Here is a 56456-nt window from a genome sequence, read left to right on the forward strand (position 1 = left end):
CGCTTCACTTCATTTGCCGTGATCAGCTTATGGCGGGACTTCCACCCGCAGGAATGCGCCCATGCTGGGCGCACACGTAAAAAAAGCCGGACGGCTGTCCGGCTTCTTCGGAGGCGGCGCGACGGCCGCCGTCAGAGCGGCACGTCGATCGTGCCGCCGCCGGCGGAGATCGCGTTCGCGCCCGGCGCGGCCGAGATCGGCGGCAGGTTCGCGCTCGTCAGCGCGGGCGCGGCGCCCGGCGTGCCGCCGCGCGGCACCGTGCGGATCACCTGCGACGGCGGCAGCGGCGCGCCGTTCTTCAGGTGCTTCCACATCAGGTTCAGCGCCTGCACGTTGTAGTAGTGAACCGGCACGAAGCGCGTGTCGAAGCCCGGAACCGACAGGAATGCGTCGAAGTGCTGGCCGTTCGTCACTTCGTAGAACACCAGCTGGCTGCGCCCGGCTTCGCTGATGCCGTTCTGCGCGACGTACGCGCGCGACGCGTGGTTCACGGGAACGAGCGCGTCGCTGCGGCCCTGCACGATGATCGCCGGCTTGCCGTGCAGGTTCGCGTTCACGCGCACCGCGTCGACGTTCGCGGGCATGCCGAGCATCCCGTTCGTCCACAGCTGGCGCAGGCACAGCGCGCCCGCGAAGCTCGCGTCGGGCGTCGCGAGCCGGTGGTCGACGCCCGCGCCGTTGTTGAACACGAGATTGATGCCGGCCGTCGGCGGTACGCCGTTGCCGGCGCCGAACACGGCCGGCATCGGCGACGCGGCGGGCGCCGCGACCGCGCCGGTCGCCGGGTTCGTCGTCGCGAAGCTGAAGTTGCACAGGTTGTCGGTCACGCGCGAGCGCGTGTACGCGTTCGCATAGGTGACCGCGATCGCGGGAATCGCCTGCGAATCCCACATCGACGCCTGCAGCAGGTCGGAATCGGCCAGATAGCCGGCCGCATGGAGCTGCGCGAGCGCGTCGGCCGCCTGGCTCTGCGTGTCGGCGCCCGCCACCAGCCCGGCCGCGGCGAGCGTCGCGCAGCGCTGCGCGCGGATCGACTGCGTGGTCGCGGCCGGCAGCGCGCTCAGGTACGGCGCGCCGGCCAGCGACGCCGATGCGGCCGCGCACGGTTCCAGCAGGTTCGCGAGCGTCGCGTAATCGGCCAGCGGCCGGCCGAACGACGGCACCGGCTGGCCGCCCGCGCGAACGACCGCATTCGGCGCCATCCGCACGTTGATCTGCGGCTCGCCGACCACGACCGCGCTAATCCAGCCGCGGTCGTCCTGCTCGGCCGCCGCGAGCGAGGCGCCGCCGCCGTTGCTGACCGACGCGGCGATCGTCGTGATGTCGCCCGCGCGATAGCGCACGCCGTGACGCGCGCCGTCGATCAGCGGTCCGAACTGCTCGTTGAGCGCCCAGTACGCGAACTCGACCGACTGCAGCGTCACGCGCCCCCAGTCCTGCTCGGGATTCTGCTGCGAATGCGCGTGCTTGAACGCATAGCGGTTCGGGAAGCGGCTGTTGAACGCGGCGAGATCGCCGCTCGTCACGTTCGCGGTGAACAGGCTCGCGGTGCCGGCCAGCACCGCGTTGGCGAGCGTGCCGTCGATCAGCGTGACGGTGTCGGAACCGAGCTCGTGCGCGCCGTTGCCGCCGCCCTTGTCGTTGTAGGCCACCGCGCAGCCGCGCTTGAGCGCCCACTCGCCGGCCGCGGAAATCGCGCCGTACACGCCGCGCGAGCCGGACGACGTCGCGGTGACGATGCACGGCCGCGCGGGATCGAAGCTCGCGGGCACCTGCACGAGCAGCGTCACGTTCTTCGCGCCGCTGCCGTCGTCGGCATACGCGAGATATTCGGTGCCGGGGATCTTGCCTTCGCCGAGCGTATCGTTGCCGTCGAGGTCGACGTTCGGCCCCCAGAAGCGGCCGTAGCCGCCGTTCGCGCTCATGTCGACGAGCGCGCGGTAGTTCGACCAGATGGCAAGGCGACGCAATTCGGCGCTCGTCGGCCGCGACGGGTTCGCGAAGCCGGGCGCACTCGCCGCGGCGAGGCCCGTCTTGCCGAGGCCGGCCGTCAGCAGGTCGTCGCTCGCGCCGTCGTAGGCCGTCGTGCGCACGCTGCCGGACACGAAGCCGGGCAACCGGTTGCGCTCGGCCGACTCGTCGCCGTTGCAGGCGCCGAGCATCGCGACCGCGGCCAGCGCCGCCCCACACACCACCCGCCTGCCCCACCCGAGCTTCGTCATCGCCGCCCCCTCGATATCGTTATCGGTCCGCCGCCGCGCCGCGCACGGCGTTCGGTTTCTGAAGCGCAAACGGGCCCCGGCATGCCGGGGCCCGCCTGGAAACGGGCGCACGCGGCGCTCGCGCGCCGCCGCCCGGCATTACTGCTGCTGAACCGTCAGCTTGTTCGTGACCGACGTCACGCCCTTCACGCTCTTGGCTGCCGCTTCCGCCTTGTCGATCTGTGCCTGGTCGGGCACCGTGCCCTCCAGCGAGATCGCGCCGCCCTTCGAACGCACGACGAGGTTCGCCACGTCGATGCCGCCTGCCTTCGTAATGGCCTTGCGCACCGCGTAGCCGAGCTTGCGGTTCGCCTTCTTCGCGGTTTTCGCGGCGGCCTTCGGCGCGCTCGCCGCGGCCGACGGCGCTTCCGTTGCCGCTGCGTCGCTCGACTGCGCATACACGCTGCCCGACAGACAGGCCGCCACGGCGGCGACACCCAACGCTCTCAACACGATCGACTTCATGCTATCTCCTTATCACTCCGGAACGGCCGTGCACAGTACGGCCGGATACCCCCAAAAACAGCCGGCCCGCGCGCGAACGGGCGGGACAGCCGGTGTTTTCCACGGCGATACGAGAGAGGCGTCACGGGCCGGCGGCCGGCGCACGCGAAAGCGGGCCGGCCGGGCCGGACAGCCGCCGGCCGGACTCGCCCGGTCTCATGACGTGCCGGGTCGCGCGCGATTCGGGCGCGGCTGCGTCGCACAATGTAATCCAGCGCCCGCGGAAGCGCAAAGCTTTTGACGCGACGGCGCGCGCCGCTGTCGCCGCGCCGCCGTGCAATCCCGCCGCGACTCGCGCATGCACGGCGAAACCGGGTACCATCGCCGCGAGCATCCGTGTCGTCCGGTGACGACCTTCACCGATGCGTCACGCCAGCGTCATCCGCCGATCCCATGAAGCCAGCCCGCCCTCGCCCGCCGCGCCGTATCCTCGCCCGCTTCGTCGCCGTCTCGTGGCGCGACCTCGCGCTGTCGATCGGCCCGACCGTGCTGCTCGCCGGCGCGGCCGTCTGGCTCGCGGTCAAGCTGATCCAGCCGGCGCCGCCGTCCACGCTCGTGATTTCGTCCGGGCCGCCCGGCAGCACCTACTGGAACGCCGCCCAGAAATACAAGACGATCCTCGCGAAAAACGGCGTCACGCTCGACGTTCAATCGTCCGAAGGTTCCGCGCAGAACCTCGCGCGGCTGTCGAACCCGAACGCGCCGGTCGACGTCGGCTTCGTGCAGAGCGGCATCGGCCCGAAGGAGCGCGACGAGCATCTCGTGTCGCTCGGCAGCATCGGCTACGTGCCGCTCGCGATCATGTACCGCGGCCCGGTCGTCGGGCGCCTGTCCGACTTCAAGGGCAAGCGGCTCGCGCTCGGCGCGCAAGGCAGCGGCGCGCGCGAACTGAGCCTCGCGCTGCTGAAGATGAACGGCATCGTGCCGGGCGGCCCGACCGAGCTCCTGCCGACCGCCGGCGAGGACGCCGCGACCGCGCTGCTCGACGGCAAGATCGACGCCGCGTTCCTGTCGGGCGACTCGACGCAGATCCCGGTGATGGCGAAGCTGTTCCGCGCGCCGGGCGTGCACGTCTACTCGTTCACGCAGGCCGACGCGTATGCGCGGCGCTTTCCGTACCTGACCGCGATCACGCTGCCGATGGGCGTCTACGATCTCGGCCGCAACCTGCCGCCCGCCGACATCCACACGGTCGCGCCGACGATCGAACTCGTCGCGCGCGACTCGCTGCACCCCGCGCTGTCCGACCTGCTGATCGAGGCGGCGCGCGAAGTGCACGGCCACGCGACGATCCTGCAGCACGCAGGCGAATTCCCGTCGTCCGTCACGCGCGGCTTCCCGCTGTCCGACGATGCCGCCCGCTACTACAAGTCGGGCAAGACCTTCCTGTACCGACGGCTGCCGTTCTGGGTCGCGAGCCTCGTCGACCGGCTGCTGGTGGTGGTCGTGCCGCTGATCGTCGTGCTGATTCCCGGGTTGCGGCTCGTGCCGTCGCTGTACGGCTGGCGCGTGCGCTCGCGCATCTACCGCTGGTACGGCGCGCTGATCGCGCTCGAGCGCAGCGCGCTCGGCGAACATACGGCCGAGGAGCGCGTCAAGCTGCTCGACGAGCTCGACGACATCGAGGAAGCGGTGAACCGGATGAAGATGCCGCTCGCGTACGCGGGGCAGTTCTACGTGCTGCGCGAGCACATCGGCTTCGTGCGCGAACGGCTCACCGCGCACGACCAGGATGCGCCGGCGGCCCCGCCCGGCGCCGGCAATCCGCCGGCACGCACGGAAACCGACCCGCCGCCGGCCGGCGACGCCCCCCGGGCGACTCCCGGTTCCGCGTAAGCGAACGATCCGCGATCATTGCTGCATGCGCGCGCCGCCGCGTAACATGGAGGCCGCCGCCAGGCGCCGCACGCCCCACCTTCTGGAGAACGACATGACAACCGGCCTCGACACCGCCCAACCCGCCTGGTTCTTCGACTTCGTGTCGCCGTTCTCGTATCTGCTGCTCGAACAGCACGACAAATGGCCGGACGTGCCGTTCAACCCGGTCGCCGTCTCGCTGCCCGACCTGCAGCGCCACTGGGGCCAACGCCCGAGCGCCGACGTGCCGGCCAAACGCGTGTTCACGTACCGGCATGCGCTGTTTCGCGCGGAACAACTCGGCATCCGCTTCAAGATGCCGCCCGCGCATCCGTTCGATTCCGACAAGGTCCTGCGCCTCGCGATCGCGCTGCGCGCCGATATCGTGACGGTGCTGGAAATGTTTCGCTTCATCTGGCGCGAAGGGAACGATCCGTCGACGCCGGAAGGCTTCGCGGCGCTGTGCGAACGCGTCGGCGTCGGCCACGGCGACGAGCTGATCGAATTCGAGGAAACCGCTGCACAACTGACCCGCAACACGGCCGACGCGATCTCGCTCGGCGTGTTCGGCGTGCCCACCTTCTGGATGAACAAGCAGCTGTTCTGGGGCGAGGACGCGCTGCCGATGGTGCTGTACTGCGCGCGCACGCCGAACTGGCTCGAATCGCGCGAGGTCAAGCGGATCAGCACGCTGCCGAAGGGCCGCGCGTGATGGCCGGTATCACGCACGGCAACGCGCGGCTGCGGTAAGGTTACGCGTCACCGGAATCACCCCCCATCGATGGAAGACGACGACCGTACCGCCTCGCTCGACATCTGGCTCGTGCGCGTGTTGCGCACGCTGCTGCTCGAGCGCAGCGTCACGCAGGCCGCGCTGCGGCTGAACCAGACCCAGCCCGCGATCAGCACCGCGCTGCGCAAGCTGCGCGAGACGCTGAACGACCCGATCCTCGTGCGCGGCAAGTCCGGCATGGTGCCGACCGAATACGGCGCGTCGCTGCTCGACGCCGCATCGCGCGCGCTGCGCGAGGTCGATTTCATCGCGACGCCGCACGGCGACTTCGATCCGTCGTCCGCGCGGCGCACGTTCCGCGTCGCCGCGCCCGACTACCTGAACGATTTCTTCATGCCGACGCTGATCGAGCGCTTTCGCGACGCGGCGCCGCATGCCCATCTGGAGATCGATTCGCTGAATCCCGCGCTCGACCACGCGGGTGCGCTCGAATCGGGCGCGCTCGATCTCGTGATCGGCAACTGGCCGAAGCCCGACCCGCAGTTCGCGCGCCAGGACCTGTTCTCCGACACGATCGTATGCCTGATGCGCGACGCGCATCCGCTCGCCCGCGTGCCGCTCACGCGCGACGCGTATGCGTCGGCCGCGCACGTCGCGCCCACCCCGTACACCGGCGACAAGCGCAACGCGATCGAGATCGGCCTGGCGCGCGCACGCCTCACGCGGCGCATCGTGACGACGCTGCCGTACTTCGGGATCGTGCCGCAGGTGCTGCTGCAGTCGGACCTGATCTTCACGACGACGCGCCGCTTCGCGACGCACTATGCGCAACTGCTGCCGCTCGTCGTCGTCGCGCCGCCCGTGCCGTTCCCGCGTATCAAGAGCTACCTGCTCACGCATCCGCAGCCCGATCGGCCGACCGACATCGCGTGGCTGTGCGCGCTGATGCAGAGCGTATCCGACGAGCTGACGGTCGCCCGCACGCGCAAGCGCTGATGCGCGGCCGGCGCGCCGCGCGACCGTTCGACAGCGCGGCCGCTCAGGCCGTGCAGAAGGTTTCCTGCAGATGGGTCCAGCGCACGACGTCCGCCGCGTCGCGCGCGAACACGGCGGTCGCACGGCGCGCGGGCAACTCGCCCGCCGCCGCGTGCTGCGCTTCGAGATAGGCGATCACCGCATGCGATGCGTCGGCCGCGAGCACGCGGATCTCCGACAGCGTGATGCGCAGCCCCGGCTTCGCGCCGGCCAGCTTCGCGAACAGCGCGCGCGTGCCGTCACGGTCGACCACGCGGCCGTCGGTCAGGGTCATCGTGAAATCGGCGGCAAACGCCGCGAGCAGCGCATCGAGCGCCGCCGGCGCGGTATCGACGCCGGACAGCCAGCGCTCGATGGCGACGAGGCTCGCATCGAGCGCGTCGAGATAGACGGAGTGATCGGACATGGGTGTGCACGGTGAGGTGAAGCACGGCCCGCTGCCGCGCGTCGTCGTGCAGTGTATGCAAAAACGCGCGGCCGTGCGCCGGCCGCGCGACATCGGCGTTTTACCGCGCGCAGGACACGTCTTCGCGTGCGCGCCCGGCCACCGCCGCCTTCGCATCGGCCACCCGCATGCCCGAGCGTGCCTGCAGCAGCTCCGCGCAGACGGCCACCGCGATCGCGCCCGGCGCCTTGTCGACGATGCCGGCGACACCGATCGGACACACCATCTCGACGAGCCGCGCCGGATCGACGCCGCGCGCGGTAAGCCGGCGCTCGAACTTCACGCGCTTGGTGCGCGAGCCGATCATCCCGAAGTACGCGTAGTCGCGCCGCCGCATGATCTGCGCGGCGAGCGAGAAGTCGAGCGCGTGGTTGTGCGTCATCACGAGGAAGTACGCACCGGGCGGCGCCGCGTCGACGACGGCCTCCGGCGTGTCGGTCGGCTCCGGCTGCACGTTCGGCGGACATTCGTCCGGGAACAGCTCGTCGCGCGTGTCGACCCACTGCACGACGCACGGCAGCGCGCCGAGCAGCGTGACGAGCGCGTGGCCGACGTGCCCGGCGCCGAACAGCACGATGTGCATCGGCGCCGGCGCGCCGGTCGCGCGGTTGCGCTGGCCGGTGCCTTGCGCGAACGCCGGGGTCGACGCGGCGCGCGACGGCTGGGCCGGCCCGTTCATGCCAGCCTCCGCCGGGCCATGCCGCCGTGAGCGGGCAACGTACGAAGCGCGCGCAAAGAGCGTTTCATGTCAGCCTGCCTGGCCCGCGCGGGCCGCACGCACCGCGCCGATCGCGCGCAGGATCGACTCGCCGGTGGCCGGCGCGTCGAGCGGCGGATTCACCTGGTAATCGCCGACTGCCGCGATCGCGTCGCGCACCGCGAAGAACACCGAGAACGGCAGCAGCAGCGGCGGCTCGCCGACGGCCTTCGAGCGGTGGATGCTGTCCTCGACGTTGCGGTTCTGGAACAGCCGCACGTTGAACTCGGGCGGCGTGTCGTTCACCGTCGGGATCTTGTACGTGGACGGCGCATGCGTCATCAGCTTGCCGCCCTGGTTCCACCACAGCTCCTCGGTCGTCAGCCACCCCATCCCCTGGATGAACGCGCCTTCGACCTGGCCGATGTCGAGCGCCGGGTTCAGCGACGCGCCCACGTCGTGCAGCGCATCGACGCGCAGCGTGCGCATCTCGCCCGTCAGCGTGTCGATCACGACTTCCGACACGGCCGCGCCGTACGAGTAGTAGTAGAACGGGCGGCCCTGCAGTTTCGACTGATCCCAGTGCAGCTTCGGCGTCGCGTAGAAGCCGTCGGACCACAGCTGCACGCGCGCCAGGTAGGCCTTCGCGATCACTTCGCCGAACGGCACGCTCGCGCCGCCGATCCACACGAAGTCGTTGCCGAACTTCACGTCGGCCGCATCGACCGTGCCGTCGCCGAACTGCTTCGCCGCGAACGCCGCGAGCCGCTCGCGCAACTGGCGCGCCGCATCCTGCGCGGCCTTGCCGTTCAGGTCCGAGCCCGTCGACGCGGCGGTCGCGGACGTGTTCGCGACCTTGCTCGTATCGGTCGCCGTCACGCGGATCCGGCCGAAGCGGATGCCGAGCTCGTGCGCGACCACCTGCGCGACCTTCGTGTTGAGCCCCTGTCCCATTTCCGTGCCGCCGTGGTTCACGAGCACCGAGCCGTCGGTGTAGATGTGCACCAGCGCGCCGGCCTGGTTGAAGTGCGTGACGTTGAACGCGATGCCGAATTTCACCGGCGTGAGCGCGATGCCCTTCTTCAGCACCGGGTTGCGCGCGTTGAACGCGCGCACGCCCGCGCGCCGCGCACGGTAGTCGCTCGTCGTCTCGAGTTCGCCGAGCAGCTCGTGCAGGACGTTGTCCTCGACCGTCTGCCCGTACGGCGTCACGTTGCGTTCGGTCTTGCCGTACAGGTTCGCGTAGCGCACGTCGAGCGGATCGCGGCCGAGCGAGCGCGCGATGTCGTCGAGGATGTATTCGATCGCGAACGCGCCCTGCGGGCCGCCGAAGCCGCGGAACGCGGTGTTCGACTGCGTGTTGGTCTTGCCGCAGTAGCCGGCGATGTCGACGTCGCCAAGCCAGTACGCGTTGTCGAAGTGGCACACCGCGCGCGTCATCACCGGGCCCGACAGGTCGGCCGAGAAGCCGCAGCGCGACGTCATGTCGAGCGCGACGCCGTCGATGCGGCCGTCGTCGTCGTAGCCGACGTCGAAGCGGTAATGGAAGTCGTGCCGCTTGCCGGTGATCATCATGTCGTCGTCGCGGTCCGGACGCAGCTTCACCGGGCACAGCAGCTTCCACGCGGCAAGCGCCGCGCAGCACGCGAACAGGCCCGACTGCGATTCCTTGCCGCCGAACCCGCCGCCCATCCGGCGGCATTCGACCAGCACGTTGTGCGACGCGACGCCGAGCACGTGCGCGACGAGGTGCTGCATCTCGCTCGGGTGCTGCGTCGAGCAGTACACGTGCATCCCGTCGTCGTCCTTCGGCACCGCGTACGCGATCTGCCCTTCCAGGTAGAACTGCTCCTGCCCGCCGAGCAGCATCTCGCCCGACTCGCGGTGCGGCGCGGCGGCGAGCCGCGCGGCTGCGTCGCCGCGCGCGAGCTTCAGCGGCGGGATCACGTAGGTTTCGGCCTTGCGCGCTTCCTGCGCGGTCAGGATCGCGGGCAGCTCCTCGTAGTCGACCTGCGCGCGGCGCGCGGCGAGCCGCGCGGTTTCGTGCGACGTCGCGACGACGATGAACATCGGCTGGCCGACGAACTGCACGACGCCCTTCGCGAGCACCGGATCGTCGTGGACGATCGGCCCGCAATCGTTGACGCCCGGGATGTCGTCGGCCGTGAACACGGCGACCACGCCCGGCGTCGCGCGCACCGCGTCGAAGTTCATCGACACGATCCTCGCGTGCGGCTTCGCCGACAACCCGAGCGCCGCGTGCAGCGTGCCCGCGACGAGCGGGATGTCGTCGGTGTAGGTGGCGCGCCCGCTCACGTGCAGGTGGGCGGACTCGTGCGCGCGCGACACGTGCACTTGCGCGGCGTCGGCCTGCGGGTCGACGGTGCTGAGGAACGGTTCTGCTTGCTGGTTCATGTTCGGTGTTCTCCGTCTTCAGACGCGCGCCGCGTCGTCGGCAACTTCGGCGGCCACTTCGCGCACGTTCAGCGCCTGCGGCGGCAGCGGATCGTGCGGACGCGTCTCCAGCCAGAAGCGATACATCAGGTTCTTCGCGGTATCGAGACGATACGTGCTCGTCGCGCGCATGTCGGACAGCGGCTGGTAGTCGCGCTCGAGCGCCTGCATCGCGGCCTGCGCGGTGGCTTCGTGCCACTGTGCGCCGTCGAGCACGGCTTCCGTATGCGTGGCGCGCTTCGGCGTCGCCGCCATCCCGCCGAACGCGACGCGCGGCTCGCGGATCGTGTCGCCGTCCGCGATGAACGCGAACGCCGCGCACACGGCCGAGATGTCGGAGTCGAACCGCTTCGACAGCTTGTAGGTGCGGAACTGCAGCTTCGCGCGCGCGCCGGTGCGGGTCGGCACCTTCAGGCCGACGACGAACTCGTGCGGCGCCATGTCCTTTTGCTGATAGCCCGTGTAGAGCGCCTCGAGCGGCAGCTCGCGCACCGTGTCGCCGCCGCGCAGCACGACGCGCGCGCCGAGCGCGATCAGGCCCGGCATCGAATCGCCGATCGGCGAGCCGTTCGCGACGTTGCCGCCGATCGTGCCCGCATTGCGGATCGGCAGCGACGCGAAGCGCTTCCACATCTCGGTCAGCTCCGGGTACGTGCGGGCGAGTGCCGCATAGGCCTTCTCGACCGTCACGCCCGCGCCGATCTCGATCCAGTCGTCGCCGTCCACGACCTGCTGCAGTTCGGCGATCTGGCCGACGTAGAGCAGATCGTCGAGGCGGCGCATCTGCTTGGTGACCCACAGGCCGATGTCGGTGCTACCCGCGAGCATGCGCGCGTCGGGACGCTCGACCTTCAGCGCGGCCAGCGCGTCCAGCGTGCGCGGCGCGGCGAAGCGCGCACCGTTGGCCGCCGTGTAGTCGAACGTGTCGTCGCGCTTGAGCGATGCGAGCGTGCGGGCAAGCGCCGCCGTGTCGACCACCGCCGACGGCGCCGACGCGCCTTCGCCGGCCGCGCCTTCGCCGGCCGCATCGAACATCCGCACCGCCGCATCGACGATCGGGCGATAACCGGTGCAGCGGCACAGGTTGCCGGTCAGCGCATCGGCGATCTCGGTGCGCGTCGGCACGTCCTTCGCCTTCGCGCACGCGTTGCCGCAGCCTTCGTGGCCGTGCTTCTCGTACAGCGCCCACATCGACATCACGAAGCCGGGCGTGCAGAACCCGCATTGCGAACCGTGGCAATCGACCATCGCCTGCTGCACCGGATGGAGCGCGCCGTCCGGCTGGCGCAGGTCCTCGACCGTCAGGAGCGCCTTGCCGTCGAGCGTCGGCAAGAACTGGATACACGCGTTGACGGCCTTGAACTCGACCGCACCGGCGTCGGTCAGTTCGCCGACGACGACCGTGCACGCGCCGCAGTCGCCTTCCGCGCAGCCTTCCTTGGTGCCGGTGCAATGCGCGTCCTCGCGCAGGTATTGCAGCACGGTGCGGGTCACGTCCGCGCCGCTGACTTCGCGGATCGCGTGACGATGGTAGAAGCGGATCGGCTCACTCATGTCTCGGTGTTTCTTCAAATTGGGGGGCTAGGCGGCCTGCGCGGAGCGCTCGACCGACGTTTTTCCGACAGTTTGCACGCTATCACCGTCAAATTCCGCAACCCATAGCCCATCGCGCATGCGGCTCATATAACTGCCGCGATATGCGCGCCCGACCGCCCGCGCCCCTTGCCGCACGGTGCGCCGCGCCCGTTTCCGGCGCCCGCGACCGCCGGTCGTCTTCACGAACCGCAGGCAGTTAACTAAACGGTACCTGCGTGAAAACCGGTTCCATGGGAAAATCCCGATTCCCTTTTCCGCCGTTTTCCGTCCGATCCGTCATTCGTTCCGACCCCATGTCAACCGATTCCGCCACACCGCCGCACAGCGGGTTCGCGGTCACGCTGCAAATCGTGTCCGTCGTCTGCTTCACGTTCATCTGCTACCTGACCATCGGCCTGCCGCTCGCGGTGCTGCCGGGCTTCGTCCACGACGACCTCGGCTTTTCCGCGATCGTCGCGGGCGGCGCGATCAGCGTCCAGTATTTCGCGACGCTCGCGTCGCGGCCGCTCGCCGGGCGCCTCGCCGATACGCTGGGGCCGAAGCAGACGGTGCTGCGCGGGCTGGTCGGCTGCGGCGTGTCGGGCGTGCTGCTGCTCGTCGCGCTGCTGCTCGCACACTGGCCGGTCGCGAGCCTCGTGCTGCTGATCGCGAGCCGGCTCGTGCTCGGCGTCGGCGAAAGCCTGTGCGGCACCGGCGCGATCCTGTGGGGCATCGGCCGGGTCGGCGTCGCGCACAACGCGAAGGTGATCTCGTGGAACGGCATCGCGACCTACGGCGCGCTCGCGCTCGGCGCGCCGGTCGGCGTCGCGATCGCCCATACGCTGAATCCGGCGCTGATCGGCGTGATCGTGATCGCGCTGGCCGCGCTCGGCTTCTACCTCGCCCGCCTGATCGCTGCCGTGCCGCTCGTGCACGGCGAACGGATGTCGTATGCGAGCGTGTTCACGCGCGTGCTGCCGCACGGCCTCGGCCTCGCGCTCGGCTCGGCCGGCTTCGGCTCGATCGCGACGTTCGTCACGCTGTACTACGCGGCGCGCCACTGGCCGAACGCCGCGCTGTCGCTGACCGTGTTCGGCACGCTGTTCATCGGCGCGCGCCTGCTGTTCGCGAACACGATCAAGACCCACGGCGGCTTCCGCGTCGCGATCGTGTCGTTCGCGTTCGAATGCGCGGGCCTCGTGCTGCTGTGGCTCGCGCCGGTGCCGCACGTCGCGCTCGTCGGCGCGGCACTGACGGGCTTCGGCTTCGCGCTGATCTTCCCGGCGCTCGGCGTCGAGGCCGTCGCACTCGTGCCGCCCGCGAGCCGCGGCGCGGCGCTGTCCGCGTATTCGGTGTTCCTCGACCTGTCGCTCGGCATCACCGGCCCGCTCGCCGGCTATGTCGCGGGCGCGTTCGGCTATCCGCAGGTGTTCCTGTTCGCGGCGGTGGCCGCCGCCGCGGGCGTCGCGCTCTCGATGGTGCTGTATCAGCGGCAGGCGCGTGTGGCGGGAAGCGGCGCGGCGGCTTGATCACGCCGCTCGCCCCACGGCGGCCAGTTGCGAAAGTCGCGGCGCCGTCGCGTCAAAAAGAAAACGCCTGCATCGCGCAGGCGTTTTTTTATATGGCGGCCGTCGCGATGGCCGGCGCGGTCACGCCGTCCGCAGAAACAACCGGCGCGTGAGATCGAACGCGACGAGATTGCCGGCCACCACGAGCAGCAGCCCGATCACCGCGAGCGGCGACCATTGGTAGCCCTCGAACACCGTCGACACGGCCAGCGCGACGATCGGGAACAGCACCGTGCAGTACGCGGCGCGCTCCGGCCCGATCCGGCCGACGAGCGTCAGGTAGGCGGTGAAGCCGATCACCGAGCCCGGCACGGCCAGGTACACGAGCGCGCCGAGATAGCGCGGGCTCATGTCGAGCGTGAACGGCATTCCGGCCACCGCGCTGCCGACGGTCAGGATCGCCGCGCCGATCAGCATCGCCCAGCCGTTGGTCGCGAGCGGATGCAGCCCCATCGACTGCATCCGGCTCGACAGCAGGTTGCCCGCCGAGAAACACATCGTGCCGGCGAACGCGATCGCGAGCCCGATCCACGTCGCGTGATCGTCGAGATGGCCGGCCATCTGCTGCCAGAACAGGCATGCGATGCCGGTCAGGCCGAGCAGCGCGCCCGCGATCGCCGACGGCCGCAGCGGGCGGCCCATGAACAGCCAGCCGTTGATCGAGTTCAGCAGCGGCGCAGTCGAGAAGATCACCGCGACGAGCCCGCTCGGCACGACCTGCTCCGCATAGTAGAAGCACAGGAAATTCAGGCAGAACAGCGCGAAGCCCTGCGCGGCGAGAAAGCGCCACGCTTCGCGCGGCGGGCGCACCGGTCGGCGCATCACGCGCAGCAGGGCGAACAGCACGGCGGCCGCGAGCCAGAAGCGCCACGCGATCGACACGGGCGGCGGCACCGAGCCGAGTTGCCACTTGATCGCGATCCAGGTAGTGCCCCAGATCAGCACGGTGACGAAATAAAGCGACAGGTTCATGGCGACAATCCGGGAAATCGGGTGAATCGGGATCCCGACTATGCCGCCGCACCGCGCGTGCCGATTGTCCTGAATTGCGGTCTTTTTCGGGACGCCGCACACGCGGTCGCGCGGCCGCTTATACTCGGCGCATCATGAGTCCCTCCCTCTGCGCCCCGCCCGTCGACCGCGCCGCCGCCCTGGCCGGCGGCGATCTGCCGTTCGGCCTGCAGTCGGTCTGCCGCACGCTCGCCGACGCGAACGCGACGCTCGAGCGCTTCGCGTGGCTCGGCGACCATCTCGCGATCGCCGAATGGACGCGGATCACCGACGAAAGCGAGACGATCTACGAGCAGCCCGGTCACCACACGCTGTCGTGCTACCTCGACGGCGGCTACCGGACCGAGCGCCAGCGCGTGCCGCGCTACGGCGCGCCGAGCCTGCTGTGCGCATTGCCGGGCGACCATGAATCGCGCTGGTGGGTGCGCGGCGAAATGCATTTCATCCACCTGTATTTCCTGCCCGAACACTTCACGCAGCGCGCGATCCGCGAGCTCGACCGCGAACCGCGCGAACTGAAGCTGGCCGATCGCACCTATTTCGAGGATGCGCGCGTCGCCGCGCTGCTGCGCTCGCTCGCGCTCGACGGCTGGGACGATGCCGACGACCGGCTGCGCGCGAACGAAACCGCGCATGACGTGCTGAGCCTGCTGCTGCGCGGCCAGAGCACGACGCGCACCGACACGTCGTACCGCGGCGGGCTCGCGCCGGCCGTGCGCCGCCGCGTGCGCGACTACATCGACACGTACCTGACGCAGCCGCTGACGCTCGGCGAACTCGCCGAGGTCGCCGCGCTGTCCGAATACCATTTCTCGCGGATGTTCCGGCTGTCGTTCGGCCGTGCGCCGCACGCATGGGTGGCCGAGCAACGGCTCGCTCGGGCCCGCGAGCTGCTGCGCACGACGGCGCTGCCGCTCGCGCAGATCGCGGCCGACTGCGGCTACGCGAACGCCGGCCACTTCAGCCATCGCTTTCGCGACGCGCACGGCACGACGCCGAATACGTACCGGCGCGCGATGCAGGGCCGTTGAGCGCGGCCCCGTGGCGCTGTTCCGCGCTTACGCGCCGCGCCGCGACAGTTCCTGTTCGAGCGCGGCGACGCCGGCCGGCAGGTCGACCGGCACCTTCAGGTCGACCATCGTGCGGCCGAACGCATGCAGCGTGCGGAACAGGTTGTGTTCGCGGCACTGCTCGCCCATCTGTCCGATCCGCACGATCGGCAACCCGAACGAACCCGAGATCTCGACCTGGTACTGCTTCGAGATATGGCCGCAGACCATTCCCGGCGTGAGCCCCTCCGGCGTCTCGATCCCGACCACCGAATTGAGCCGGCAGTCCTTCGGCGCATAAAGCTTGAGCCCCATCGATTCGACACCCGCCTGCAGCGCCAGCGAGCAGCGCAGGTGGCGCGCGAAGCGGCTTTCGAGCGTCTCCGCGCAGACGAGCCGCAGCGCCTCGTGCAGCGCGAGCACGCCCGACACGGGCGCCGTGTAGTGATAGCCGGCGTTGTGCCAGAAGTTCTCCGCGAGCGCCATGTCGAGGCACCAGTGCGCATTCGGCTCGGGGCGCTTCTTCATGCGTTCCCACGCGGCATCGGAAAACGCGATCAGCGACACGCCCGGAATCGACGACAGCCCCTTCTGACCGCCGGTGATCACCGCGTCGATGCCCCACGCGTCCATCTCGAGCGGCATCGTCGACAGCGTGCACACCGCGTCGACGACCACCAGCGCGCCGGCCGCCTTCGCGAGCGCGGCGATGTCGCGCAGGTCGCGGTTCCATACGGTATTCGACGTCTCGCCCTGCACGATCGTGACGATCTCGGGCCGCTCGCGCGCGATCGCGTCGGCGATCTCGTCGAGGCTCGCGACCGCGCGGTCGGCGACTTCGAGCGTCGCGACGTCGGCGCCGACGCGCGTGGCCATCTCGGCCATCCGCGCGCTGAAGAAGCCGTTGCGGATCGACAGCACGCGCGTGCCGCGCCACGCGAGGTTCGAGATCGCCATTTCCATCGCGGCCGAGCCTGGGCCCGCAACGCCGAGCACCCACTTCGTGCGGGTCTGGAACACGTAGCGCGCCATCTCCTTCACCTGCTCGATGATCTTCGCCATCGTCGCGCCGAGATGGTTGATCACGATCGTGTTCGCCTTGGCCACGGCGGCCGGGATCGGAACCGGGCCGGCCCCCATCATCAGCAGCGGTTCTTCGGGCAGGATCGCGTCGAGCGGCACGACGACGGGACAGGGAATCGGCGAATAATCGATGGACATGGCTGGAAAATGATGAGGGAAGAAAAATGCCCGGACGCCGGCGGCATGGCACGGCGAACTGGTCGATCATTCCGCGTTCCGCCGCCCCGCGCAAGAGGCACGCACGTCCGGACAGCGCGACGCCGGCCGGTCGCCGGACCGGGCCACCCGGTCGCGCCGCGACCTGCCGGATTGAAAAAGGGATTGCCGGCCGTTTCCGAAACGGTTCCATTCGGGTTCCGCCCGCACGATTTTCTCCGCCAATATCGGCAACGGTTCGCCGAAACCGCCGGTTCAGCCCGATTCTCGGATCGAACGAAATGGAGCGGCCACCTGATACAAATCGCGGAGCGAATTCGATACACAAAATCCGAACGTGGAAAAAACATCCATTATTGCGGCATGTATTGGGGAGCGACGCCGAAATCGCCCTGTCACGGTTCGCACGAATTTAGCCCAACATGTTGATTGGAATAAGCAATCCGGGCCGCTTCGACGCATATTCCAATATCGCGCCGTTTTCCCCTGGCGTTCTTGCTGCATTGCAGCGTTAAACCGGTACTCGCGATTTCGATTTTACGCAAGCCGCCCCTTTTCTCAGGTTGACGGATATCGGTTCCGTATTGAACAATCGTCTGCGGAATCGAAATTCGATTTTCGATACGAGGGAGAGCTGGGGCCGCGCAATGCGCTTTCGATGTCGTGCGGCGATAAATCACAACCAAAATCAATCAACCGGGCCAGAAATACGCAAGCCATGAACCAGATTCAGACCATGCGTGTATTCGTCTGCGTCGCCGAACAGCAAAGCTTTCGGCGCGCGGCGCACCATCTCGGCGTGTCCAATGCGCTCGTCACGCGTTCGATCGCGATGCTCGAGGGCCACCTGAACACACGGCTGATCCATCGCACCACGCGCAACCTGTCGCTCACCGAGGCCGGCGTGCGCTACCTCGATGGCTGCCGTGCGCTGCTCGAGGAATTCGACCACCTCGAATCGTCGGTCGCGCATGCGGTGCGCGAACCGGCCGGCACGCTGCGCGTCGTCGCGTCGGGGCTGCTGTCGCCGCTGGCGCTGACGCCGCTCGTCAGCAGCTTCCGGCACCGCTATCCGGAGCTGCGCGTGCAGCTGACCGTCGCCGAAGGGCCGCTCGACGTGCTCGATTCGGGCTACGACGTCGGCATCGTCACCGGCACCCGGCTCGACGGCAACCCGTCGCTGATCGGCCATGCCCTTGCGCCGAATCCGTTCGTCGCGTGCGCGGCGCCGGCCTATCTCGACCGTCGCGGCGAGCCGCGCGTGCCCGACGATCTACCGGGCCACGACTGGGTCACGCTCGCGCCGCACCAGCACGCGCCGACGTGGCAACTGGTCGGTCACGACGGCGTCGCCCATTCGGTCACGGTGCGCCCGGCCTGCACGGTCAACCAGCTCGCGCTCGTGCAGGCGGCGGCCGTGGCCGGCGCCGGCATCGCGGTGCTGCCCGAGCCGTGCGTGGCCGACGCGCTCAACCACGGCACGCTCGTGCGGCTGATGGCCGGCTACCGGATCGACGATCCCGACGCGCAGTTGTCGCTCGTCTATCCGAACCGCCAGTACGTGCCGGCCCGCACGCGCAGCTTCGTCGAGCATGCACTCGAGCACTTCGGCGCGTCGTCTGCCCGCGAACGGACGGACTACGGCTTCCTGCGGCCGGCGCGCGGGCCCGAACACGCCGACATCGTCACGGGCCTGCAGTAAACTGCGCGCGTCAGCCATCGGAGGTGCAGCGTGCGCGTGATCCTGTTCAGCAGCCGGCAGTACGACGACGATTCATTCACCGCCGCCAACCGGCAGTTCGGCTATCGGCTGCACTTCCAGCCGTCGCACCTCGACGCGGAAACGGCGATCCTCGCGCACGGCTATGACGTCGTCTGCCCGTTCGTCAACGACACCGTCGATGCGGCCGTGCTCGAGCGGCTCGCCGACGGCGGCACGCGGCTGATCGCGCTGCGCTCGGCGGGCTTCAACCATGTCGACCTCGCCGCCGCCGAACGGCTCGGCGTCGCGGTCGTACGCGTGCCCGCGTATTCGCCGCACGCGGTCGCCGAGCACGCGGTCGCGCTGATCCTCGCGCTCAACCGCCGCCTGCCGCGCGCCGTCGCACGCACCCGCGAAGGCGATTTCTCGCTGAACGGCCTGCTCGGCTTCGACCTGCACGGCAAGACCGTCGGCGTGATCGGCACCGGCATCATCGGCAGCGTGTTCGCGAAGATCATGATGGGGTTCGGGATGCATGTGCTCGCGCACTCGGTGCCGCCGTACAACGACGAGCTGATCGCGTTCGGCGCGCGCTACGTCGAGCTCGACGAGTTGCTGCATCACGCCGACATCGTCAGCCTGCATTGCCCGCTGCTGCCGTCGACACACCACCTGATCAACGAACGCACGCTCGCGCGGATGAAGCACGGCGCGATGCTGATCAACACGGGGCGCGGCGGCCTCGTCGATGCGCAGGCGCTGATCGACGCGCTCAAGAGCGGCCAGCTGGGCCATCTCGGGCTCGACGTGTACGAAGAGGAAAGCGGGCTCTTCTTCGAGGATCACTCCGACCTGCCGCTGCAGGACGACGTGCTCGCGCGCCTGCTGACGTTCCCGAACGTGATCGTCACGTCGCACCAGGCATTCTTCACGCGCGAGGCGCTGGCCGAGATCGCGCACACGACGCTGCTGAACATCGAGGCATGGCATGCGGGCACGCCGCAGAACGTCGTCATGCCAAACCGTTGAAAAACAGCCCGTTTGACGGCCAGCATCGCATCCGCAATCGTTTGCTCTTGTCCGTTGCTGCGCACCGCACCCAATCTCGTCAACAATTCAGCGCATTGTTTCGCCCGAAGTAACGTTTCGTGCGCGCCGTCTGTTATCGTTGCGCCGACGTCCTTCCCTGCCTTTGCCGCTCATGCGTTTCGACGATTCCGACATCGCCGCCGTCTATCGCGCCATCTTCGAACGGCGCGACATGCGCCACTTCACGCCGGCGCCCATCGATCCGGCCGTGCTCGCGCGGCTGCTGCGCGCGGCGCATCACGCACCGAGCGTCGGCTTCATGCAGCCGTGGCGCTTCATCCGCGTCACCGATCCCGCATTGCGCACCGCCATTCACGCGCTGGTCGAGGCCGAGCGCCGCGCGACCGCCGACGCGCTCGGCGAGCGTCAGGACGAGTTCATGCGGCTGAAGGTCGAGGGCGTGCGCGAATGCGGCGAGCTCCTGGTCGTCGCGCTCGCCGACGGGCGCGAACGCCATGTATTCGGCCGCCGCACGCTGCCGGAGATGGATCTGGCATCCGCCGCGTGCGCGATCCAGAACATGTGGCTCGCGGCGCGCGCGGAAGGCCTCGGGATGGGCTGGGTGTCGCTGTTCGACGTCGATGCGCTGCGCACGCTGCTGCGGATGCCCGACGGCGCGAAGCCGATCGCCGTGCTGTGCGTCGGGCACGTCGATGCGTTCTATACGAAGCCGATGCTCGAAGCCGAACGCTGGGCCGCGCGGATGCCGATCGAAGCCTGCCTGTTCGAGAACGGCTGGGACGCGCCGGCGGCGATCGATGGGGCCGGATCGGCTGCGTCGCCGGCGGATACCGAAATGAAAAAGAATTCGGGCGCGATGCCCGACGGAACGCCCGAACGCATCGCCTGATGCACGGTTCGGCAGCCACCGTCGCGCCGCCGCCGAATCGCCGCCGATCCAACCGGATGAGCCTTCCGCCCGCCGCCCCGTCGCACGACGGCAACAACTGTTTTGGCCCCAAGCATAGGGGTTTTCACTGAAGTAGAATCGCGGCTGACGTTCGCCCGACCGACCGCCCGTCCCGCGCATCCCGCGCCTGGCTCGAGCGGCATCCTTTCCCGAGCCTACCGCGATGCCCCTGCCTCTTTTCGCCCTTGCCGTCGCCGCATTTGGAATCGGTACCACCGAATTCGTGATCATGGGCCTGCTGCCGAACGTCGCGCGCGACCTCGGCGTGTCGATCCCGGCCGCCGGGATGCTCGTGTCGGGCTATGCGCTCGGCGTGACGGTCGGCGCGCCGATCCTCGCGATCGTCACCGCGAAGATGCCGCGCAAGCGTGCGCTGATGGGCCTGATCGGGCTGTTCATCACGGGCAACCTGTTCTGCGCGATCGCGCCCGGCTACGCGGTGCTGATGGCCGCGCGCGTCGTCACCGCGTTCTGCCACGGTGCGTTCTTCGGCATCGGCTCGGTGGTCGCGAGCAACCTCGTCGCGCCGAACCGCCGCGCACAGGCGATCGCGCTGATGTTCACCGGCCTCACGCTCGCGAACGTGCTCGGCGTGCCGCTCGGCACCGCGCTCGGCCAGGCGTTCGGCTGGCGCGCGACGTTCTGGGCCGTCACCGGCATCGGCATCGCCGCGGCCGCCGCGCTCGCGGTGTGCCTGCCGAAAAACCTCGCGATGCCCGACACCAGCATCACGCGCGAATTCAGCGTGCTGAAGCACCCGCAGGTGCTGATGGTGCTCGGCATCAGCGTGCTCGCGTCCGCGAGCCTGTTCAGCGTGTTCACGTACATCACGCCGATCCTCGAGGACGTGACGGGCTTCTCGCCACGCCAGGTCACCTACGTGCTGCTGCTGTTCGGCCTCGGCCTGACGGTCGGCGGCACGCTCGGAGGCAAGCTCGCCGACTGGCGCCGGATGCCGTCGCTGATCGCGACGCTCGCGCTGATCGGCATCGTCCTCGCGCTGTTCGCGGGCACGATGCACGTGCCATTCGCCGCGCTAGCGACGATTTTCGTGTGGGGTATCCTCGCGTTCGCGATCGTGCCGCCGCTGCAGATCATGATCGTCGATCGCGCGAGCGACGCGCCGAACCTCGCATCGACGCTGAACCAGGGCGCATTCAACCTCGGTAACGCGACCGGCGCGTGGCTCGGCGGCGTGGCGATCGGCTCCGGTGTGTCGCTCGTGAACCTGCCGTGGGTCGGCGTCGCGATGGCCGTCGCCGCGCTCGCGCTCACGCTGTGGTCGGCGTCGCTCGAACGTCGCCCGGTGGCCGTGCCGACCGAATACGTATAACGCGACCCTGCCGCGATCGTTGCGGACACAACTCCATCCGAACCTGATGGCCTTCATGGACCTTTCAACGATCGCGGTGTAGCATCGCGGCCGATGAAAGCCATTCTCAATCGCGATTTCCTCGCGCTGATCCTGAGCGTCGCGGTCGTCGGCCTCGGCACCGGCGCCACGCTGCCGCTCACGGCACTTGCACTGACCGAAGCCGGACACGGCACCAACGTCGTCGGCATGCTGACGGCCGCGCAGGCCCTCGGCGGCCTCGCGATCGTCCCGTTCGTCACCGCGCTCGCGCGGCATATCGGCGCGCGCCGCGCGATCGTCGCGTCGGTCGTGCTGCTCGCGGCCGCCACCGCGCTGATGCAGTTCACGTCGAACCTGGTCCTGTGGGGCGTGCTGCGCGTGCTGTGCGGCGCCGCGCTGATGCTGCTGTTCACGATCGGCGAGGCGTGGGTCAACCAGCTCGCCGACGATTCGACGCGCGGCCGCGTCGTCGCGATCTACGCGACCAATTTCACGCTGTTCCAGATGGCGGGCCCCGTGCTCGTCAGCCAGATCGCCGGCGCGACGAGCATCCGCTTCGCGCTGTGCGGCGCGCTGTTCCTGCTCGCGCTGCCGACGCTCGCGACGATCCGCCGTGCGCCGCTCGCCGGCGACGACGCGCATCACGACGCGCACGGCCGCTGGCTCGACGTGCTGCCGCGCATGCCCGCGCTGATCATCGGCACCGGCTTCTTCGCGCTGTTCGATACGCTCGCGCTGTCGCTGCTGCCGCTCTACGCGATGGATCACGGCGTCGCGAGCGCGACCGCCGTGCTGCTCGCGTCGATCATGCTGTTCGGCGATACCGCGATGCAGTTCCCGATCGGCTGGCTCGCGGACAAGCTCGGCCGCGAACGCGTGCATCTCGGCGCCGGCTGGATCGTGCTCGCGGGCCTGCCGCTGCTGCCGTTCGTGATCGCGAACCCGTGGCTGTGCTGGCCGCTGCTGTTCGTCCTCGGCGCGGCGGCCGGCAGCATCTATACGCTGTCGCTCGTCGCGTGCGGCGAGCGTTTCCGCGGCGCGGCGCTCGTCACCGCGAGCTCGCTCGTGTCGGCGTCGTGGAGCGCCGCGAGCTTCGGCGGCCCGCTGGTTGCGGGCGCGTTGATGGAGCAACTGGGCAGCAACGCGCTGATCGGCGTGCTGGTCGCCTGCGTCGCCGCGTTCGTCGTGGCCGCATTGTGGGAACGGCGCGCGGCGGTGCAACGCGCGGTCTGATGCAGATTGGCGTTGGCGTTGGCGTTGGCGTTGGCGTTGGCGTTGGCGCGCAACATCATGCGTCGATACGCGTCGGCCCGCTCGCACCCATCCTCCGGTCAACGAAAAACGGTCCGCGCAATGCGGACCGTCCCGTCATTCCGTACTAGCGTGGCCGGCCTGCGCGTGACTTCCCGCGCTGCGGTCCGTCAAGCACGCCGCGCCGGCAAAATCTTGCCCGCACACGTGCCGAAGCCGACGCGATAGCCGTCGCCCTGGCACCAGCCGGCGAGCGTCAGCTCGTCGCCGTCCTCGATGAACGTGCGGCTGCCGCCGCCGTTCAGCGCGACCGGCTCCTTGCCGTTCCACGTCAGTTCGAGCAGGCTGCCGAACGAATCCTTGGTCGGCCCGCTGATCGTGCCCGAACCCATCAGGTCGCCCACGCGGGTGTTGCAGCCGGCCACCGTGTGATGCGCCAACTGCTGCGCCATCGTCCAGTACATGTGCTTGAAGTTCGTTCGGCAGATCGACGTCGCTTCGGCTGCCCCCTCGGCCCGTAGCGTCACCTCCAACGCGATGTCGAACGCATGCTTGCCCGCATGCTGCAGATACGCGAGCGGTTGCGGCGACTGCTTCGGCTGCGCGACGCGGAACGGTTCGAGCGCGTCGAGCGTGACGATCCACGGCGAGATCGTCGTCGCGAAGCCCTTCGAGTTGAACGGGCCGAGCGGCACGTACTCCCACTGCTGGATGTCGCGCGCGCTCCAGTCGTTCAGCAGCACCATCCCGAAGATATGCGCTTCCGCGTCCTCGCACGCGATCGGCTCGCCGAGCGCGGTGCCTTTCCCGACGATGAAGCCCGTCTCCAGTTCGATGTCGAGCTTGCGGCATGCGCCGAACACCGGGCGCTCCTGGTCGGGCAGCTTCAGTTGCCCGTTCGGGCGCCGCACCGGCGTGCCGCTCACGACCACCGACGACGCGCGGCCGTTGTAGCCGATCGGCATCTCCGACCAGTTCGGCAGCAGCGCATTCTTCGGATCGCGGAACATCGAGCCGACGTTGGTCGCGTGCTCCTTCGACGAATAGAAATCGGTGTAGCCGGGAATCTCGACCGGCAGATGCAGCGTCGCGTCGTGCTGTGCGACGAGCACCTGCGCGCGCAGCGCCGCATCGTCACGCAGCGTCGCGTTGTCGCGCGAGAACAGCGCCGACAGTTGCACACGCACGCTGCGCCACGTGTCGCGGCCGAGCGCGATGAACGCGTTGAGCGTCGGCGCGGCGAATGCATCGGCGCCGGCCGGCAGCGTCACGAGGCCCGCACGCGCGAGCGCCGCAAGGTCGGCAATCTGGTCGCCCAGCGCGACGCCGGCACGGCGCGCCGGTTGCTTCGCATCGCTGAAGATCCCGAACGGCAGGTTCTGGATCGGGAAATCGCAGGCGGGATCGTTCGCGGTCTCGACCCAGCTCTTGCGAGCCGGGTCGAGCGTCGCGCGCCAGTCTTGGGTATCGCTCACTTTTGCTCCGGATTGAAGTGTTTCTTGATGCCTTGCCAGCATTCGAAGTAATCGGCCTGCAGCTGCGCGGTGTCGAGCGCGTAGCGCGTCGGCCGGATCAGCGTGCGAGTTTCGAACATGAACGCCATCGTCGCGTCGACCTTGTGCGGCTTCGTCGTATCGCTCGCGGACGCCTTCTCGAACGTGTCCGCATCGGGCCCGTGGCCCGACATGCAGTTGTGCAGGCTCGCGCCGCCCGGCACGAAGCCCTCGGCCTTCGCGTCGTACGCGCCGTGCACGAGCCCCATGAATTCGCTCGCGACGTTGCGGTGGAACCACGGCGGGCGGAACGTATCCTCGGCCGCGAGCCAGCGCGGCGGGAAGATCACGAAGTCGATCGTGTCGACGCCCGGCGTGTCGCTCTGCGCCTGCAGCACGAGGAAGATCGACGGATCGGGATGGTCGAAGCTGATCGAGCCGATCGTGTTGAACAGACGCAGGTCGTATTTATACGGTGCGTAGTTGCCGTGCCATGCGACGACGTCGAGCGGCGAATGGCCGATGTCCGCGCGCCAGAGGCGCCCGTTCAGCTTCGCGATCAGCTCGAACGCACCTTCGCGGTCTTCGTAGGCGGCCTGCGGCGTCAGGAAATCGCGCGGGTTCGCGAGCCCGTTCGAGCCGATCGGGCCGAGATCCGGCAGGCGCAGCAGCGCGCCGAAGTTCTCGCAGATATAGCCGCGCGCGTCGCCGTCCGGCAGCGCGACGGCAAAACGCACGCCGCGCGGAATCACCGCGATCTCGAACGGCTCGACGTCGAGCCGGCCCAATTCGGTCGCGATGAACAGGCGCCCCTGCTGCGGCACGATCAGCAGTTCGCCGTCCGCGCTGTAGAAGAAGCGGTCCTGCATCGAGCGGTTCGCCGCATACACGTGGATCGCGCAGCCGTTCATCGCGGCGGCCGAGCCGTTGCCGGCCATCGTCACGAGGCCGTCGACGAAATCGGTCGGCTCGACCGGCATCGGCAGCGGATCCCAGCGCAACTGGTTGGGCGGCGTCGGCGGCACGTCGGCCGAATCGGCGAAATCCGACACGAGCCGCTGCGGGCCCGCATACGGCTCGAACGGCCGGTGCACGGCGGCCGGGCGGATCCGGTACAGCCACGAGCGGCGGTTGTGGCCGCGCGGTGCGGTAAACGCGGTGCCCGACAACTGCTCCGCGTACAGCCCGTACGGCGCGCGCTGCGGCGAGTTGCGGCCGTGCGGCAGCGCGCCGGGCAGCGCCTCGGTCGCGAATTCGTTCGCGAAACCGCTCAGGTAGCCGGCGGTCGCCGGTTTCGACAGGTCAAGCGTCATCGTTTCCTTTCTCCATCAATTCAGGGCGGTGTTCGGCGCCTGCGCGCCGCTGCGCCGCGTGACGCCCGCCAGGCCCAGCACGAACAGCGCCGAGCACAGCACGGGCACCGCGGCCGCGTGGAACAGCGCGCCGTTCGACCAGTTGAGCGCAATCAATTGCCCGCCGACGAGCGGCCCGAGCACCGAGCCGATCCGGCCGATGCCGAGGCTCCAGCCGATACCGGTCGAGCGCAGCGACGTCGGGTAATACTGGCCCGCGAGCGCGTTCACGGCCGGCTGCCCGCCGACTACGCAGAACCCGCCCGCGAACACGACCACCAGCAGCCACGGCAGCGCATGCGCGACCGAGCCGATCAGCCCCACCGACACGGCCGCGCACACGAAGCACGCGAACAGCACGCGCACGAAACCATGACGTTCGATGAACCAGCCGAGCGACAGCGTGCCGATCACGCCGCCCGTCTGCAGCACGGTGCCGACGATCACCGCCGTGCTCGGCGAATAACCGGCGTCGCGCATCACGGTCGGCAGCCAGTTCGACAGGAAGTACAGGTCGATCAGATTCATGAAGCTGATGGCCCACAGCAGCAACGTGACCGGCAGTCGGCCATGGCGGAACAGCTCGGCGACCGGCGCGCCGCTCGCGGCACGCTCGCGCACGACGAGCCGCGTATTCGCATCGATGCCGGCTTGCGGCGCGAACCGCGCGAGCCAGTCGCGCGCCTGCGCGACGCGCCCTTTCAGCACCAGGAACTGCAGCGACTCGGGCAGCCGCGCGAGCATCGCGATCGTCAGCACGAGCGGCACCGCGCCGCCGACGAAGAACACCGAACGCCAGCCGAGCGCCGGAATCAGCGCCGCGCTGATGAAGCCGCCGACCGCCGCGCCGAGCGTGAAGCCGCACGACACGATCATCATCCGCTTCACGCGATGCGCGGCCGGGCTGAACTCGCCGACCAGCGCCATCGCGTTCGGCATGATGCAGCCGAGGCCGAGGCCGGTGACGAAGCGCAGCGCCATCAGCACGGGGATCGAGCTCGCGAACGGCGTCGCGAGCATCGTCGCCGCGAAGAACAGCGTCGAGCCGATCAGCACCGGGCGCCGGCCGATCCGGTCGGCCAGCACCGACAGCCCGAGCGCGCCGAGCAGCATCCCGAACAGGCTCGCGCTGAACACCGGCCCGAGCGCCTGCTTCGGCACGCCCCATTCGGCGATCACGCTCGGTGCGACGTAGCCCATCGCCTGCGCATCGAAGCCGTCGATCACGAGGCATAGCCCACACAGCATCAGCAGCATCCAGTGAAAACCCGGGCGATGGGTCTCGTCGATCACGCGCTCGACTTCGAGCACGCGCGCGTCGGCCGGCGCCGCGCTCATTGCGCGACCTCGGCGGCCGGATGCACGGGCGGCGTCACGCCCTGGCGCGCGAGCGCCATCGCTTCGCGCAGCACGTCGGCGTCGCCGACCTGGTTCGCGAGCAACAGGATCAGCTTCGCGTTGACGAGCTGGCTGTCGGCATCCGACAGGTCGCGATGCATGTCGATCAGCGCTTCGTAGAACGCATCGGGGTCGGCCAGGCGCGGGCGGGTATCGAGTGGGGGCATGACGGTGTCTCCGGTGTCTTTGTCGTATCAGCGGGCGCAGGTCGCGCGCGCCAGTGCGTCGGCAATCGCCTGACGGTCGAGCGTGCGCGTGCGTGCGCAGACGTGCTGGTCGGGGCGCAACAGGTAGAACGTGCCGGGCTGCGCGTCGTAGCGCCGCGCGGCGAGCCCGTCGACGTCCTCCACGACGTCGACGCCGGCCACCGGCTGCGCGTGCCCGGCCGGCACGACGAGCACGGGACGCACCGGCAGCGCGAGACCGCCGACGGCCTGCGCGAGCGCCGCCGCGTCGCCCGGCAAGCCGAACAGCACGCCGGTGAAGCCGCCGCGCAGATGCTGCAGCAGCCAGCCCGGCGCGCCCTGCACGCGCACCGGCGCATCGGCCGCCGCCGCGCCCGGCCGCATCGCGCACGCGAATGCGTCGCCGCCGCGGTCCGGCGTGTTGAGCGGCGAATCGGCGAGCACGGCCGGCACCGACAGGCGCCCGCTGTTCACCAGCTTGCGCGCGAACTCGCAGTCGCGCGCAAGCTTCAGCGTCGCATCACGAAACACGCGCGACACCGCGCTCTTCGGCGTGATGAAGTCGGTCGAGCGCGTCGAGTGGCGGATGTTCTCGTCGGCCGCAAACTCGCGCTCGCTCGCATACGTATCGAGCAGGCTGTCGGCGGAATGGCCGTCGAGCACCAGCTTCAGCTTCCACGCGAGGTTGTCCGCGTCCTGCACGCCGCTGTTCGCGCCGCGCGCGCCGAACGGCGACACGCCGTGCGCGGAATCGCCCGCGAACAGCACGCGGCCGTGACGGAACGTGTCCATCCGCTGGCAGCGGAACGTATAAACGCTCACCCACTCGAGCTCGAACTCGACGTCCGGCCCGAGCAGCGCGCGCACGCGCGGGATCACGCGCTCCGGCTGCTTCTCGGCGACGGGATCGGCATCCCAGCCGAGCTGGAAGTCGATGCGCCACACGTTGTCGGGCTGGCGGTGCAGCAGCACCGACTGGTTGCGGTGAAACGGCGGATCGAACCAGAACCAGCGCTCGGTCGGAAACTCCGCCTTCATCTTCACGTCGGCGATCAGAAAGCGGTCCTTGAACGTGCGGCCACGGCTTTCCAGGCCCATCATCGTGCGCATCGGGCTGCGCGAGCCGTCGGCCGCGATCACATACTGCGCGCGCAGCGTCGCGACGCCGTCCGGCGTCTCGACCGTCAGCACCGCGTGTTCGGCCGACTGCTCGATACCCGTCACCTTGTGCCTCCAGCGGATGTCGATGTTCGGCAGCTCGAGCGCGCGATCGGCCAGATAGCCTTCGACGTAGTACTGCTGCAGGTTGATGAACGCGGGGCGCGCATGCCCTTCCTCGGGCAGCAGGTCGAACGCGTAAAGCTGCTCGTCCTGCAGGAACACCTTGCCGACGTGCCAGCTCACGCCCTTGTCGACGAAGCGCTCGCCGCAGCCGAGCCGGTCGAAGATCTCGAGCGTGCGCTTCGCGAAGCAGATCGCGCGCGAGCCGGTCGACAGCGTGTCGTCGTCGTCGAGCAGCACGACGGGCACGCCCTGCTGCGCGAGGTCGATCGCGGCCGCGAGGCCCACCGGGCCCGCGCCGACGACGATCACCGGGTGGACGGCCGCGTCGTGCGCGCGGGCGCGGTACTCGAACTTCAGCGTCTGGTAATCGATGCTCATGGTCGCCATCCGCTCCTCAACCGCGCCGTGCGCGCACCGCCGCGCCCGTCGTCCCGCCCCTCTCCTGCCGGCGCGCCTGCCCGCCTGTCCTGTCAACCGCCACGTCTCGCTCCTTGCTTCCTGTTGATTCGTGAACGGCGCCGTTTCGCGGCGCCCGCATGCCGCATTGCTTGATCGGCGGCACATTCTGGATTTACGAATAGTAAAACCAATTACGAATAGTGAAATAAACGTAAACCCTAGGCATCGACGCGGGGACGGGATAACCATATGAGCGAAACGCCAAGCCGAGCGCGGCGCGCACTGCTAATATCAAGTCAACGAGGCGGCCCTTTCGGCCGCCATTTTTCCTTCTCACGCCGATGATTCCGCCTACCATCCCCGAGCTGGTCGCCCGTGCCGGGCAACTGCCGTATCTGCGGGAACACCTCGCGCTTGCCGAGGGCGGCACCGCGTGCGCGAATCTGCCCGAGCGCACGCTCGCCAGCGCGTACGAGCCGATCTACGACGTGACGATGCCCGGCTCGCCGCAATCGACGTCGTTCGCCGACGCGATCGAGCGCTACGGCGACGAGCTCGGCTTCCAGGCCGTCACGCTCGTCACGGGCGCGCAGCACGATCCGGTCGACGCGGCCGTCGACGACCAGACGCTGGTCGCGATCGACCGCCTGTCGCGCGCGCTGCACGCGATCAATTTCTTCGGGGCGCAGCGTCACGGGCTGCTGTTCCTGCGCGTGCACGAGCGGCTGCTCAAGAGCGTGAAATACGACCACGGCAAGCATTTCTCGTCGGTGCTGCAGCGCTTCGGGCTGCCGCCCGAGCGGATCGTGATCGAGTTGCCGGCGGTCGCGGTCGCCCACAAGACGTTCCTCGGCTACCTGACGCGCAGCTACCAGCATCACGGGTTCAAGGTCGCGGACAAGCTGCCGGACCCGGGCCGCATCCTCGCGGTCGAATCCGACATGGCGCGCCCCGACTACATCAAGATGGATGCGGGCATCGCGTTGCGCGACGGGATGGTCAAGGCGCTCGTCGCCTACGCACAGCGCGTGCGCATTCCGCTCATCTTCGACGGCGTCGTCGACGAGACGCAGTGCGAGCTGCTGCGCCAGCACGACGTGCGGTTCATGCAGGGGCCGGTGTTCGCGAAGGTCGTGACGGCCTGAGGGATCGGCGGGGAAGGCGCGCGGGAGCGGCGCACCGGACGGCGGACGCCGGTCGGTTCCTGGTTCGTTCATGCAGCGAAGCCGAACGCGCTTGCGCGCGCTCGACGCCGGTGCAGCGACCGACACCGATGTGGCGCCTATTCTGGTCCGCCGTCGGTGTACTTCGGTAGATCGTCGTCGATCTCGATGCCGGGGAAACGATCCCCGTACCAGACATGCCACGCCGGACGCAGCCGCGACGGTTCGTCGAGCGTCGCGGAATTGATCTCGACCGTCTGCGGCGCGTCGGAGCGCCGGTATTCGAGCTGCGCGCCGCAACGGCCGCAGAAGCGCCGCTCGCCCCACGCGCTCGATGCATAGACGGTCGGTTCGCCCTGCAAGTATTCGAATGCGCCGATCGGCACCGATGCCGACGCAACGACCGCCGCGCCGGTCGTGCGCTGGCAGAGCCGGCAGTGGCAAAAGCCCGCGTCGGCGGGAACGTCGGCGATACGGTAGCGGATCGCGCCGCACGCGCATCCGCCTTCCATCGGTTCGGAGTGCGCCATTGCAAACCTCGTCGTCGGGAAGCACGCGAACGATGATGAGCGCGGTTCTCCCGTCGCGCAATACGCAACGGCGCCGCGCCGCCTCCGCGCCCCACGCCCCACGCCCTACGCCCTACGCCCTACGCCGACCCAGCGCGAACCAACCGGTTGCCGCGCGACGGCAACGCCCGCGCGCTTGCTCAGACCGTCTGCCCGAGCCGCTGCGCGAGCGCCTTCAGTCGCGGTCCGACCTGCGTGCGAAACACGTCCTCGTCCATCGACGACGCGGGGCCGCTGCAGCTCAGGATCAGCCAGCGCCCCTCGCGCGGCTCGCGAAACGGCACGGCCGCCGCGTTCACGTCCATGTGCCACGCGCGGAACGAATAACAGCAACCGCCCGTCGAGAACTCGGCCACCGCCCGCTGCGCGGCCTCGACGAGCGCATCGGCGTCGGCCGCGCCGCCGGCCGCGCGGTGCAGTTCGGCATAGAGCGCGCGGCGCGCGTCCTCCGGCTGCACGGCCAGGTACGCGCGCCCCATCGAGCTCGTCAGCATCGACAGCCGCGAACCGGGCGCGAGCCCGAGCGTCAACGCGGTCTCGCTGCGGATCGTCTCCAGGTAGATCATGTCGAGCCCGTCGCGGCAGCCGAGCGACACGGCCGCGCCGATCTCGCGCGCCAGCGCCTGCATGTGCGGCCGCGCGAGATCGATCGTCCCCGAGCCCGACAGCAGCGCGTAGCCGAGCGACAGCACGCCGGCGTCCAGCGCATACTTTCCGAGCGTCTCGTCGTAGCGCAGATAGCCGAGCACCGTCAGCGTATAGGCGAGCCGGTTCACCGTCGCCTTCGGCAGGCCCGTGCGCTCCGCGAAATCGCGATTGCCCAGCATCGTCTCGCCGGGCCGGAAGGCGCGCAGCAGGTCGAGCCCGCGCGCGAGCGCGACGACGAACTTGCGCTCGTCGATCGGGGTGTCGTCGATGGTTGAAAGTGTCATCCGGTGCTACACTGGGTTCGGTTTGCAAAACATTGTTCCGCACAGCGGAACGCAAGTCAAGCGAACTTCACGCATCAGCCCGGAGCAAGCGCCGAAGCACTCTCTGCCCGACCGAAAAAGCACGGGTGTGGAGTCTCGCCGAGGCGCCCGCTCCGACCGACCGCAAAGATGGGGCCGAGTAAGCACCACTCGGCCCGACCGCGAAGCATGGGGCCCGAGTAAGCGCTGAAGCGCCAACTCTGGCCGACAGGAGATGAGACGATGAGTGCTGCAACTTTTCATTGGGACGATCCGCTGCTGCTCGACCAGCAACTGACCGAAGAAGAGCGAATGGTCCGCGATGCCGCGCAGGCGTACGCACAGGACAAGCTCGCGCCGCGCGTCACCGAAGCGTTCCGCCACGAACGCACCGACGCGGCCATCTTTCGCGAGATGGGCGAAGTCGGCCTGCTCGGCCCGACGATTCCCGAGGAATACGGCGGCCCCGGCCTCAACTATGTGAGCTACGGATTGATCGCGCGCGAAGTCGAGCGCGTCGATTCGGGCTACCGGTCGATGATGTCCGTGCAGTCGTCGCTCGTGATGGTGCCGATCCACGAATTCGGCTCCGACGCGCAGAAGCAGAAATACCTGCCGAAGCTCGCGACCGGCGAATGGATCGGCTGCTTCGGCCTGACCGAGCCGAACCACGGCTCCGATCCGGGCAGCATGGTCACGCGCGCGAAGAAGGTGCAGGGCGGCTACTCGCTGTCCGGCGCGAAGATGTGGATCACCAACTCGCCGATCGCCGACGTGTTCGTCGTGTGGGCGAAGCTGGAAGAAAACGGCAAGGACACGATCCGCGGCTTCATCCTCGAGAAGGGCTGGAAGGGCCTGTCGGCGCCCGCGATCCACGGCAAGGTCGGGCTGCGCGCATCGATCACCGGCGAGATCGTCCTCGACGAAGTGTTCGTACCCGAAGAGAACCTGATGCCGAACGTGAGCGGCCTGCGTGGCCCGTTCACCTGCCTGAACTCGGCGCGCTACGGGATCGCGTGGGGCGCGCTGGGCGCCGCCGAGTCGTGCTGGCACACTGCGCGCCAGTACGTGCTCGACCGCCGGCAGTTCGGCCGGCCGCTCGCCGCGAACCAGTTGATTCAGAAGAAGCTCGCCGACATGCAGACCGAAATCACGCTCGGCCTGCAAGGCGTGCTGCGCCTCGGCCGGATGAAGGACGAAGGCACAGCCGCCGTCGAGATCACGTCGATCATGAAGCGCAATTCGTGCGGCAAGGCGCTCGACATCGCCCGCCTCGCGCGCGACATGCTCGGCGGCAACGGCATCTCCGACGAATTCGGCGTCGCGCGCCACCTCGTGAACCTCGAAGTGGTCAACACGTACGAAGGCACGCACGACATCCACGCGCTGATCCTCGGCCGCGCGCAAACGGGTATCCAGGCATTCTTCTGACGATCCGGCCATGACGCACGCGGCAGCGATGCCGCGCACGCGCCCGCCGCCAAGCAAGAGGCCCGCCCGGCATCGCTGCCGGGCGGGCCTCTCGTCATCGGAGCCGCGGCTGCGAGCCGCCGATGCTTACTTGTTCGGCTGCGGCGTCAGGCGCAGATACGGACGCACCGCGTTGAAGCCCTTCGGGAAGCGCTTCTTCAGCTCTTCCGGATCCTGCAGCGACGGCACGATCACGACGTCGTCGCCGTCCTTCCAGTTGCCGGGCGTTGCGACCTTGTAATTGTCGGTCAGTTGCAACGAATCGATCACGCGCAGCACTTCGTCGAAGTTGCGCCCCGTGCTGGCCGGATAGGTGATCGTGAGCCGCACCTTCTTGTTCGGGTCGATCACGAACAGCGAACGCACCGTCAGCGTTTCGTTCGCGTTCGGGTGAATCATGTCGTACAGCTGCGATACCTTGCGATCCGCGTCGGCGATGATCGGGAAACCCACGACCGTCGACTGCGTTTCGTTGATGTCGTTGATCCAGCCCTTGTGCGATTCGACGCCGTCGACCGACAGCGCGATCACCTTCACGTTGCGTTTCTCGAATTCGCCCTTCAGCTTCGAGGTCAGCCCGAGTTCGGTCGTGCACACCGGCGTGTAGTCGGCCGGATGGGAGAACAGGACACCCCAGCTGTTGCCGAGCCACTCGTGAAACTTGATGGTGCCCAGGCTCGATTCCTGCTCGAAATCCGGTGCGATGTCGCCAAGACGCAGACTCATGATGTTCCCTCCTCGAACGATGCTGGTTGAAACCGCGCGCCGGACAGCGCGGGGCAGTCCATCAGCTTACGGGAAGCAATGGGCCGTGCGAACGATTATTCCGTTTGATATTCATACTTTTTTGTCATTTTTACCCGGCGGCGTCGCGGGGCGGAGGGCCGCGAGGGAAACTTTTCAATCCTTTGCGGCTCTGTTCATGATTACAAGTCGTTTACCATGCAGCCTTGCGCTGCCGCCGTGTGTCTTCCCGGCTCGCCAGCAGGCAGGGGTTTCGCTACGATGTGAACCTGCAGCATGACAGCACGAAGGGAGTTGCAATGTCGGAAATCAACAAGGAGAAACTGATGTCGGATATCAAAACCGTTCTCTCGGACGCCGAAGACCTGCTCAAGCAAGCGGCGAGCAGCACGGGCGACCGTGCGGCCGAGCTGCGCGAGAAGGCCATGTCTCGCCTGAAGCAGGCCAAGGAAAAGGCGGCCGACGTCCAGGTCGTGGTGGTCGAGAAAGGCAAGAAGGCCGCGCGCGCGACCGACGACTACGTGCACGAGCATCCGTGGACGTCGATCGGCGTGGCCGCCGGCGTCGGCGTGCTGATCGGCCTGCTGATCAACCGCAAGTAACGCGCTTGGCGCCGTTTCGTCCCGCAGGCCGCGTCGCGCGGCCCGCGGGCGTCGAAGCCAGCCGGCTGCGCCGGCCGGCTTTGTCCTAGCTGCTCACTGCACGCGCAAGCACCTCATCCATGACGACAGACACCCCCTCGCAGCCGTCCGGTCAAGGACCGCTGCGCCGCCTCGTCGGCTCCGCCATCGGCCTTCTGCAGACGCGCCTCGAACTGGTGGGCATCGAGCTCGCCGAGGAGAAGGAGCGCCTGATGGGCGTGCTGTTCCTCGGACTCGCCGCGATGATGCTCGCGACGATGGCGCTCATCAGCCTGACCGTGCTGGTCGCGATCGCGTTCTGGGATACCTACCGCTGGCAGGCGCTCGCCGCGATCACCGCGCTGTATGCCGTTGGCGGCATCGTGTGCGCGCTGAAGGCCCGCTCGGGCCTGCGCGACGCGCCGACCGTATTCGAGGCGACGCTCGCCGAACTCGAGAAAGACCGCGAGCTGTTCCGCGGCAAGTCGTGAACGCCCTCGCGCTCATCCCTCCCACCTATCTCGCCGACGCGCCATGAGCCAGAACATCACGGGCAATTCATCCCGCTCCCATTCGTCGCGATCGAACTGGAGCGCATCGCAACACCGCGCGCTCCGCAAGGAATTGCTGATCCTGCGATCCGAAGTCGAGCGGCTCGAACTCGCGGAAGCCGCCGCCGAAATGCGTCAGGCCGTCACGCGATTCAGCTGGCTCAAGGTGTTCATTCCCGGCCTGTCCTCCCACAAGTTCGGCCAATCGGCCAAGAACCTGAACGCAAGCCTTGGCCAGCTCGTCAACCAGTATCCGATGCTGAGCTCGCTCGCGTCGCTCGTGCTGGCGAAGCCCATTCGCTCGCTGCTGCGCGCGAGTGCAGGCCCCGCGTTGAAGTGGGGCACGCTCGGCTTCGCCGCATGGGAGGTGTATCGGATTTGGAAGCAGTCCCGCGACGAGCGCGGGCTCGACGCACACGGCGACTGACTGTCGGCATCCCGCGCGCACGGCCATGGGCCGCTGCGCGCCTTCCTTGCGAACTCAGCACACCCAGCAGACAGCGCCCGGTTCGTCGGCGCCATCGTTTCTTGCATTGCCTTTCGTCCCGGCCGAGCGCAGCGTGAAAGTGCCGCATGCAACGTCATGCGTTGGACCGGTGTCAGGCGGTATCGCTGCCTATTCATAGCTCACCGGCGAATCGTCGCCGCCGGCCGCCCGAACGTTATTCAATACACGGCATGCCAGTCCGGCGGCGCCTGCGCGAGCATGCCGCGGGGGGAACCGTCGGCTATGGTGGGCGACATAGCGACCATCAGCTCGACGAACGGGAATCCGCCCAGTCGTTGCACGACATTCTTCAGGGGTTAAGCGTCCCGTTCCATCGCAATCGTCCTCCGCCGCGGTGATGCGACGACTGTAGCGGCGCGTGCAAGCACGCACCATTTGCCGAACAGCCGATCGACTGGCGACATGCGATCACGACCGACACAATCGGCGCGAATTGAACCAACGGAGCAGACGATGAACGAACGCAGCGCGTCAGCGCTTACGTGGGGTCTTGGCAGGAGAGGCGCGACGGAACTCTTCGATCACGTCGGCAAATTCGGAAACGTCCTCGAACTGGCGATACACCGATGCGAAGCGCACATAGGCGATCGTATCGAGGCCGCGTAACTCGTTCATCACGAGTTCGCCCAGCTTCTCGCTACGCACTTCGCGCTCGCCAGTCGCGAGCAGTTGATATTCGATACGGGCGACCGCCGCGTCGATCGCGTCGGCGGCAACCGGCCGCTTTCGCAGCGCGAGTTGCATGCTGGCGACGATCTTGCGACGGTCGAACTCCGTGCGGCTGCCGTCCTTCTTCACGACGAACGGCAGGGACAACTCGACCCGCTCGTACGTCGTGAAACGCTTGTCGCAAGCCGAGCAGCGACGGCGCCGCCGAATCGCGGCGCCATCTTCGGACACGCGCGAGTCAACGACCTGCGTGTCGTCATGCCGGCAGAACGGGCAGCGCATCGGCGATCAGCGGTAGACCGGGAAACGCTTGGTCAGCTCGGCGACCTGCGCGCGTACGCGCTCGATCGTCGCTGCGTCTTCCGGGTTCTCCAGCACGTCGGCAATCAGGTTGCCCACCTGCTCGGCTTGCGCCGGCCCGAAGCCACGCGTCGTCATCGCCGGCGAACCGAGACGGATGCCGCTCGTCACGAACGGCTTTTCCGGGTCGTTCGGGATCGCGTTCTTGTTCACCGTGATGTGCGCCGCGCCGAGCGCCGCTTCCGCTGCCTTGCCCGTGATGTTCTTCGCGCGCAGGTCGACCAGCATCACGTGGCTTTCCGTACGGCCCGATACGATGCGCAGGCCGCGCTTCACCAGCGTTTCGGCCAGTACACGCGCGTTCTCGACGACCTTCTGCTGATATTCCTTGAACTCCGGCGACAGCGCTTCCTTGAACGCCACGGCCTTTGCCGCGATCACATGCATCAGCGGGCCGCCCTGGATCCCCGGGAAGATCGCCGAGTTGATCGGCTTCTCGTACTCGGCCTTCATCAGGATCACGCCGCCGCGCGGGCCGCGCAGGCTCTTGTGCGTCGTCGTCGTCACGAAATCCGCGTGCGGCACCGGGTTCGGGTACACGCCCGCCGCGATCAGGCCTGCGTAGTGCGCCATGTCGACCATCAGGTACGCGCCCACCGACTTCGCGATCTTCGCCAGACGCTCGAAATCGATCTTCAGCGCAAATGCCGACGCGCCCGCGACGATCAGCTTCGGCTTGTGTTCCTGCGCGAGCTGCTCGGCCGCTTCATAGTCGATGTCTTCGTTTTCGTTCAGGCCGTAGCTCACCACGTTGAACCACTTGCCCGACATGTTCACCGGCGAGCCGTGCGTCAGGTGGCCGCCATGCGCGAGGCTCATGCCCATGATCGTGTCGCCCGGCTTGAGCATCGCGAAGAACACGCCCTGGTTCGCCTGCGAACCGGAGTTCGGCTGCACGTTCGCCGCTTCCGCGCCGAACAGTTGCTTCACACGGTCGATCGCCAGCTGCTCGACCACGTCGACGTACTCGCAGCCGCCGTAGTAACGCTTGCCCGGATACCCTTCCGCGTACTTGTTCGTGAGCTGCGAGCCTTGCGCGGCCATCACGGCCGGGCTCGTGTAGTTTTCCGACGCGATCAGCTCGATGTGATCTTCCTGGCGGCGGTTTTCCTGCTCGATCGCTGCAAAGATTTCGGGATCGACGTTCGCGATGGTGCTTTGGGCTCTGTCAAACATACGGTTTCCGTTAAGTGTGTACAGGTTGACCGAAGTGGCCAAGTACGGTGCGCTGCTGGCGAGACCAGCTCGACGTGGCGGAAGAATCCGTATGACGCGAGGCAGGACAGCCACCGGCGATGCACGCGACGGCGCACAACGGCTGCCCAGGCGAACGGCAAAAACAGCGCCCCGCGCTTCACGGTGGGATGCTCCACCTTGAACCCGAAGGGTTCTATCGCCAGTCACGCAGGGGTGATGAGCGCATTAGTGTATTGGATGCGTCATGAATAGGCAACCGCACGGCGGGGCGCCCGAATCAATTGGGGCCAGGTTTTACGCGCCCGTGCCGAAACGCTTCGTCGCCTTGCCGCGGTGCGGCATTCTCAGTAGGCTTGCGGGATTCCCCCCGCTATCACGTCACCGACCAGGAGCAGCAATGATCGTGTTCGTCACAGGCGCGTCCGCCGGTTTCGGCGCCGCCATCTCCCGTGCCTTCGTCAAGGGAGGCCACCGCGTGGTCGCGACCGCGCGCCGCAAGGATCGTCTCGATGCGCTCGCCGCCGAGCTCGGCGATGCCCTTCTGCCGCTCGAGCTCGACGTGCGCGACCGCGCGGCCGTCGAAGCCGTGCCGGCCGCCCTTCCCGCCGAATTCGCGGCGCTCGACGTGCTCGTCAACAACGCCGGCCTCGCGCTTGGCGTCGAGCCGGCCCATAAGGCCAGCCTCGATGAATGGCAGACCATGATCGACACGAACTGCTCGGGCCTCGTGACCGTCACGCATGCGCTGCTGCCCGGCATGATCGAGCGCGGCCGCGGCCATATCTTCAACCTCGGTTCGGTTGCCGGCACCTATCCGTATCCGGGCGGGAACGTATACGGCGCAACCAAGGCTTTCGTCCGACAATTCAGCCTGAACCTGCGCGCCGACCTGATCGGCACGCCGTTGCGCGTGACCGACATCGAGCCGGGCCTGTGCGGCGGCACGGAATTCTCGAACGTCCGCTTCCGCGGCGACGACGTGAAGGCAGCGAACGTGTACCAGAACGTCCAGCCGCTCACGTCCGAGGACATCGCCGACACGATCTACTGGATCGCGACGCGCCCGGCGCACGTGAACATCAATACGATCGAGATGATGCCGGTCGCCCAGGCGCCGGCCGGCCTCGCGATCCATCGCGGCTGACGCATCGCGCACCGCCGCGGCGGCCTCCGGCTGGCCCGCGGCGTGCCGCGTCGCACTACATTCCGTTACGAAACCGTTACGAATCCGGTTCCTGCGTTCCGGTAGAATGCGCGCCATGACTCAGCCCACCCGCTCCCCGGAAGCGCCGTCCGGCTTTACCTGGCCGGTGCGCGTGTACTACGAGGATACCGATGCAGGCGGCATCGTCTTCTATGCCAACTACCTGAAGTTCTTCGAGCGCGCCCGCACCGAGTGGCTTCGCGCATGCGGCGTCGACCAGCGCCGGCTCGCCGACGATACCGGCGCGATCTTCATCGTGCGCAGCACGTCGCTCGACTACCGCGCGCCGGCACGACTCGACGACACGCTGACGATCACGAGCCGGCCCGGACGCATCGGCCGCGCGTCGGTGGAATTCGCGCAGGAAGCCTGGTGTGGCGACACGCTGCTCGTGGCCGGGCACATCCGCCTCGGCTGCGTCGACCGTCACGGCATCCGGCCCGCGGCCATCCCGCCGGCCGTGCTCGACGCGCTGCAACGCGGGCCCGTCATCGACGCCGCCGGGCAGCCAGATCTGTCAACGAAGCTCGCATGAGCGCCGTTTAGACACAGCCTATGAACTTGCCGTTCTGATTCGATACTAAGCAAGGTTCGGCGTCAGGCATGGCCGGCGCGCCGCGCCGCACGCACGCCGGACGCCCTTGCCGGGCACTCCCGAAGGGACGTTACTCAAACCTCTATGAATACTGCTCAAGACCTGTCGATCATTTCCCTCGTCCTCAATGCGAGCGTGCTGGCCCAGGCCGTGATGGGACTGCTGCTGCTGCTGTCGCTGATGTCGTGGACCTTCATCTTCCGCAAGTGGTTCGCGATCCGCCGCGCGCGCGCGCAAACCGAACGCTTCGAGAAGGATTTCTGGTCGGGCGGCGACCTGCAGGCGCTGTACCAGAGCGCAGCCAACAACCGCCATACGATCGGCGCGCTCGAGCGGATCTTCGAATCGGGGATGCGCGAATTCCTCAAGGCGAAGGAAAAACGCCTCAGCGATCCGGGCCTCGTGCTCGACGGTGCGCGCCGCGCGATGCGTGCGTCGTTCCAGCGTGAAATGGACGTGCTCGAAGCCAACCTCGCATTCCTCGCGTCGGTCGGCTCGGTCAGCCCGTACATCGGTCTGTTCGGCACGGTCTGGGGGATCATGAACTCGTTCCGCGGCCTCGCGAACGTGCAGCAGGCCACGCTCGCGAACGTCGCGCCCGGTATCGCCGAAGCGCTCGTCGCCACCGCGATCGGCCTGTTCGCCGCAATTCCGGCGGTGGTCGCGTACAACCGCTACGCGCACGACATCGACCGCCTCGCGATCCGCTTCGAGACCTTCATCGAAGAGTTCTCGAACATCCTGCAGCGTCAGGCCCAGTAAGGAGCGCGCCATGGCAGGAAGCCCCATCCGATCCAGCATGCGCGGCGGCCGCTCGCGCCGCGCGATGGCCGACATCAACGTCGTGCCGTACATCGACGTGATGCTGGTGCTGCTCGTGATCTTCATGGTCACCGCACCGCTCGTCGCGCCGTCGATCATCAACCTGCCGACCGTCGGCAACGCCGCGCCGCAGGAGCAGACGCCGCCCGTCGTCGTCAACATCAAGGCCGACCGCACGATGAGCGTCAAGTACAAGGGCGACTCGGGCGCGACCCAGGAAGACACGATGACGAAGGCCGAGCTCGACAGCTTCATCTCGGCCCGGCAGGCCGATCACCCTGACCAGCCGGTCGTGATCGCAGCCGACAAGACGGTGCAGTACGATGCCGTCATGACCGTGATGTCCGATCTGAAGGCGCGCGGCGTCAAGCGCGTCGGCCTCCTCGTCAAATCGCAATGAACCGGCAGCAATCCACGCGCAGATCCGCGTACCCGCTCCAGCCTCCCCGCGAGCGTGGGACGTGGCGCGCGTTCGCGCTCGCCGCGCTGATGCACGTGCTGCTCGCGCTGTTCCTCTATCACGGCGTGCAGTGGCAGAACAGCACGCCGGCCGGCGCCGAAGCCGAGCTGTGGACCGAAGTGCCCGACGTCCCCGCGCCGCGGCCCGTCGTCACGCCCACGCCGCCCGCGAAGGTCGCGCCCCCTGCTCCGGTGCGCGACGAACAGGCCGACATCGCGCTGCAGCAGAAGAAGCGTCAGCAGGAAGCGGCCGCGCGCGAAGCGCAGCTCGAGCAGCAACGCCGCGCGCAGCAACTGAAGGCTCAGCAGGAAGAGGAAGCGCGCCGCGCACAGCTCGCCGCGCAACAGGCCGCCGCGCTCGCCGCCCAGAAAGCCGCGGAACGCGACAAACAGAAGCAGGCCGAGAAACTCAAGCAACAGCAGCTCGCCGAGCAGCAGAAGCTCGAACAGCAGAAACTCCAGCAGCAAAAGCAGGCTCAGCTCGAAGCGCAGCAGGCGGCGAAGGCGAAGGCCGACGCAGCCGCGAAGGCAAAGGCGGAAGCGCAGGCCAAGGCGAAGGCCGAAGCCGCGGCGCGCGCGAAGGCCAATGCGGCGGCGAACGCGAAGCTCGACCGCGAGCGCAGTGCGCGCCTCGCGCAGCTGCAGGGGCTGTCCGGCGCCGGCGAAGGCGGCGGCGAAGGCCTCGCGAAAAGCGGCACGGGCACGGGCTCCGGCGGCAATGCCGCGACGCCCGGCTATGCCGACAAGGTGCGCCGCCGCGTCAAGCCGAACATCGTTTGGGGCGGCGAGCGGGCAGGCCTGACCACCGTCGTCAAGATTCGGTGCACGCCGTCCGGTGACGTATTGAGCGCATCGGTCTCCCGCTCGAGCGGGAATTCGGGGTGGGATCAAGCCGTGGTCAATGCGATCCACGCATCGGTCCCGTTGCCGCCCGATTCTAACGGTCGTACTCCGTCTGACATTACGATCACCTTCAAGGCGGCGGAGTGAAACGAAATGCGCTTACACTCCGGGCGTCGCTGTCAGATGGGAACGAATCGGGTATTTTTACTGTCTCTGCCGTTGCGCAGCGATCCAAGCCATACGGGAAGCAAGAAGCATGAGTTTGATGACAAAGCTAGGTTTCAGGGCACTCGTGGCCTCGTGTCTGATTACGGCCGGCAGCGCCGCTAACGCCCAGGTCAACGTGCTGATCACCGGTGTCGGGTCGACCCAGTTCCCCATCGCCACCGCGAACTTCACGAACGAGGCGAACCTGCCGCAGCAGGTCACGTCGATCGTGCGCGCCGACCTCGCCCGCAGCGGCAAATTCACCAACATCGACGCCGGCAGCACGCCCGTGCCCGAGACCGCATCGGTCGATCTCGGCGCATGGAAGGCCAAGGGCGCGAATGCGTTCGTGGCCGGCAGCGTGAACCGCGATGCAAACGGCCAGTACAAGGTCAACTTCATCCTGTACGACACCGTGAAGCAGCAAAGCCTCGGCGGCCTGTCGCTGACGGCCACCGACACCACGCTGCGCACCGCCGGCCACAAGGTCGCCGACTACATCTACCAGAAGCTGCTCGGCGTGCGCGGCGTCTTCGCCACGCGCCTGTCGTACGTGATCAAGACCGGCAACCGCTACCAGCTGCAGATTTCGGATTCGGACGGCCAGAACGCGCGCATCGCGCTGTCGAGCACCGAACCGATCATCTCGCCGGCCTGGTCGCCGAGCGGCACGAAGGTCGCGTACGTGTCGTTCGAGCGCAAGAAGCCGATCGTCTACATCCATGACCTCCCGACCGGCAAGCGTTACATGGTCTCCGATCAGAAGGGCAACAACAGCGCACCGGCGTGGTCGCCGGACAGCAACACGCTCGCAGTCGCACTGTCGCTGACGGGCAATACGCAAATCTACACGGTCAACGCGAACGGCGGCGGCCTGCGCCGTCTCACACAGAGCAGCTCGATCGATACCGAACCGTTCTACTCGCCGGACGGCCGCTGGATCTACTTCACGAGCGACCGTGGCGGTGCGCCGCAAATCTACCGGATGCCCGCACAGGGTGAAAGCGCCGGCGCCGCGCAGCGCGTGACCTTCACCGGCAGCTACAACACGAGCCCGCGCGTGAGCCCGGACGGCAAGCTGCTCGCTTATATCTCCCGCACGGGTGGGGGCTTCAAGCTGTACGTTCAGGATCTGCAGACCGGCGCGGCGAACGCCATCACGAATACCAATCGCGACGAATCGCCGAGCTTCGCGGCAAACGGCCAGTACCTTTTGTACGCGACCCAGTCGGGTGGTCGCAACGTTCTGGCTGCAGTGCCCTCCGACGGCAGCGCGCCGCCGCAGATCCTGTCCGTCCAGGGCGGCTCCGTTCGCGAGCCGTCGTGGGGGCCCTTCATGCAATGACCACAAGGAGAGTAACCATGATGTCGAATAAAGCTCGTCTGGCCCTGGCCGTGATGATGATCAGCGCGCTCGCAGCGTGCAAGTCGGGCGTGAAGCTCGACGACAAGGCAAACAACGCGGGCGCAGTCAGCACGCAACCGAGCGCCGACAACGTCGCGCAAGTGAACGTCGATCCGCTGAACGACCCGAACAGCCCGCTCGCGAAGCGCAGCATCTACTTCGACTTCGACAGCTATTCGGTGAAGGACGAGTACCAGCCGCTGATGCAGCAGCACGCTCAGTACCTGAAGAGCCACCCGCAACGCCACGTGCTGATCCAGGGCAACACCGACGAACGCGGCACGAGCGAGTACAACCTCGCGCTGGGCCAGAAGCGTGCGGAAGCCGTGCGCCGTGCGATGGCCCTGCTCGGCGTGAACGATTCGCAAATGGAAGCCGTGAGCCTCGGCAAGGAAAAGCCGCAGGCAACGGGTCACGACGAAGCATCGTGGGCGCAGAACCGTCGCGCCGACCTCGTCTACCAACAGTAAGTAACGGAAGAATCGCCGTATGACGCACCGTTTAACCTGGCTGCGCGTTGCCGCAGCATTCTGCGTCGCGGGCGCGGCGTGGTCGGCCGCGCCGGCGCACGCCGGCATGTTCGACGACAACGAAGCGCGCCGTGCCGTACTCGATCTGCGCAGCAAGAGCGACAACCTGTCGAGCCAGTTGTCGGCCGCCCAGCGTACGATCCTCGATCAATCCGGCCGTATCGACCAGCTGAATCAGCAGGTCGCGACGCTGCGCGGCGAGAACGAGGATCTGACGAACCGGCTGACGACGCTCGAGCGGCAGCAGAAGGAGTACTACCAGGATCTCGACACGCGGCTCAAGAAGTTCGAGCCGCAACAGGCGACGATCGATGGGGTCGAAGGCACCGTGCAGCCGGGTGAAACGGATGCGCTCAGCGCGGCGCAGCAGCAGTTCCGCAACGGCAACTTCAAGGCGGCGGCGGCTTCGTTCCGTGCGTTCATCGCGAAGTACCCGCAGAGCCCCTATCAGCCGACCGCGCAGTACTGGTACGGCAACGCGCAATACGCGCTGCGCGACTATCGCGGTTCGACCGCGACGTGGCAAGGGATCGTCAGCAAGTTCCCGCAGCACCCGCGCGCGGCCGACGCCCTCGTGGCGATCGGCACGAACCAGCTCGAGCAAGGCCAGAAGGCGGCCGCGAAGAAGACGTTCGAGCAGGTCGTGTCGCAGTACGCCGGATCGAACGCGGCGCAGACGGCGCAGGGCAAGCTCGAAACGATCAAATAATTATCGTGACGGGTTATTGACAGTCCTGTAACCCGTCGCTATAATCTTTTGCTCTTTAGGTCGTTGCCCAGGTTGTTGAAGCAACGAACCGACCGGTTTCAAGAACGTGGGGTGGTAACTCAGTTGGTTAGAGTATCTGACTTTTAATCAGAGAGTCGAGGGTTCGAGTCCCTCCCACCCTACCAACTATCTTCGATAGTGCAAAAAGCCTCCTTCGCGGAGGCTTTTTTGCATCTGTTGTGTCAATGTTGAACCGTCGCCCCTCAACTGCCGACCGACAGGCCGACGAAGTCGCGTCCGTAAGCGTCGCGAGTACCAAGAGACAGCCCGGTGCAGCACCCGCAGCGTGCAATCGGCTGTCACTTCCTTGCCTCCAAGGGCCGCGCTACACAAACACAAAGCGACTCATCGCAGCGCCCCTACTGAGGCGAGGATTCGGCAAATGCCTCAACGAGCGCTAATAGTGCCTCTCGTTTGCGCACATTAAGCGATCGAAACCCTGCAACTACTCGTTGCTCCTCATCATTCTCGAGGGACGTTCCTACCTGCCCTGTGAGCAGATAGTGAATGTCCACTCCTGCTGCGGCAATCGCAATCAAATAGTCCGAGTTAGGACGCCTCAAGCCCTTCTCGTACTGATATTGCGCGCGTTGTTTAACGGCCCCGAGAGCTGCGAACTCTGTTTGGTTGAGGCCCAATCGTGAACGCTCATGCCTCAGTCTCTCCCCAAATACGTCCATTCGAGGTAATTTCCTTCTTGACACAGGATCAATTGATCCTATAATTGGCGATACACAAGTCCGAATGAGTCATCATGGCAGCGCCCGAGGTCACCCCGTACGCCGGGCGGACAACAAGGGCGCCCCCCCTTCACGGAGAACCACCATGTCGACGACTTACGAAATTTGCGGTGCATTGCCCGTTCTCGATCATTTTCGCCCTAGCCACGCGCAGCAATTCGTTGACAGAATCGGATTCGCCGCACGCGTCTACTTCGCCACGGATGCAGTCACGCATACGTTCATGCTCCGTATCAGCGGAGCACTCACGGACGCAGAGATGAAATCGATCGAAACCGCGCTAACCGGATTTTCCCAGAAATGGGCGCGAGGTGGAGCCTTCTTCCGTCGAACCCGCTATGGTGAATCGACATTCGTCCCTATCGGCATAGCGTTGCATGTCGGCTCATCGTGTCCCACCTCGGACAGCGTATGGAATTGATGTTGTTGCCCCACTTCAGCGGAAAAGCGAAAGCAATCGATCTGCTCAGGAGCCACCATGGAAGAGCCCGCAATCTATACGTTGTCTGGAGCGATTTCAGTCCAAGAGGACATCGAGAACGAACAACTTGATCGGGTTTCGCGCCATCTGTGCGGCATCGCGACCGTGCACCTCCACCATGATCCGATCGCAAACACGGTATCTTTGCGCATATCCGGCACGCTCATGCGTGATGATAAGCGCTATATCGAACAGCGCATCGAGCGATTCGCCGAGGAAAACGCCCGTGTCGCTGCGATTCTTCTAAGTGAGTGGAATGGCGTTACGAGCGAACTCGTCGTGGGAATGAACTGGGACGCCCAATGCCTCATTCACTTGGGAGCAGTACAAGAGCAACTGGCAAAGCTGTCGACTCGGTACTTCGACTTCATTCTCCGTCTTGAGCCGCCAAGCTCTCCGGCACACGGCGAACCGCTTATGTGCGTCTCAATTGAATCATCGGACACGCAACAGTCCTGACTCAGTCCACGGCAACCCGTCGAATGTGCGCGCGCAGCAGAAGCTCATGAATGACAACTTCAAACTCAGCACGCGCCCTCTTCCAGAGGGAGCAGCTACGCCCGGTCCTTTTGAAACCAGAGTGAGTCCAAGGGTCGCCGAACCCGCCTCGGTGACCAAATGTGCACGACTGCCCGCCGTGATACTCAATTGCTTTCATGAAAGCGATTTGCTCGACTTCATCGAACAAGCAGCCGATGTCGATCACGCTGAGCCAACTACGGAAGCATTAGTGCAGCGGCAGTCCAACGGAACGTTACCAAGCCACACCCCAGCACTGAAGTGTGCAGGCCGAACTATCCGCGGATAACCCAAGCGAAACGCATTGGCGTGGATCGGATGACATCGTCGATGCACCATCGATCCATATCATGACGCCTTGTCGATACAGAGCTGCTTGCGCGTCGCTGCAATTGTCCCTAGTGAGAAATGTCACTGTATCGCGCGACAAGCCCGCCCATACAGGTGGTCATCCAGAAAACCGTCCTTGCCTGAAAGTCGCTGATGGGGCAATTGCATTTCTCCGATGCGGCGCACCTCACGCGAGTCGCGGAACAATGTTGCACGCCTCCTACGGGCGGACTGCATCCGGCAGCATCGGTGCAGATGGAACTTCTGCGGCTTGCAAGTCGGTCAGCACGACAGCAATGCTCGCATGAGGAACCCTCCTGACTTTAGTAGTTGTCGCCTTCGCGATACTTGCTTAGATTAAAAGTCAACATCTCGGACCCGAACCGCTCGCCGCAGATAGCACCATTGATCTGCGGCAGCTCTGGGCTGTCTTTTCCGATTTTGAATCGCAGCGCGTCTTTATTGCAGCCAATCGAACGATCGAGCCGTTCGAGAAGCAATTGCCAAGACATCACCTTCGTTGCCATCTCGCAGCGAAGCGCATGAACTTACGGATGTCGGAGGACCATCGATGACTACGAGCGTACGACACAAGGCTGGTACACCTGGTCGGTCTCGACTAAGCGTGGAATTGGGAACGCTAAAATCCCGATGGGCAACATGGTGTGCGCAACGTGGTGTGACGCCGAGTGAGGAATTGAGGCGAATCATTACCGAAACAGTTGGTGTTGCAGAAACTCAACCCCGAGCGCCGCAGACGCTACCTGCTCGCAATGGGCCGTGCGCACGCGTCTCGATCGGACTTACCAACGCCGAACTGGAACGCGTTAGGGGCATAGCTTACGTTCGCGGTTTCACGCCGAACCGTTGGATCGTCGCCTTGGTTCGGGCGAAGCTTACCGGCGAACCGCAACTTGGCAGCAGAGAGATGGTGCTTGTTGCGGAGTCAAATAGGCAGCTCGCAATAATCCGAACGCTGCTCGGCGAATGTGCAAGAGAAGCAGCCACGAACGATTGCAATAAGTCGTTTAACTGGGAGCAAGTCCGCACCACAATAGAAGCACATTTGCGTACCACAGCGACGCTTTTGCGAAGCAATCTAGATCGCTGGAGTCGTTAAAATGCCGTTCCCAAAGACCTATGTTGATGCACTCTTGGTGAACTGGGGAGATCGGCTATTCCCCAGTGCACTTCGCCACGCCCGTGGCTTGCATCTGCCCCACTGGACCTTACAGCAGGACGCGCTACATTTGCGCGAAAGGATCGCCCGAACGCTTCGAGGGGCGCCCGAAGTAATGGTGAAGATATCGAACAGAGCATCGGGCACGCAGGGAATGAAGGCGGTTCGGCGCCATCTGCGATACATTTCGCGACATGGTAGCGTTGATCTGGAGGATCAAGACGGACGTATGATCTCCGGAGAAATGGCATTGAAGGATCTTTTCGAGCAGTGGCACTGGGGCAGTTGGGGCATTCCAAATGAAAGCAAACGCAGAGAAACCCTCAATGTAGTGCTCTCGATGCCGCCTGGTACCGATAGCGAGGTCGTATGGGATGCAGCAAGGATGTTCGCCCAAGAAACATTTGGTGATGGACGACCATATGTATTCGCACTGCACAATGACGAAGCGCATCCCCATGTACATTTATGCGTCCATGCGCGTGGCCCCGACGGCCGTCGGCTCAATCCCCGAAAACAGGATTTGCATCGTTGGCGAGAAGCATTCGCGCAGCAATTGCAGGCACGCGGCGTCGACGCGAACGCTACTTCTAGAACAGTACGCGGGCAAATACAGTACTTTCCTAAACAAGCGGCGCTCCGGATGGCGTTACGAGGCGGTCACCCTTTCAATGGCACGCATGCCATCGACATCGAGACCCGATGTGCAATGTGGGGCGCCCACATGGAGACGCTAGGCAACTGGTATAAAGTCGCGCGCACCTTGGCTCATTCCGATTCCCTCGAAGACCGCGAAATGGCGATGAACATCGCAGACTTTGCTCGGCGAATGCCAGTCCGGACCCTAAACCCACAGGCGCCACAGTCGCCTCGGGCTGTCACGCAGGGATTTCGCGATTCGTATTACATGCAACGTACGCCATATGCGGACGAGCTGCACCCTGAAAATAGTTGCGAGCCATCGATAGAGATAGGTCGCTAATTAGCGAGGCCGTCGGCATCCAAAGTATCTTCTTCGTCATGCACGATGGCATAACGAAACGAAAGGACGGCAGGCGCCCGCTGCACGCGATATCACTCGTGGACCGACGGCGCGGAATCGGCGTCGGTATAGCGCGGCTTCGCGTTCTGCAAATCGCGCGTGTTCTTCTGCACGGCCACCGAGCCGAACAGCGCGAGCACGAACGACATCGCGTAAAAGCCCTTCTCGCTCGATTGAAGCGTCGCGTTGAACAGGCCAACGATCAGCAGCGCGATCGACAGCAGCAGCGCGATCCAGCTGAGACCGTAATAGATGCCGGTGACGGGAATGCCTTCCGCGCGGTCGCGCACGCTCTTCTGCAGCGAGATCGCCGCATAGAGGCCGAACACCAGCACGGTGAAGTAGTAGCCCTTCTCGTTGAGCTGCATGCCGGCGTTCCAGAGCCCGATCAGGAATGCCGCGAAACCGGCGAGCAGCGCGGCCCACGAGGCGGCCACGAACGCGAACGACGGTTGCTGGATGGTGGTCTGGTTCATTGCTTTGCCCTCTCTTTCTTGTTGTTCGAAATCGTTTTCGTTGAACAGCGTTTTGCGCATGGTAGCAGCTTTGGCGCGCGTCACGACGCGCGCGCTCGCAGGTTCACGTTTCGCGCCGCGCGCCGCCAGCGCCCCGGCGTCGTGCCGAGCACCGCGCGAAACGCCTTGCCGAATGCGGCCTCGGACTGGTAGCCGACCGCCTGCCCGATTTCCGCCTGCCCGCGCTGCGTGTCCTGCAGCAGCGCGCACGCATGCATCATCCTGATCTGCGCGACGAATGCGCCGACACTCATCCCGGCCTTCTCGCGGAAATGCCTCGCATAGGTCGCGCGCGACATCGCCGCCGCGGCGCCGAGCGATTCGACCGTCCACGGTTGCGCCGGCACCTGCAGCACGGCCCGGACCGACGGGCCGAGGCGCGCATCGGCCGCCAGCGCGAGCCAGCCGGACGGCACGCGCGCGCCGCGGCCGTATGCACGCAGTGCATACGCGAGCAGCGTCTGCCCGAGCGCGTTCACGATCGCGCCGGCGCCCGGCTGCATGTTCGACGCCTCGGTACGCAGCACGCTCGTCAGCAGTTGCAGCGGCGCGGCGCCCGATGCGTCGCGCAAGCCGACGTGCAACACCTGCGGCAGCGTGCGCATCAGCAGTTCGCCCGCGCCGCGCGCATAGACGAACCGTCCGCAGAGCAGATCCACGCTCGCGCTGCCCGGGTCGGCCGGATCGAGATTCGACTTGACCGGCAGCACCGCGCCGTCGCCGGCACTCGAATCGCGCAGCGGCACGAGCGGCTTCGACCGGCTGCCCGCCGCGTCGAGCAGGTCGTGCGCGCCGCCGGCGGGCAGCAGTACGAAATCGCCGTCCGCCAGTTCCAGCGTGCGCCCGTCGGCGGCACGCAGCCGACAGGTTCCGGCCAGCACCAGATGGAACGCCGCCTCGCCGGGCGGCAGCGGGTCGTGCGGCATCGCGAACGGGCCGTCGAGCAGGCAGCGCACGTCGAGCTCGACATGGCTGCGACCGAGCGACAGCAGTTGACTCAATGCATCCATGAGACGATCGCGCTAAAAATCGACACTCTAGCGTATCGAAACTATCAGCGGGAGCGATCAGAATAGCCTTGCATCGCACGAGATCGCGGCACCCGCCGCCCTCCTCACTCTTCTCGACAAGGACGCATCATGCTGAACTGGAACGAATACCGGAAGGAACTCTCGACGCGTATCGGCGACATCGCCAAGCTGTCGCCCGATACGCTAGCCGGCTACAAGGCGCTGTCCGGCGCAGGCGCCAAGACCGGCCATCTCGACGCGAAGACACGCGAACTGATCGCACTCGCGGTGGCCGTCACGACGCGCTGCGACGGCTGTATCGCCGTGCATACGGCCGAAGCGGCCAAGCATGGCGCGACCAAGGAGGAAGTGGCGGAAGCGCTCGGCGTCGCGATTGCGTTGAATGCGGGCGCGGCGCTCGTCTATTCGGCGCGTGTGATGGACGCGCTCGGCGATTGAGCCGGCGGCTGCGGCACGACCGTCGGGCCGCACCGTATTTGTCGTGTTGCGCCCGGCCGCATGGCCGGGCGATCGCGCATCGCGCGGACGGCGATGTACGAAGCGCGTGCGGGTGACTCGCCTGGGCGCGTAAGCGTCGCGGAGTCGGCTACCATGCGCGAACGATACATCGTGAAGGAGCGCTTCATGTGCCGCTGGCTCGCCTATACGGGTAATCCGATCCATCTGGAAACCGTGCTGTTCCGCGCGAAGCATTCGCTGATCGACCAGAGCCTGCATTCGGAGCTGGGCGCGACGACGACCAACGGCGACGGCTTCGGCATCGGCTGGTACGGGCATCCCGACGAACTCCCGTTCCGCTATCGCTCCGTGCATCCCGCGTGGAACGACCGCAACCTGCGCGAAGCCGCGCGCGCGATCCGCTCGCGGATGTTCATCGCGCATATTCGCGCGGCAACCGACACGCCCGTGCAGGAAACCAACTGCCATCCGTTCCGTCACGGCCGCTGGCTGTTCGCGCACAACGGGCTGATCCGCGACTTCCACAAACTGCGCCGCGACCTGACGATGAAGGTCGATCCCGCGCTGTTCCCGACGCTCGAAGGCTCGACCGACTCCGAGCTGATGTTCCGCCTCGCGCTGACGTACGGTCTCGAGCAGGCGCCGCTGCCGGCGCTCGAACGAATGGTCGGCGTGGTGGAGGAAACCGCCGCGCGGCATCGCGTCGCCGATCCGCTCAACATGACGATCTGCGCGACCGATGGCGAACGGATCGTCGCGGTGCGTTACTCGAGTGAACGAAAATCGCGGTCGCTGTTCCACAGCACGTCGTTCAAGCACCTGCACGAGTTGTATCCGCATAACCCGCGTATCGCCGAAGCCGGCGACGATGCGTTCATGGTCGTGTCGGAGCCGCTCGTCGACCTGCGCGGCGCGTGGGAGGAAGTGCCGGAGGGGATGGCAATCGTCGCGCACGGCGCCGATGTGCAGCAGCGGCCGTTCGGGCCGCGGCACAAGTGACATGCCGCAGTCCTGACGAAATCGGGCGTATTTCAGGTGTCGAGTACTTCGGCGCTATACGGCAATTGCGGCGATCCGTTTTGACGGACCGGCGATCGGTACCGCCGAATCAATCGAAAGCGATACGAAACATCTCCCGACGAATACGATCGGGCAACCGGCCTGGGATAATTCCCCAATTCGATAATGAGCGACGGAATCGCATGACGAAAGCAGGCCCGCGCACTACTGAAATTTTCGCCGAATAAAAAATTAATACTCTTGCGATTTGATCCTGACCAGAAATCCAGGGCGATAATCGACACACGGTCGACAACATATGTCCGAGGAATTCTGCGACACGTCGACGAACAGTCGTCACCGCTCTCCCAGCGAATGCCGACACAAATCGTCCGGCCCATTGCCCTCATGGCACGGGCCTGATCGGGACACACCGAAAATCCAGCGGGCGATAAAACGGGGGCGACATTGTACGCACCTTCCACCCCGTCGGCGACGGGCACTCATTTCGAATTATTACGGCGAATCGGCAATCATTACCTGACGGACAGGGCTCGCACATCGTCGGGCCATGCGAGGGCGAACGCTTATTCCTGATTAAAATATTCAAGTTACGAATTTTGAAAAGGCACGTTACAATTCGCCAACGGATGAATCCGCATCACAATAAAGCAGCGACGCAGTTACCGGCACATCGACTCCGAGATGACTCAAGATCTCCAAAACCCACTCCCTGTCATGCTGACGGGCAATCAATCCATGCTTTCCAGCATGAAGCAGGACCATGCCTTCGTGGTATGGCTCACCGGTGTCTCCGGTGCCGGCAAATCGACGCTCTCGAATCTACTGAAGGAACAACTCGACACGCGCGGCCTGCGGACTTTTCTGCTGGACGGCGACCAGCTTCGCGAAGGATTGAATCAGGACCTGGGATTCAGCGACGCAGACCGCCACGAGAACATCCGTCGAACGGCCGAGGTCGCGCGCCTGATGGTGGATGCGGGACTCGTCGTCATCGTTGCGCTGATCTCGCCGTTTCGAGAAGCACGGGCCAAAGCGCGCGCGCGTTTTCCGCACGGCAGGTTTTTCGAAGTCTTCGTCGACGTCGCGCTGGACGTGGCGGAAGCGCGCGATCCCAAGGGGCTGTATGCATTGGCAAGGCAAGGGACCATTCGGCAGTTCACCGGTATCGAATCGACCTATGAAAAACCGGTATTGCCCGACGTGCATGTGCGCACGGGCGAAACAAGCCCGCTGGAATGCGTGCACGCGATCATGCAGAAATTGCCGTTGAACGGCTGATACTGGCGCGGCCGTCGGCTCGCCTGCGCGCCCCGCTCCCTTCTTCTGTTTCGGCGCGCTATTGCGGCGATCGACGGTTGAACTGTCCGCCTTGCGCCACATCGGCCTACTGTCTTGGTTGGCCGCGACGATCAGCACATCGAGAAACAGCGCGCTGAAGACACCCGTTCCGCACTGGCGCTCGTCCGCCTCGCAATGCTCGACGAGGTTTTCCCGACGGCCGAAAGTTCAATCTACTCGGAACTGCTGTTCCATCTCACACTAACATACAGCCTCGAGCAGCCGTCGCTGCCGGCGCTCAAGGATGGCCAGCGCGGTCGAGGAAACCGCCGCGCGTCATCGCGTTGCCGGTCCGATCAACATGACAATCTGCGCGGCCCACGGTAACCGGATCATCTCGGTGTGCTATTCACGCCAACGACCATCGCGCATACTGTTCCATGGCACGTCGTTCAGGCGACACACGACTTTAATCCACATGATCCACGCATCGCAGAAGCCAACGATGACGTGTTCATGGTCGCACCCAAACCGCTAATCGACTTGCACGGCGCGTGTGAAGAAAGTACCGGCCGAGATAGCGATCGTCGCGTACGGCGCCGATGTACCGCAGCAGCCGCTTCGGTGGCAGCGTAAATAAGCACGGGCGGTCGACACATCGTCCTGACACGCCGAGAACATTCAAGCACGACGCGTACGTCTCGACGGCAAGCGCCGAATCGATATTACGACGACTCTACCGCGTGGACTGTGTATCCGGATCAACGTCGATAACACAACCAGGCAGATGATGTTGCAGATCGAGACTCGGCACACTGGAAACGTGAACGACGAACCTTAGCCACTATTTGAGCCATTATTTCATGTGTTGTGCCGCCGGTCTGGGGGACTCCCGGTAAATAATTGACTATAGGACCAGGTTGGATGGCATTCCGCTTTGTTCTACATACGGGAATTTCTTCGGAAGGTTTGCCGTAGCGATCGGGCCTCAGTAGCGGGATGATTTGCTGACGACACCTGCGAGATCGGCGAGGCGCCCAGGCGTTGAAGCAAGTTCATTCGAATGTTTTGTAACGCCCTCATGTTTAGATTGACTAGTCGTGGGTCGCATTACAGAGACACGCCGGCACTCAGAGAGTGCACACATCATCACAGACGAAAGCACGCCGCTCGAGGTCCCCTCGGCGCCGATCGATACAATTCGCTAACGTTTGAAGCGATGCTCAACACCGTCACGACGATTACGGCCATGGGCCGCGGAGCAATATTTCTGAGCATTGACCTTCCTGCTCTCGTAGAATAGCCGTCATCAGGGGCGGAAGACGGTCACTGACAATTGACGTGCCGGATTGGCCAGGCTGGCACCCAGCGGACGAAAGCGGTTCCTGCATCCTATTTTTCTGTTCAACAATATCGATAACGATGTTTGAGGAAAAGAATGGATTTTTCTGAGCAAATTCAACGATCTATTTCGGCAAGGCAGGCTCTTGGGGCAGATTTTTTTGGTGGCTGGGAGGCATCCGACCTTGACTTATTTGCCAAATACCGAAAAATTTCTCAAGGAACGCCCGGGTATGTAACCGATTACTTCGGGACGAAAACACCTACCGATTGCGTTCCGTGGGCCGCAGCACGCGATGGCGACACCTTCGATAGTCCGCCCATTCCGAACGACGGGGTACGAGCCGAGGCCATTGAGTATTACGCGCTACTCGACAGTCTTGAGAATACTAGGGGTGACAGCTTTTCCATGGTTGAACTTGGATCAAGCTATGCACCATGGGCTGCAATAGCTGGAGTACTTGCGAAGCGCCAGGGCAAGAACGTCGCTATCAGAGCAGTGGAGGCCAGCGCTTATTTCCACGCCCTCATTTCAAAAAATCTCTCGGCAAACGGCCTCACCGATAATTTTTCTATTCCGAAAGTCGAGAGTATGGCCATCCATGGCGCAGTAGGCATCAGAAAAGGAACTGTCTTTTTTCCGATCGTCAGAAGCGCTTTTGAAAATGGTGGGCAAGCCGCCTATGCGGCGCCCGATGTTGATTACGTCGGGCGGTCTGTTCCACATGAGGAAGTACCAGTCAGAACCCTCGATGAGATATTCGACGGACTCGAAACAATCGACTTTATTCACTGCGATATTCAAGGATCAGAAGGTGACGTTTTAGTCCACGGCGCATCACAAATCAGTCAAAAAGTTAAACGCATGTTCATTGGAACGCATAGCCGAAAAATAGAAGGCGATCTGATGGAATGCTATCACAAACATGGCTGGCATTTGCTCCGAGAACGCCCTGTCACAATGTCTTACCGAGCCGACCTAACATCAATTGTCGGAATGACAACGATCGATGGCGGTCAATATTGGGTGAATAGCAGGTTTAATTAGACACCTCAAGCTTGATCCTTTTACGGGATCATTGCCTGATTTTCCGTTCATCTTGACGGATGTTAGCCAATGATCTCGACCAAAAATGAACCTGTCCACATTTTCGTAGGCGAGGCGATTGAACAGCGGGTTATCCATGCGCCTGCATAAATCGCTCGCCGAACAGGAGAGCAAACTGCTTTATTGCTGATTTCCAGTCGAAGGCGGCGTGCATCACCTTAGCCAGCACGTTTCGAAATTGAGCATTTCGGCAGACAGGTGAGAGCGACCGACATTACCTCAATGACACATCACCTCGGCATAACCGCTTTCTTACGCAGTGGAACGGCCCCACGTATCTGATAACACACAAGGACTCTCCTAAAATAGCGGATAGTCTTGTGCCTATCAGTAAGCTTAGCCATTACGTGGAACCCATCAAAATCCCCCCCCCAAACCTACGTCACCTATATGGACAAGCCGGACGCGCCAACAGCGCTCTCGCGTTCGGTCACTGCGTTTGTCCGCACAAAGCCATGGAATGCCGCTCGCCTCGCAAGTTCAGGCACGCAGCGTCATCTATCTAACGGCGCCCAAGTGTCCTGAACTACAGGGGCAACTCACGCAGCATGTATGCGCTAGCGCACCATGCCACGCGATAAACAAACGACAAGACCTGCACAACTGCCGTCCGGCATATCAAGCGCTGATTGGCACAATTCGAAGGGTGTCTACACGCATGTCGGCACTCGATGGTACCCATACGCGTATCTCAAGATCAGTGATTGGCGTTACAAGCTCAAACCCGAACGCCGCGATCTCTCCGTCCCTCTCACCCGGGATAACTTCGTGCCGCATTAGCACGTATCCTCCACGCCCCCAGCTCACATCTATCCAAGCGCTATCAATAAGTGCGGAGCGACCTTCGAGACTGACGACATATCGCCCCTGGGACAACGACGCATACGGACCAAATAGCAGATACCCCTCCTGGCCGACACTCGACATCG

Annotated in this window: 54 protein-coding genes, 1 tRNA gene, 1 pseudogene and 1 riboswitch (1 of these 57 running past the window's edge); of the genes and pseudogenes, 34 read left to right on the plus strand and 22 right to left on the minus strand. The window is 65.8% G+C overall.

What is annotated here, in order from left to right:
- Positions 1-131: 131 nt before the first annotated feature.
- Positions 132-2222, minus strand: coding sequence for a D-(-)-3-hydroxybutyrate oligomer hydrolase (locus tag WT24_RS22505; RefSeq protein WP_060035904.1), 2091 nt, complete (start codon positions 2220-2222; stop codon positions 132-134).
- Positions 2223-2360: 138 nt separating this feature from the next.
- The gene (locus tag WT24_RS22510) at positions 2361-2726 is read right to left on the minus strand and encodes a BON domain-containing protein (protein ID WP_059501100.1); all 366 of its coding nucleotides are present in this window, start codon (positions 2724-2726) and stop codon (positions 2361-2363) included.
- Positions 2727-3158: 432 nt separating this feature from the next.
- On the opposite strand from WT24_RS22510, the gene WT24_RS22520 reads away from it, so the two are divergent.
- The 3 genes from WT24_RS22520 to WT24_RS22530 all read left to right on the plus strand — a co-directional run bounded on the left by WT24_RS22520 (position 3159) and on the right by WT24_RS22530 (position 6351).
- Positions 3159-4601, plus strand: coding sequence for a TAXI family TRAP transporter solute-binding subunit (locus WT24_RS22520; protein WP_059501099.1), 1443 nt, complete (start codon positions 3159-3161; stop codon positions 4599-4601).
- A gap of 94 nt (positions 4602-4695) precedes the next feature.
- A complete protein-coding gene (locus tag WT24_RS22525; RefSeq protein ID WP_059501124.1) occupies positions 4696-5334 on the plus strand; it encodes a 2-hydroxychromene-2-carboxylate isomerase in 639 nt (212 codons plus the stop codon).
- Positions 5335-5403: 69 nt separating this feature from the next.
- Entirely contained in the window at positions 5404-6351 is a 948-nt protein-coding gene (locus WT24_RS22530; RefSeq protein ID WP_034206550.1) for a LysR family transcriptional regulator, read from the plus strand.
- A gap of 43 nt (positions 6352-6394) precedes the next feature.
- Here the strand turns inward: WT24_RS22530 and WT24_RS22535 are convergent, their stop codons facing one another.
- The 4 genes from WT24_RS22535 to xdhA form a co-directional block, all read right to left on the minus strand.
- The gene (locus tag WT24_RS22535) at positions 6395-6796 is read right to left on the minus strand and encodes a nuclear transport factor 2 family protein (RefSeq protein ID WP_060035906.1); all 402 of its coding nucleotides are present in this window, start codon (positions 6794-6796) and stop codon (positions 6395-6397) included.
- Positions 6797-6896: 100 nt separating this feature from the next.
- Positions 6897-7514 (minus strand): xanthine dehydrogenase accessory protein XdhC, encoded by a 618-nt coding sequence (xdhC, locus tag WT24_RS22540; protein ID WP_060035907.1) that lies wholly within the window; start codon positions 7512-7514, stop codon positions 6897-6899.
- 69 nt (positions 7515-7583) lie between these two features.
- Entirely contained in the window at positions 7584-9947 is a 2364-nt protein-coding gene (gene xdhB, locus WT24_RS22545) for a xanthine dehydrogenase molybdopterin binding subunit (RefSeq protein WP_059501096.1), read from the minus strand.
- Positions 9948-9965: 18 nt separating this feature from the next.
- A complete protein-coding gene (gene xdhA / locus WT24_RS22550; RefSeq protein WP_060035908.1) occupies positions 9966-11540 on the minus strand; it encodes a xanthine dehydrogenase small subunit in 1575 nt (524 codons plus the stop codon).
- A gap of 335 nt (positions 11541-11875) precedes the next feature.
- On the opposite strand from xdhA, the gene WT24_RS22555 reads away from it, so the two are divergent.
- Entirely contained in the window at positions 11876-13090 is a 1215-nt protein-coding gene (locus tag WT24_RS22555) for an MFS transporter (protein WP_059501094.1), read from the plus strand.
- Complete coding sequence (locus tag WT24_RS34580; RefSeq protein ID WP_156441859.1) at positions 13087-13242, plus strand: hypothetical protein; 156 nt, start codon at positions 13087-13089, stop codon at positions 13240-13242. Before WT24_RS22555 ends, WT24_RS34580 begins: the two co-directional genes overlap by 4 nt.
- Here WT24_RS34580 and WT24_RS22560 read toward each other — a convergent pair.
- Positions 13211-14101: a DMT family transporter gene (locus WT24_RS22560; protein ID WP_060035909.1), complete on the minus strand. Its 891-nt coding sequence runs from the start codon at positions 14099-14101 to the stop codon at positions 13211-13213. The genes WT24_RS34580 and WT24_RS22560 overlap by 32 nt on opposite strands.
- A gap of 134 nt (positions 14102-14235) precedes the next feature.
- Here WT24_RS22560 and WT24_RS22565 point away from each other — a divergent pair, with 134 nt between their 5' ends.
- On the plus strand, positions 14236-15171 hold the full coding sequence (locus WT24_RS22565; RefSeq protein ID WP_059501092.1) for an AraC family transcriptional regulator: 936 nt from the start codon (positions 14236-14238) through the stop codon (positions 15169-15171).
- A gap of 27 nt (positions 15172-15198) precedes the next feature.
- Here WT24_RS22565 and WT24_RS22570 read toward each other — a convergent pair whose 3' ends face one another.
- Complete coding sequence (locus WT24_RS22570) at positions 15199-16410, minus strand: alanine--glyoxylate aminotransferase family protein (protein WP_059791714.1); 1212 nt, start codon at positions 16408-16410, stop codon at positions 15199-15201.
- Between the two features lie 736 nt (positions 16411-17146).
- Here WT24_RS22570 and WT24_RS22575 point away from each other — a divergent pair.
- The 5 genes from WT24_RS22575 (at position 17147) to WT24_RS22595 (ending at position 22716) form a co-directional block, all read left to right on the plus strand.
- A complete protein-coding gene (locus tag WT24_RS22575) occupies positions 17147-18130 on the plus strand; it encodes a LysR family transcriptional regulator (protein WP_059779369.1) in 984 nt (327 codons plus the stop codon).
- Positions 18131-18160: 30 nt separating this feature from the next.
- On the plus strand, positions 18161-19159 hold the full coding sequence (locus WT24_RS22580) for a 2-hydroxyacid dehydrogenase (RefSeq protein WP_060035910.1): 999 nt from the start codon (positions 18161-18163) through the stop codon (positions 19157-19159).
- A gap of 172 nt (positions 19160-19331) precedes the next feature.
- Positions 19332-20069, plus strand: a complete 738-nt coding sequence (gene bluB, locus WT24_RS22585) for a 5,6-dimethylbenzimidazole synthase (RefSeq protein ID WP_060035911.1) — start codon at positions 19332-19334, stop codon at positions 20067-20069.
- Between the two features lie 223 nt (positions 20070-20292).
- Positions 20293-21462, plus strand: coding sequence for an MFS transporter (locus tag WT24_RS22590; protein ID WP_060035912.1), 1170 nt, complete (start codon positions 20293-20295; stop codon positions 21460-21462).
- 93 nt (positions 21463-21555) lie between these two features.
- Positions 21556-22716: an MFS transporter gene (locus tag WT24_RS22595; RefSeq protein ID WP_060035913.1), complete on the plus strand. Its 1161-nt coding sequence runs from the start codon at positions 21556-21558 to the stop codon at positions 22714-22716.
- A gap of 188 nt (positions 22717-22904) precedes the next feature.
- Here the strand turns inward: WT24_RS22595 and fahA are convergent, their stop codons facing one another.
- From fahA to WT24_RS22620, 5 genes are read right to left on the minus strand one after another with little or no spacing between them, the layout of a single operon-like run.
- Positions 22905-24209, minus strand: coding sequence for a fumarylacetoacetase (gene fahA / locus WT24_RS22600; RefSeq protein ID WP_060035914.1), 1305 nt, complete (start codon positions 24207-24209; stop codon positions 22905-22907).
- Entirely contained in the window at positions 24206-25540 is a 1335-nt protein-coding gene (gene hmgA / locus WT24_RS22605) for a homogentisate 1,2-dioxygenase (RefSeq protein WP_059791726.1), read from the minus strand. Before hmgA ends, fahA begins: the two co-directional genes overlap by 4 nt.
- A 15-nt stretch (positions 25541-25555) precedes the next feature.
- Positions 25556-26917, minus strand: a complete 1362-nt coding sequence (locus WT24_RS22610) for an MFS transporter (RefSeq protein ID WP_060035915.1) — start codon at positions 26915-26917, stop codon at positions 25556-25558.
- Positions 26914-27144: a DUF2783 domain-containing protein gene (locus tag WT24_RS22615; RefSeq protein WP_034206533.1), complete on the minus strand. Its 231-nt coding sequence runs from the start codon at positions 27142-27144 to the stop codon at positions 26914-26916. The genes WT24_RS22610 and WT24_RS22615 overlap by 4 nt, the downstream gene beginning before the upstream one ends.
- Positions 27145-27171: 27 nt before the next feature.
- A complete protein-coding gene (locus WT24_RS22620) occupies positions 27172-28824 on the minus strand; it encodes an FAD-dependent oxidoreductase (protein ID WP_060035942.1) in 1653 nt (550 codons plus the stop codon).
- A 362-nt stretch (positions 28825-29186) separates the two neighbouring features.
- Here WT24_RS22620 and WT24_RS22625 point away from each other — a divergent pair, with 362 nt between their 5' ends.
- Positions 29187-29990, plus strand: a complete 804-nt coding sequence (locus WT24_RS22625; protein WP_034206532.1) for an EAL domain-containing protein — start codon at positions 29187-29189, stop codon at positions 29988-29990.
- Between the two features lie 137 nt (positions 29991-30127).
- Here WT24_RS22625 and WT24_RS22630 read toward each other — a convergent pair whose 3' ends face one another.
- Positions 30128-30538, minus strand: coding sequence for a GFA family protein (locus WT24_RS22630; RefSeq protein WP_060035916.1), 411 nt, complete (start codon positions 30536-30538; stop codon positions 30128-30130).
- Positions 30539-30717: 179 nt separating this feature from the next.
- Positions 30718-31509 carry an IclR family transcriptional regulator gene (locus WT24_RS22635; RefSeq protein ID WP_059501081.1) on the minus strand — a complete coding sequence of 264 codons (792 nt, stop codon included), beginning with the start codon at positions 31507-31509 and terminating at the stop codon, positions 30718-30720.
- 261 nt (positions 31510-31770) lie between these two features.
- On the opposite strand from WT24_RS22635, the gene WT24_RS22640 reads away from it, so the two are divergent.
- On the plus strand, positions 31771-32958 hold the full coding sequence (locus WT24_RS22640) for an acyl-CoA dehydrogenase (RefSeq protein WP_060035917.1): 1188 nt from the start codon (positions 31771-31773) through the stop codon (positions 32956-32958).
- Positions 32959-33084: 126 nt separating this feature from the next.
- Here WT24_RS22640 and WT24_RS22645 read toward each other — a convergent pair whose 3' ends face one another.
- Complete coding sequence (locus tag WT24_RS22645) at positions 33085-33723, minus strand: peroxiredoxin (protein WP_006476788.1); 639 nt, start codon at positions 33721-33723, stop codon at positions 33085-33087.
- A 317-nt stretch (positions 33724-34040) separates the two neighbouring features.
- On the opposite strand from WT24_RS22645, the gene WT24_RS22650 reads away from it, so the two are divergent.
- The 3 genes from WT24_RS22650 (at position 34041) to WT24_RS22660 (ending at position 35339) form a co-directional block, all read left to right on the plus strand.
- Entirely contained in the window at positions 34041-34343 is a 303-nt protein-coding gene (locus WT24_RS22650; RefSeq protein ID WP_006494044.1) for a YqjD family protein, read from the plus strand.
- A 119-nt stretch (positions 34344-34462) separates the two neighbouring features.
- Complete coding sequence (locus WT24_RS22655; RefSeq protein ID WP_034206528.1) at positions 34463-34852, plus strand: phage holin family protein; 390 nt, start codon at positions 34463-34465, stop codon at positions 34850-34852.
- 43 nt (positions 34853-34895) lie between these two features.
- Positions 34896-35339, plus strand: a complete 444-nt coding sequence (locus WT24_RS22660; protein ID WP_060035918.1) for a DUF3318 domain-containing protein — start codon at positions 34896-34898, stop codon at positions 35337-35339.
- Positions 35340-35891: 552 nt separating this feature from the next.
- Here the strand turns inward: WT24_RS22660 and nrdR are convergent.
- Positions 35892-36371, minus strand: a complete 480-nt coding sequence (gene nrdR / locus WT24_RS22665) for a transcriptional regulator NrdR (RefSeq protein WP_050011738.1) — start codon at positions 36369-36371, stop codon at positions 35892-35894.
- Between the two features lie 6 nt (positions 36372-36377).
- Complete coding sequence (gene glyA, locus WT24_RS22670; protein WP_059791732.1) at positions 36378-37625, minus strand: serine hydroxymethyltransferase; 1248 nt, start codon at positions 37623-37625, stop codon at positions 36378-36380.
- Positions 37626-37762: 137 nt separating this feature from the next.
- Positions 37763-37863: riboswitch (ZMP/ZTP riboswitch) on the minus strand.
- 180 nt (positions 37864-38043) lie between these two features.
- Between glyA and WT24_RS22675 the strand changes: the two genes are divergently transcribed.
- The 12 genes from WT24_RS22675 to WT24_RS34585 all read left to right on the plus strand — a co-directional run bounded on the left by WT24_RS22675 (position 38044) and on the right by WT24_RS34585 (position 46509).
- Entirely contained in the window at positions 38044-38790 is a 747-nt protein-coding gene (locus tag WT24_RS22675; RefSeq protein WP_060035919.1) for an SDR family NAD(P)-dependent oxidoreductase, read from the plus strand.
- A 106-nt stretch (positions 38791-38896) separates the two neighbouring features.
- Entirely contained in the window at positions 38897-39385 is a 489-nt protein-coding gene (gene ybgC / locus WT24_RS22680) for a tol-pal system-associated acyl-CoA thioesterase (protein WP_060035920.1), read from the plus strand.
- Positions 39386-39529: 144 nt separating this feature from the next.
- Positions 39530-40207, plus strand: a complete 678-nt coding sequence (gene tolQ, locus WT24_RS22685) for a protein TolQ (protein ID WP_027783647.1) — start codon at positions 39530-39532, stop codon at positions 40205-40207.
- 10 nt (positions 40208-40217) lie between these two features.
- Positions 40218-40667: a protein TolR gene (gene tolR, locus WT24_RS22690; RefSeq protein ID WP_006484943.1), complete on the plus strand. Its 450-nt coding sequence runs from the start codon at positions 40218-40220 to the stop codon at positions 40665-40667.
- The gene (gene tolA / locus WT24_RS22695; RefSeq protein WP_059779329.1) at positions 40664-41716 is read left to right on the plus strand and encodes a cell envelope integrity protein TolA; all 1053 of its coding nucleotides are present in this window, start codon (positions 40664-40666) and stop codon (positions 41714-41716) included. Before tolR ends, tolA begins: the two co-directional genes overlap by 4 nt.
- Positions 41717-41825: 109 nt before the next feature.
- Positions 41826-43121: a Tol-Pal system beta propeller repeat protein TolB gene (gene tolB, locus WT24_RS22700; RefSeq protein ID WP_060035921.1), complete on the plus strand. Its 1296-nt coding sequence runs from the start codon at positions 41826-41828 to the stop codon at positions 43119-43121.
- A gap of 17 nt (positions 43122-43138) precedes the next feature.
- Positions 43139-43651: a peptidoglycan-associated lipoprotein Pal gene (gene pal, locus WT24_RS22705; protein WP_006484980.1), complete on the plus strand. Its 513-nt coding sequence runs from the start codon at positions 43139-43141 to the stop codon at positions 43649-43651.
- A 19-nt stretch (positions 43652-43670) separates the two neighbouring features.
- Complete coding sequence (gene ybgF, locus WT24_RS22710) at positions 43671-44420, plus strand: tol-pal system protein YbgF (protein ID WP_011544679.1); 750 nt, start codon at positions 43671-43673, stop codon at positions 44418-44420.
- A 108-nt stretch (positions 44421-44528) separates the two neighbouring features.
- Positions 44529-44605 (plus strand) — tRNA-Lys (locus WT24_RS22715).
- A 700-nt stretch (positions 44606-45305) separates the two neighbouring features.
- On the plus strand, positions 45306-45641 hold the full coding sequence (locus tag WT24_RS33440) for a hypothetical protein (protein WP_179949385.1): 336 nt from the start codon (positions 45306-45308) through the stop codon (positions 45639-45641).
- A gap of 57 nt (positions 45642-45698) precedes the next feature.
- The gene (locus WT24_RS22720; RefSeq protein WP_059791735.1) at positions 45699-46160 is read left to right on the plus strand and encodes a hypothetical protein; all 462 of its coding nucleotides are present in this window, start codon (positions 45699-45701) and stop codon (positions 46158-46160) included.
- Between the two features lie 46 nt (positions 46161-46206).
- Positions 46207-46509, plus strand: coding sequence for a hypothetical protein (locus tag WT24_RS34585; protein ID WP_156440552.1), 303 nt, complete (start codon positions 46207-46209; stop codon positions 46507-46509).
- 364 nt (positions 46510-46873) lie between these two features.
- Here the strand turns inward: WT24_RS34585 and WT24_RS22730 are convergent, their stop codons facing one another.
- The gene (locus WT24_RS22730) at positions 46874-47077 is read right to left on the minus strand and encodes a hypothetical protein (RefSeq protein WP_059791739.1); all 204 of its coding nucleotides are present in this window, start codon (positions 47075-47077) and stop codon (positions 46874-46876) included.
- 594 nt (positions 47078-47671) lie between these two features.
- Here WT24_RS22730 and WT24_RS33450 point away from each other — a divergent pair.
- Positions 47672-48712, plus strand: coding sequence for a relaxase/mobilization nuclease domain-containing protein (locus WT24_RS33450; protein WP_082742267.1), 1041 nt, complete (start codon positions 47672-47674; stop codon positions 48710-48712).
- 92 nt (positions 48713-48804) lie between these two features.
- Here the strand turns inward: WT24_RS33450 and yiaA are convergent, their stop codons facing one another.
- The gene (yiaA, locus tag WT24_RS22735; RefSeq protein WP_060035943.1) at positions 48805-49248 is read right to left on the minus strand and encodes an inner membrane protein YiaA; all 444 of its coding nucleotides are present in this window, start codon (positions 49246-49248) and stop codon (positions 48805-48807) included.
- An 80-nt stretch (positions 49249-49328) separates the two neighbouring features.
- Positions 49329-50297 (minus strand): AraC family transcriptional regulator, encoded by a 969-nt coding sequence (locus WT24_RS22740; RefSeq protein ID WP_060035922.1) that lies wholly within the window; start codon positions 50295-50297, stop codon positions 49329-49331.
- A 129-nt stretch (positions 50298-50426) separates the two neighbouring features.
- Here WT24_RS22740 and WT24_RS22745 point away from each other — a divergent pair, with 129 nt between their 5' ends.
- From WT24_RS22745 to WT24_RS22760, 5 genes and pseudogenes are all read left to right on the plus strand, one after another.
- On the plus strand, positions 50427-50756 hold the full coding sequence (locus WT24_RS22745) for a carboxymuconolactone decarboxylase family protein (RefSeq protein WP_006484989.1): 330 nt from the start codon (positions 50427-50429) through the stop codon (positions 50754-50756).
- Positions 50757-50942: 186 nt separating this feature from the next.
- Complete coding sequence (locus tag WT24_RS22750; protein WP_060035944.1) at positions 50943-51776, plus strand: class II glutamine amidotransferase; 834 nt, start codon at positions 50943-50945, stop codon at positions 51774-51776.
- Between the two features lie 738 nt (positions 51777-52514).
- A complete protein-coding gene (gene cysC / locus WT24_RS22755; protein ID WP_060035923.1) occupies positions 52515-53078 on the plus strand; it encodes an adenylyl-sulfate kinase in 564 nt (187 codons plus the stop codon).
- Between the two features lie 207 nt (positions 53079-53285).
- Positions 53286-53718 (plus strand): annotated as a pseudogene (locus WT24_RS35455) (class II glutamine amidotransferase); the annotation flags it as partial.
- 798 nt (positions 53719-54516) lie between these two features.
- Positions 54517-55467 (plus strand): FkbM family methyltransferase, encoded by a 951-nt coding sequence (locus tag WT24_RS22760; protein WP_060035924.1) that lies wholly within the window; start codon positions 54517-54519, stop codon positions 55465-55467.
- A gap of 678 nt (positions 55468-56145) precedes the next feature.
- Here WT24_RS22760 and WT24_RS22770 read toward each other — a convergent pair.
- On the minus strand, positions 56146-56456 hold the 3' end of the coding sequence (locus WT24_RS22770; RefSeq protein ID WP_060035925.1) for a sulfotransferase family 2 domain-containing protein. Its footprint extends 1699 nt past the window's final position; the window shows 311 of its 2010 coding nt (coding positions 1700-2010); its start codon lies off the right edge, out of view — the gene reads right to left on this strand; it ends in the stop codon at positions 56146-56148.

This window comes from Burkholderia sp. MSMB1078WGS (assembly GCF_001528895.1).
In the GTDB taxonomy this organism is placed as follows: Bacteria; Pseudomonadota; Gammaproteobacteria; order Burkholderiales; family Burkholderiaceae; genus Burkholderia.

Coding starts and splice junctions, on each gene's coding strand:
- WT24_RS22630 (WP_060035916.1), bottom strand. CDS start 30,538: ATGGCGCACTCCGAACCGATGGAAGGCGGATGCGCGTGCGGCGCGATC.
- ybgF (WP_011544679.1), top strand. CDS start 43,671: ATGACGCACCGTTTAACCTGGCTGCGCGTTGCCGCAGCATTCTGCGTC.
- WT24_RS22565 (WP_059501092.1), top strand. CDS start 14,236: ATGAGTCCCTCCCTCTGCGCCCCGCCCGTCGACCGCGCCGCCGCCCTG.
- WT24_RS22750 (WP_060035944.1), top strand. CDS start 50,943: ATGTGCCGCTGGCTCGCCTATACGGGTAATCCGATCCATCTGGAAACC.
- WT24_RS22560 (WP_060035909.1), bottom strand. CDS start 14,101: ATGAACCTGTCGCTTTATTTCGTCACCGTGCTGATCTGGGGCACTACC.
- WT24_RS33450 (WP_082742267.1), top strand. CDS start 47,672: ATGCCGTTCCCAAAGACCTATGTTGATGCACTCTTGGTGAACTGGGGA.
- WT24_RS22650 (WP_006494044.1), top strand. CDS start 34,041: ATGTCGGAAATCAACAAGGAGAAACTGATGTCGGATATCAAAACCGTT.
- WT24_RS22620 (WP_060035942.1), bottom strand. CDS start 28,824: ATGAGCATCGATTACCAGACGCTGAAGTTCGAGTACCGCGCCCGCGCG.
- ybgC (WP_060035920.1), top strand. CDS start 38,897: ATGCGCGCCATGACTCAGCCCACCCGCTCCCCGGAAGCGCCGTCCGGC.
- xdhB (WP_059501096.1), bottom strand. CDS start 9,947: ATGAACCAGCAAGCAGAACCGTTCCTCAGCACCGTCGACCCGCAGGCC.
- WT24_RS22525 (WP_059501124.1), top strand. CDS start 4,696: ATGACAACCGGCCTCGACACCGCCCAACCCGCCTGGTTCTTCGACTTC.
- WT24_RS22615 (WP_034206533.1), bottom strand. CDS start 27,144: ATGCCCCCACTCGATACCCGCCCGCGCCTGGCCGACCCCGATGCGTTC.
- WT24_RS22535 (WP_060035906.1), bottom strand. CDS start 6,796: ATGTCCGATCACTCCGTCTATCTCGACGCGCTCGATGCGAGCCTCGTC.
- hmgA (WP_059791726.1), bottom strand. CDS start 25,540: ATGACGCTTGACCTGTCGAAACCGGCGACCGCCGGCTACCTGAGCGGT.
- glyA (WP_059791732.1), bottom strand. CDS start 37,625: ATGTTTGACAGAGCCCAAAGCACCATCGCGAACGTCGATCCCGAAATC.
- tolB (WP_060035921.1), top strand. CDS start 41,826: ATGAGTTTGATGACAAAGCTAGGTTTCAGGGCACTCGTGGCCTCGTGT.
- WT24_RS22555 (WP_059501094.1), top strand. CDS start 11,876: ATGTCAACCGATTCCGCCACACCGCCGCACAGCGGGTTCGCGGTCACG.
- tolQ (WP_027783647.1), top strand. CDS start 39,530: ATGAATACTGCTCAAGACCTGTCGATCATTTCCCTCGTCCTCAATGCG.
- WT24_RS22720 (WP_059791735.1), top strand. CDS start 45,699: ATGGAAGAGCCCGCAATCTATACGTTGTCTGGAGCGATTTCAGTCCAA.
- WT24_RS22510 (WP_059501100.1), bottom strand. CDS start 2,726: ATGAAGTCGATCGTGTTGAGAGCGTTGGGTGTCGCCGCCGTGGCGGCC.
- tolA (WP_059779329.1), top strand. CDS start 40,664: ATGAACCGGCAGCAATCCACGCGCAGATCCGCGTACCCGCTCCAGCCT.
- WT24_RS22610 (WP_060035915.1), bottom strand. CDS start 26,917: ATGAGCGCGGCGCCGGCCGACGCGCGCGTGCTCGAAGTCGAGCGCGTG.
- WT24_RS22530 (WP_034206550.1), top strand. CDS start 5,404: ATGGAAGACGACGACCGTACCGCCTCGCTCGACATCTGGCTCGTGCGC.
- WT24_RS33440 (WP_179949385.1), top strand. CDS start 45,306: ATGTCGACGACTTACGAAATTTGCGGTGCATTGCCCGTTCTCGATCAT.
- yiaA (WP_060035943.1), bottom strand. CDS start 49,248: ATGAACCAGACCACCATCCAGCAACCGTCGTTCGCGTTCGTGGCCGCC.
- WT24_RS22740 (WP_060035922.1), bottom strand. CDS start 50,297: ATGGATGCATTGAGTCAACTGCTGTCGCTCGGTCGCAGCCATGTCGAG.
- xdhA (WP_060035908.1), bottom strand. CDS start 11,540: ATGAGTGAGCCGATCCGCTTCTACCATCGTCACGCGATCCGCGAAGTC.
- xdhC (WP_060035907.1), bottom strand. CDS start 7,514: ATGAACGGGCCGGCCCAGCCGTCGCGCGCCGCGTCGACCCCGGCGTTC.
- WT24_RS22570 (WP_059791714.1), bottom strand. CDS start 16,410: ATGTCCATCGATTATTCGCCGATTCCCTGTCCCGTCGTCGTGCCGCTC.
- WT24_RS22655 (WP_034206528.1), top strand. CDS start 34,463: ATGACGACAGACACCCCCTCGCAGCCGTCCGGTCAAGGACCGCTGCGC.
- WT24_RS22595 (WP_060035913.1), top strand. CDS start 21,556: ATGAAAGCCATTCTCAATCGCGATTTCCTCGCGCTGATCCTGAGCGTC.
- WT24_RS22745 (WP_006484989.1), top strand. CDS start 50,427: ATGCTGAACTGGAACGAATACCGGAAGGAACTCTCGACGCGTATCGGC.
- cysC (WP_060035923.1), top strand. CDS start 52,515: ATGCTGACGGGCAATCAATCCATGCTTTCCAGCATGAAGCAGGACCAT.
- pal (WP_006484980.1), top strand. CDS start 43,139: ATGATGTCGAATAAAGCTCGTCTGGCCCTGGCCGTGATGATGATCAGC.
- WT24_RS22730 (WP_059791739.1), bottom strand. CDS start 47,077: ATGGCAACGAAGGTGATGTCTTGGCAATTGCTTCTCGAACGGCTCGAT.
- WT24_RS34585 (WP_156440552.1), top strand. CDS start 46,207: ATGAATGACAACTTCAAACTCAGCACGCGCCCTCTTCCAGAGGGAGCA.
- WT24_RS22760 (WP_060035924.1), top strand. CDS start 54,517: ATGGATTTTTCTGAGCAAATTCAACGATCTATTTCGGCAAGGCAGGCT.
- WT24_RS22505 (WP_060035904.1), bottom strand. CDS start 2,222: ATGACGAAGCTCGGGTGGGGCAGGCGGGTGGTGTGTGGGGCGGCGCTG.
- WT24_RS22645 (WP_006476788.1), bottom strand. CDS start 33,723: ATGAGTCTGCGTCTTGGCGACATCGCACCGGATTTCGAGCAGGAATCG.
- WT24_RS22675 (WP_060035919.1), top strand. CDS start 38,044: ATGATCGTGTTCGTCACAGGCGCGTCCGCCGGTTTCGGCGCCGCCATC.
- bluB (WP_060035911.1), top strand. CDS start 19,332: ATGCGTTTCGACGATTCCGACATCGCCGCCGTCTATCGCGCCATCTTC.
- nrdR (WP_050011738.1), bottom strand. CDS start 36,371: ATGCGCTGCCCGTTCTGCCGGCATGACGACACGCAGGTCGTTGACTCG.
- WT24_RS22660 (WP_060035918.1), top strand. CDS start 34,896: ATGAGCCAGAACATCACGGGCAATTCATCCCGCTCCCATTCGTCGCGA.
- WT24_RS22640 (WP_060035917.1), top strand. CDS start 31,771: ATGAGTGCTGCAACTTTTCATTGGGACGATCCGCTGCTGCTCGACCAG.
- WT24_RS22590 (WP_060035912.1), top strand. CDS start 20,293: ATGCCCCTGCCTCTTTTCGCCCTTGCCGTCGCCGCATTTGGAATCGGT.
- tolR (WP_006484943.1), top strand. CDS start 40,218: ATGGCAGGAAGCCCCATCCGATCCAGCATGCGCGGCGGCCGCTCGCGC.
- WT24_RS22575 (WP_059779369.1), top strand. CDS start 17,147: ATGAACCAGATTCAGACCATGCGTGTATTCGTCTGCGTCGCCGAACAG.
- WT24_RS22625 (WP_034206532.1), top strand. CDS start 29,187: ATGATTCCGCCTACCATCCCCGAGCTGGTCGCCCGTGCCGGGCAACTG.
- WT24_RS22520 (WP_059501099.1), top strand. CDS start 3,159: ATGAAGCCAGCCCGCCCTCGCCCGCCGCGCCGTATCCTCGCCCGCTTC.
- WT24_RS22635 (WP_059501081.1), bottom strand. CDS start 31,509: ATGACACTTTCAACCATCGACGACACCCCGATCGACGAGCGCAAGTTC.